The organism is Streptomyces sp. NRRL F-5755 (assembly GCF_001279365.1).
GTDB lineage: Bacteria > Actinomycetota > Actinomycetes > Streptomycetales > Streptomycetaceae > Streptomyces > Streptomyces rimosus.
The window spans coordinates 1-56,284 of sequence record NZ_LGCW01000295.1 but is presented as its reverse complement, the minus strand read 5'-3'; the positions used below and the strand labels follow the sequence as shown (position 1 = coordinate 56,284).

The following is a 56,284-nucleotide window of genomic DNA, read 5'->3' as shown; positions in this document are numbered from 1 at the left end:
GCCCTGCTTTGTTTGGCCTCAAACGGTATGTCCGGTCCGCCGCGCTCCTCAAGAGGCGTGCCGCATCCCGGCCCCGCGCGGCGGGCGCACCCGTACAGGAGCCCAGGACGTCGGCCGAATCTTCGTGGCTTCTGCCAGTACGACCGCCCGCCGGGGTGCGGAGAGACTGCCCGCCACGGGCCGCGGCGCCCTCCGGGGGCGGAGGCCGGGGTCACGGACATGACCGAGCGCACGAGAGGACCGCACGGTGGGCGTGCAGCAGTACGACGAGATCGGCGAGGCGTTCGAGGGCTTCAAGTCCCTGCCGCTGGCGCAGTACGCGGAGGTGCCCGGCTTCCTGACCATGGTCGGGGACGTGGCAGGGAAGTCGGTGCTCGACCTGGCCTGCGGCACCGGCTTCTACAGCCGTGAGTTCAAGCGGCGCGGTGCCGCAGAGGTGCTGGGCATCGACATCTCCGGCGCCATGGTCGCCGCGGCCCGGAAGGCGGAGGAGCGCGATCCGCTGGGGGTGCGCTACGAGGTGGGCGACGTGTGCGCATTGCGGCCCCTCGGGGAGCGCTTCGACATCGCCACGGCGGTCCAGCTGCTCAACTACGCGCCGGACATCGCCGCCATGGAGCGGATGTGCCGCAACGTGCACCGCAGCCTTACGCCCGGCGCCGAGTTCTTCGTCCTCGCCCAGACGCCCGACTACCGCTTCGACGGGCCGTCCCCGCGCAAGTACGGCTTCGTCACCGAACTGACCGGCGAGGAGGCCGAGGCCGGACCGCGCGTGCGGACCACGGCGCTGCTCGACCCGCCGATCTCCTTCGTCAGCACCTGCCCGCGCCGCGAGGTGTACGAGCTGTGCCTGCGGGCGGCCGGGTTCGGCGACGTGACGTGGGTCCCGCTGGGGGTGTCCGACGCCGGTGTACGCGCATTCGGCGCCGGCCACTGGGCGGACTTCCTCGCCAACCGCCCACTGGAGATGCTGCGCTGCCGCGCCGTCTGACGGCCGACGGGGGCCTGGCGGGTCGGACAGCAAGTGGTCGGCCGTACGGGGCGATCGGGCACGCCCGGTACGGGCGAGCCGTGCCCGGTGCGGACCGGGCAATGGCCATTGTCGAACGAGAACGGGCACGTTCGGGCAAGATGTGTGGTGCGACGGGCCGGACCGGGCGGCTTCGATACCGGTAGGAAGTGAGGCCAGGACCGTACGGGGGAAGGGAACGGCGGTATGCCACACACCAGTTGAGCAGCCGGCACGAGCGCGGAGCGCCCGGTCGCCGGCGCCCGGGATCGGGGGTGCGCAGTGGAGGCCGAGGAGCGCCGGCGCCGCATCGTGGAGGCCGCCCGCGAGGCGGGATCGGTGGACGTGGGCAAGCTCGCCGCGGATCTCGGGGTGGCCAAGGAGACCGTACGGCGGGATCTGCGGGTGCTGGAGGAGCACGGACTGGTGCGGCGTACGCACGGAGGCGCGTATCCGGTGGAGAGCGCGGGGTACGAATCCACCCTGGCGTTCCGGACCACCATGCACCTGTCGGAGAAGATCCGGATCGCGTCCGCCGCGGCGTCGATGCTCAGCGACGCGGAGAGCGTCTTCATCGACGAGGGCTACACCCCGCAGCTCATCGCCGCGGCGCTGCCCGCGGACCGCCCGCTCACCGTGATCACGGCCTCCCTGGCCACCGCGGCGCTGCTGGCCGCCCGGCCCAGCGTCACCGTGGTGCTGCTGGGCGGCCGGGTGCGCGGCGGCACCGTGGCCACGGCCGACCACTGGGCGGCGGGCATGCTGTCCGAGTTCGTCGTCGACCTGGCGTACATCGGCGCCAACGGCATCTCCCGGGAGTACGGCCTCACCACCCCCGACCCGGCGGTGAGCCAGGTCAAACAGCAGGCCGTACGGGCGGCCCGGCGCCGGATCTTCTCCGGTGTGTACACCAAGTTCGGCGCGGTGAGCCTGTGCCGCTTCGCCGAGCCGGCGGACTTCGAGGCCATCGTCACCGACACCCGGCTGCCGCAGGGCGAAGCACACCGCTACTCACAGCTGGGCCCGCAGGTCCTACGCGTGTGACGGCGCGCCGTGGGCCCGGCTGACGGAGGCGACGAACAGGGCGGTCAGGCGGCGGTCAGGCCGCGGCTGCTGAGCCCGTCGCGCAGCGCACGCATCGCGTAGTACACCCGCGACTTGACGGTACCGGGCGGCACCCCCAGCAACTCCGCCGTCTGCGCGAGGCTGCGGCCCATGAAGTACACGTGCACCAGCACCTCGCGGTGGTTCGGTGCCAGCTCCCGCATGGCCTCGATCACCACCCGCCGGGTCAGGGCGCGATCGACCCCGTCGGGTACGGGCGAGACGGGTACCTCGGCGGCGCCGACCTCGACGGGCCGGGCCCTGCGCGAGCGGTGGCCGTCGATGACCAGATTGCGGACCACGGTGAACAGCCAGGGACGCAGCGCGTTCGTCGTCGGATCGAGGTCGTCGGCGCGCTGCCAGGCGCGGAACGCCACCTCCTGCAAGACGTCCTCCGCACGGTGCCGGTCGCCGCCCAGCAGCCGGGCCGCGAAGCCGAGCAGGGCCGACCCGTGCCGTTCGTAAAGGGTGTCGAGGAACTCCTCGGCCTGCCGCGCCGAACGGGCCGGTACGGTACGGGAGTCCTTGGCGCGCCCGGTCAGCGGCAGTGGTGTCTCCACGGTGTGACTCCTCACGTTCACGTGCTGTGAGCTGGGGCGTTCGCCCCGGGCGCGCGGGGGAACACGCCACAGAAGACGTTGTAACGCCGTGGGAGCACGACCGGGGTGTCCGTGTGGGCGGGCAGCGTGACCGAGTTGGCGGGGCCGCCCGCTTCCGCTTCGTACGCCGACGTGCCCTACCGCGCGGCCGGGCGCGCGGGACGGTGCCCGGAGCGTCCGGCCCGGCGTCCGCCGTGTCCGAACCGTCGCCCGTTTCCCGCCCGTACGGGCAACGCGCCCGGCGGCCAGGCCCGGGAACTCCAGCCGGGCGGCTCCGGCGCCGGACCGATGATGACCGAACAACGAGCCGATCATCACTCTTTCGCAGGAAATGATGATCCCGCACGGGGGACGGGGCGCCCGAAGCCCCGTCCGCTCCGGCGCCGGCCGGTTCACTGAAAGCTCCCACAGGACTTCACCCCACAGGAGCACCGGACATGCCCGAACAGGGACAACAACGCGACACCCCGCCCCTCGGCGCGGCCGCACAGCACACCGCCGCCGGACTGGAACAGGCCCTCCTGCTCGCGGTCGGCGCTGCCGACCTCGTGCTCGACCACGTACGCCAGGCCGCCGAGCGGGGCCAAGGACTGCTGCGCCGCTCCGACCTGCGGGAGCTGCTCGCCGACGGGGTGGACGAACTGCGCACCCGCGGCGAGCTGGCCGCCCGGCGTGTCGGCCCGGAGACCGACAACTACCTGGAGCTGATGGCCTGCCGGGCCGTGCGGCGGGCCGGCGGGCCGCATGCATGACACCGGAGAGCTCAAGAAGAGGATCGATACGTGCCTGCGGCGGCTGGCCGACGAGGAAGAAGCCGAACTGCTCCGCGTATCGGACGAACTGGCCCCGCTGTGCCGGCAGCTGCGCGCATCGCTGACGCGCGGCAAGCGGCTGCGCGCCGCCTTCCTGTACTGGGGCTGGCGCTCCTCCGGCCAGCCGGACTGCGAGGGCGTGGTCAAGGCCGCGGCCGCCATGGAACTGGTGCACGCCGCCGCGTGCACCCACGACGACATCATCGACGACAGCCGCCTGCGGCACGGCGCCCCCACGGCCCACGTCGCCTTCGCGGAGAGCGGTGCCCCCGCCTGGGGCACCGCGCCCGGAGCACCCCACGAGGTACGCCAGGAACGCTCCGCCGCGCTCGCCATGATGCTCGGCGACCTGCTGATGGGATACGCGGGACAGGTCTTCGCCACCTGCGGCCTGCCCGGGGCGTATGTGGCGCGGACGGTGCCCCTGTGGTCGTCACTGCTGCGCGAGACCATCGCGGGCGAGTTCCTGGAGGTGCTGCGGACGGGAGGCGTCGTCCCCAAGGTCGCCGAATCGCTGGAAGTGGCCCGGTACAAAACGGCCAAGTACACCGTGGAACGGCCCCTGCACATGGGCGCGACCCTCGGCGGCGCGTCCCCGAGGGTGCTCGCCGCCTTCACCGCGTACGGGATGCCGCTGGGCGAGGCGTTCCAGCTCCGCGACGACCTGCTGGGCGTCTTCGGCGACCCGGCCGAGACGGGCAAGTCCAACCTCGACGACCTGCGGGACAAGAAGCCCACCACCCTGCTCGCACTGACCGCCTCGCTGCTGCCCGCCGACCAGGGCCGGCAACTGCGCGAGGCGCTGGGCAAACCCGCGCTGGACGAGGCCGACGCCGCCCTCGTACGGCAGTGGATGGAGCACAGCGGCGCCCGCCGGCGCATCGAGGACATGATCCAGGAGCGGATCGCGCGGGCCCGCGCGGCCCTGGATTCCGTGCCGCTGCCGCCGGAGGCCCGCGCGGCGCTCGGCACGCTGGCGGACTCGGCAACCAACCGGTCCCTGTGACAGCACGGGCAACCGGCCCCGTGACAGCGAGAGAAACGAGGAGCCAGTGACCACCGAGACCACCGAGCCGGCCGTGCGGTACACCGACGCCACCCTGGACGCGCTGCGCCTGCAAGGCGATCCGCTCGCCGACGCGACCGTCACGGCCATGTTCGAGCGCGGCGAGGTACGCGACTTCAACACACTCATGCGCTTCTTCAGCACCGCGGGCAACAAACTGCCGCAAGGTCTGCCGTCCTCGGCGGCCTCCTACCTGGAGGCGACCGGCATCCCGCCCACGTGGGTGGACTGGGACATCATGGAGCGCGCGCGGCTGTTCTTCATGGACAACGCCGCCCACATCAACACGGGGCTCTCCTTCGCGGCGATGCCCGCCACCTACGCCGTACCGCGCGTCGCGAAACTGCTCGCCTCGACGCATTCCATGGACTACCCCTCGCGCCGGATGGCGAACACGGGCCAGTTCGTCACGTACCTGATGCGGACCAACGCCTTCGAAGAAGGCAGCAAATTCATTCCGGCCGCCCAGAAGGTCCGCCTGCTGCACGCCGCGGTGCGCCGCCACCTGACCACGTCGGGCCGCTGGGACACGGAGCGCGACGGCACGCCGCTGTGCCAGGAGGACATGATCGGCGGGCAGATCTGCTTCTCGATCCTGGTACTGGACGCGATGCACCGCCTCGGCATCCACATGAGCGAGGAAGGGGCGGAGGCGTACTACTACGCGTGGCGGGTCGTCGGGTCGATGCTGGGCTGCGACATGGAGGCGGCCCCGAAGAACCTCACCGAGGCCCGCGCCTACGCCGATATCTACCTCACCCGCAACCTGGGACCGTCCGAGGACGGGGTCCGGCTGAACGACCAGCTGATGCGGATGTACGAGGACGTCGTCCCCGGCACCCTCTTCGACCCGATCGTCCCGGCCACCATCCGCTTCCTGGTGGGCCCGACCATCGCCGACTGGCTCCGGATTCCCCGCAGCCCCTGGGACACGGCGGCCAAGGCCGTCCCCGTCCTCCTCGGTGTGCTGGAGGCCATCGAGGACAGCAGCCCCCTGGGCGAGTGGGCCCTCGACAAGGCGGGCAACCTCCTCACCGCCTTCGAACTGGGTTCCCTCACCCGCGGCCGGGTCATGCAGTACGCGATCCCGGAGGAACTGAAGACCGACTTCGGGGTGCGCTCACAGCAGCGTCGTAACCAGCGGTGGGTGCCGCCCGCTCCGACGGTGGTGGGGGTGGACTGACGCCGTGGGCGGCCGGGGCGGTGGAGGCCCGGTCGCGTACCATGCGTTGGCAGCTCGGTCCGCCTTTCCCCAAGCCCCGCACCGGCCATGGTGAGCCGGCGGCATCAACGACCGTATGAGGGATGCTCACTTATGGCGCTCACACATTTCGGTTTCCTCTACACGGCTCCCGGCAGCACCGCCGGCGGCGATGTCAGCGTGGTGGACACCGGCGAGTGCCGCAGTGTCCTGGTCGGCGTGCGGAAGCCCGAGGAGGGTATCGAGGTCGCCCGCCGCCTGGTGAGCGAGGGCGTGCAACTGATCGAACTGTGCGGAGGGTTCGGCCCGGTGTGGACCGGGCGGATCATCGAAGCCATCGACGGAGCGGTTCCCGTGGGCGCGGTCGGTTACGGACCGGAAGCGGTCGACCAGGTGCACGCCATCTTTTCCTGAGCGTCTTCTCCTGACCGTGCGGCCGGTGCCGTCCACCACGTCACCGGCCGCAGGGAGCCGGCCGCCGCCCGGCTCCCTGCGCGCGTCACCTACGGCCCGCTCCCTCACCGGAGCGACGTGTCACCGTCACGGCCTCCGGTCAGCCGCAGTGTCACGAAGGCCACCACCCCGGCGGTGATGCCGAAGGTGAGGGCGGCCGGGACCCCGACACCGAGTTTCGAGAACAGGTGCGCGGGGCCCCATACGCCGACGGTGCCGTCCGTCACCGAATGCAGCAACTGGCCGGCCAGCAGTCCCAGTACGGTCACGCAGACCGTGCCCACCGCCATCGCCGGAACCGTGATCCGGGTGAGCAGGCCCGGCAGCAGCCGCAGCCCCCACCAGATCACGCCCAGCACGAGTACGTCGACGAGCCGGTACAGCAGCCAGTCGCCGAGCGGCGTGTTCCCCGGGCCCGACCACCCGCCGAGCAGCAGCCATTGGCGCAGCAGATCGCCGGGCTCGGACAGCATCCCTCCGCCGGCGAACGAAGTCTGGATCCAGGCCGCCACCGCTTCGTACGAGAGAGCCACCAGCGACAGCGCGATCACCGCGGTACCGGCGCTCGCGGCCAGACGGGCGGCGCGCGGCGGCACACCCGGCCGGGGCGGCAGGTCCGCACCCTTGGCGGTGATACGCGCCACGGCCACCGTGAGCAGAGCGGCCAACAGCGCAGCGAACACCATGACCGGTCCGCTCGACGCGATCACGCCCGCCAGCTGCGGCAGGATGCGGAAGCTGCCGCGTCCCCCGGATGCGATCAGCCACGGCGCGGAGACCGTCATGGCCAGCGTGCCGGCCACCGGGCCCCAGGCCCACAGCGCGAGCAGCGTGGCCGGTGTACGGCGCCGCGCCGGCGGAATCCTGCGGATCAGGAGCAACGCGCCGGCCAGGTGGAACGCGAAGACCGCCACGAATCTGACGTGCATCGCGGTGCGGTACAGATCGGCGTACCGGGCGCCCGCACCCGCGTCCGCGCTCCCGCCGGACAGCGGCCCCGCCGGAGGGTCGTACGCCCAGGGCGCGAGCCAGCGCCGCAGCTCGTTCACGGTCTCGATGCCGAACACGCCGCCGGCACCCGGCAGTTGCAGTGCCTGTACGCTCGCCCCCGCCCACCACAGCAACAACGTGACCAGCAGACTTCCGACGAGTGCCGGTATCACGGCACGCCGGTATGTCATGTTCTTACCCCCCTGCTTCGGCCCTGCGGCCTTTGAACGATCTTGATCAGCAAAAGCGTACGGGGTGACGACGGCGCAGGTGACGGCGCCGATCGCGCCGACGGCGACAAGGCGGCGGGCCGGGGGTGTTGACGGCTTCCGCGGTCTCACAGAAGCCCCAGAAGTCCGTGCAACTGCCAAATGTCACGTCCGGTCAAGAACCTGCCGGCCGTGACCACCGTCTCCCAGACGTGAGATCAGTCAGGAGGGCACCGGCTGTGGCGCACTCCGTGAGCGGACCGCCCGCAGCCTCGCCTCCACCCTGCCCGGTGCCTGTCGCAGGGGAGGGCCCGGGGCTGACTCCGGCTCCGTACGAAGAAGATCGTAAGAGACCTCTGGCAATGACTCGGAGGACGATTCCGGTGCGGCTCGTTGCCCGGCACGCAGAGCGGCGTGCGTTCGATCGCTTGGCGACCTCGACGGCCGACGGGCGTGGTGGGGCCCTGGTGGTGGCGGGGGAGGCGGGCATCGGCAAGTCCGCGCTCATCGACGCGGTGGCGGGAACCCTGGACGGGTTCGAGGTGCTGCGGGCCGCCGGTACGGAGTTCGAGCGCGATCTTCTCTACGCGACGCTGCACCAGCTGTGCGCCCCGGTCCTCGACCACCGGCGAAGACTGCCCGCCGTGCAGCAGCGGGCGCTGGAGGCGGTGTTCGGCCTCGGCACGGAGCCCTCGCCCGACCCGCTGACGGTCGGTCTCGCCGTCCTGGGACTGCTGCACGAGGTGGCCAGGCACGGGCCGGTCTGCTGTGTGGTGGACGACGCCCAGTGGATCGACGACGCCTCGCGGCGCGTGCTGGTGTTCGTGGCCCGGCGGGTGTCCGCCGAGCGCATCGCGGTGGTGTTCGCCGCGCGCGATGTCGGCCCGCCGTCCGGACTCGCGGAGTTCCCGCGCGTACCCCTCGCGGGCCTGGGCGACGAGGACGCCCGGGCCCTGCTGGGAGCGGCGACGCACGCCGGGCCGGACGCCGAGGTCATCGACCGGATCCTGGCCGAGGCGCACGGGAACCCGCTGGCGCTGCTGGAGTTCGCCCACCACGCGGAACCCTTCGGGGTCCTCGGCCCGCGGCGCTTCCGGGCCAGTGTGGTGGAGGCGCTGGAGGAGCAGTTCGTCCACCGCTTCGAGCGGCTGCCGGACACGACCCGGCCGCTGGTGACGCTCGCCGCGGCGGAGCCGGTCGGCGATCTCGACCTGCTGCGCCGCGCGGCGCGGCTCCTCGGGCTGGAGGCCGGTGACCTCACCCTCGCGGAGAACGCCGGGCTGCTGACCCTGGGGCCGCGGCTGCGCTTCCGGCACCCGCTGGTGCGTTCCGCGGTCTACGCCTCGGCCACCCCGGAGAAGCGCCGGGGCATGCACGGCGCCCTGGCGGAGGCGACCGACCCGGAGACCGACCTCGACCGCCGGGCGTGGCACCGGGCCCACGCGGTCATCGACGCCGACGAGAACGTCGCCGCCGAGCTGGAACGGTCCGCCGACCGGGCACGCCTGCGCGGGGGCTTCGCCGCGGCCGCCGCGTTCATGGAGCGGGCCGGGCAGCTGACACCCGCTCCCGGCCGCCAGGCCGGGCGGCTGCTCGTCGCCGCCCAGCTGCGGTTGCAGGCCGGGGCGCCCAACGAGGCCCGGGCGCTTGTCCACCGGGCGGAGCGGCGCCCGATGGACGACAAGGGCCGTGCCAGGGCCCGCCTGCTGCGGGCACGGATCGACTATCAGCTCTCGCACGGTCCGCAGGCCACCGCCAGGCTCGTCGATGTCGTCACGGAGCTGGCCCCCGAGCAGGCGAGGGAAACGTATCTGGAGGCGCTCGCGTCGTTCATGTACAACGACAACCAGGTCGGCTGTCTGCAGGAGCTCGGCACCCGGATCCGCAAGCTGGCCCCGAGGCGGACGTCCGTCCGCCCGGCCGACCTGCTGCTCGACGCCCTGCTCGATCAGGCCATGCTGCCCGTCGAACGGGCGGTGCCCGCCATGCGCGACGCGGTGACGGCATACCGTACGGACGCCGGCTCGTCGGGCAGCCGGCGGATGAACCTGCTCTGTCAGGTCGTCATCGACCTGCGGGACGACGAGGCGATGGAGGAGATCGCGGACCGTCAGGTGGACGTGGCGCGCCGCCAGGGCTCCCTGGCCTCGCTGCCCCAGGCCCTGCGCTACCAGGCGGTCGCCAGGGTCGCGGTGGGCCGGTTCGACGAGGCGGCCGTCAGCCTCAGCGAGGCCCGCGCCCTCGACGAGGCGGCGGGCACGGTGCCGCTCCTGGGGCCCGAACTCGTCCTCACCGGCTTCCGCGGCGACCCGGACCGCTTCGGCGAACTGCGGGGGCGCCTCGGCCGTGACGGGCGGCCGTTCGAGGCCGCCGGTGAACACTACGCCAGGGCGGTCCTGCACAACGGGCTCGGCCATTACGAAGAGGCCCTGGACGCCGCGCTGGCGGCCCAGCGCAGGCACCAGGCCGGCTCGTACTCGATCTGGGCCGTCTACACCGAGCTCATCGAAGCCGCCGCGCGCGCCGGGCGCCCTGCGGACGCGGCCGTGGCCATGGAACACCTGGAGGCACTGGTCCGCACGAACCCCACGCCGTGGGCCGTCGCCGAATGGTTCCAGGCGCAGGCCCTCCTGGAGCGGGGTGAGGACTGCGAAGCGCTGTACCGGCAGGCCATCGGCCACTTCGCCCGGACCCGGGTCGGGGTGCTGCACGCGCGCGCCCGGCTGACGTACGGGGAGTGGCTGCGCCGTGCGAACCGCCGGGCCGAGGCCCGTGACGAACTGCGGACGGCGCACGACATGCTGTCGCGCACCGGCGCCCGCGCCTTCGCCGAACGCGCGGCCCGGGAACTGCGCGCCACCGGCGAACAGCCGCGCCGGCCCGGCGAGGACCCGCTGGGCCGCCTCACCGCGCAGGAACGGCTCATCGCCGGGAAGGTCGCCGCCGGCGCGACGTCCAAGGAAGTGGGCGTGATGCTGTTCCTCAGCCCCCGCACCATCGACACCCACCTGCGCAACGTGTACCGCAAGCTGGGCATCTCCTCGCGCCGACAGCTCCGTGAAATGCCGCTGTGACGGTCCGGCTCCGCAGTACGTCACCCTCCGTCCCCGGTTCAGGACTGGTCCGCACCGTGCCGGCCGAACAGCTCGATCTCGGCCACTGGCCACCTGCTTCTCGGCGGACGCGGCGTGCGCCCACTCGATGGTGAAGCGGACCGCGGTGGCCTCACCGACACGGAACGCGCGGCGCTGCCCGCCCGCGCCCGGGTCCAGGGTGAGTGCGCGGGTCGTGGTCCGTCCTTCCCGGCGACCGTCGCCTTGACCCGGTGCGGCAGGGCGGACGTGTCGAGCCGGTCGGCGCGGGCGGGCACCCCCGGACCCCACCACGCGTTGCTGGGCTTGTCGAAGGCCGGCTTCGGCCCGTGGCCGGGGTAGGAGCGCGAGGCCCGGATCTCGTCCGGCTCGACCGGGGCCCGCTCGGCGAAGGGGTCGCGGGTGGCGTCGATGCCGTCGGGGAGGTACACCACGCCGAGGATGACCGCCCGCCGCCCGGCGCGGACCAGATGTCGGCGACGGAACGGGCCTCCGGCGGGCTGCCGCCCACGGTCACCGGCACCGCCGGGCCGAGGCGCCCGAGCGTTTCCGGAAGCTCATCGGCGGCGATCAGCTCGTGCGGCAGCAGTGTGGCCGGCACGGCGGACAGCAGCCGGTGTTCGTCCTGCGGCGTCTTCGTCCGGGCCGTCACCAGGTAGGAGAGCCGGAACCAGCGCGGCGGGCGACGGTGGCGCACGACGGTGTCCCGGTCGTTGCGCAGCGCCGTGCGCCCGCGCTGCCGCTGGGATGCGTCCTCCCGTACGTCGTACAGGTAGGCGTTGACGGCGGGTGCGTTGCGCCGGGCCGCCCAGTCGCGGGTGGGCGCCTCGAAGGACACCTCGATACCGGCTCCGGCCAGTGCCCCGCCGCCGATCAGGCCCTTGAGGACTTCGTCCACCTCGTGAATCACCTACGCGCTCCCGCCTGCCGCCCGCAGTCCCGGCCGGCTCCCGGCGTCGGCTTCTTCGCGGCCCTGCCGCCGATCGTGCTCCCCGTGCCGTCCGCCGCGCAGGCACCTCGGGGACGGTGGCGGGGCAGACCGCGTGCCCCGAGGGGCCTCGATGCTCGTGCCCCGAGGGGCCTGTCTCGGCCGCCCGCCCGGTCAGATGTAGCCCTCGCGGAGCGCGTACGCCACCGCGTGCGAGCGGTTGCGCAGGTGCAGGCGGGTGGTGAGGCCGTGCATGACGTTCTTGACGGTGCGTTCGGAGTACGACAGCTTGCCGGCGATCTCCGTGGTATCCAGCCCCTCGGCCACCAGCCGCACGACATCCACCTCACGCGGCGTCAGCCCCAGGAAGGAAGCGGGATGGTCGCCGCCGCCCCGGTGCAGGCGCCCCACCTGGCTGATCAGCCGGCCCAGCAGGTCGGCGGGCAGATCGCCGCCGCCCTCGGCCGCGGTCAGCACCGCCTGCACCAGCCGGTGCGCGGTGGCCTCGCGGCGCCAGACGATGGCCCCGGCGCCGCACTCGATGACGTCCAGCAGCTCGTTCTCCCGGATCGTCCCCACGACGAGCACCACCCGCGCGCCCTCGCTGCGCACGGCCCGCCGCAGCCGGGCGAGCGCGCTCTCGTCGAGGACGTCCTCGACGAGCACGGCCACGGAGGCGGACCCGGGGCCCTCACAGAGATCGACCTCCGGGTGGCGGCGCAGCTGACCGACGACCCCCTCGCGGCTGATCGGGTCGGATGCGGTGACCGTCACCCGCACCCGGCTCACGGTGGGTACGGCAGCCATGACGGCCGGGCGCGTGCTGAGCAAGTGATTCCCCCCTCTTCCCTGTCCGGACATGGGTCCGGTACGTGGCTGTGCTGTCAACCATGCCGCCGGGAGGGCAAATGCCGCATCGGCGAGAACTACGTAAGCGGGGCCTACGTAATGGAGGGACGCTCATTCCGGGGTGGGCCGGTCCGGGCATGGGCGGCCATGTGACTGTACAAGCGTTTCCGCGCCGGACCCTGGCCCCGTACCGGCGCCGGTGGGAACCTGCCGGATGGGGAGATGCCCTCTCGTCGGGGGTGTGGGGGCATCCGCTTGCCCGAAAGGCGTGAGGGGGCCGTCATGGGGGCGCTGTCCACCAGGTTCACCGAGAGGTTCGCCGTTCCGTACCCGTTCGCCTGCGCGGGCATGGCCTTCGCGGGCGGGACCGCCGATCTGGCGGTCGCCGTCACCACCGCGGGCGGCGTCGGCGCGGTGGGGGCCGCGCTCATCCACCCGGACCACCTCCGGCAGATCATCCACGAGATCCGCGCGGGCACGGGCGAAGCGCCGTTCCACGTCAACCTGATCACGTACTTCGACAACACCGAGCACGTCCGCGTCTGCGTGGAGGAGCGGGTCCCGATCGTCTCGTACCACTGGGGGCACCCGCCGGCCGAGCAGATCGGGCGGCTGCGCGCGGCCGGGGTGTCGGTGTGGGAGCAGGTCGGCTCCGCGGAGGCGGCCGAGTGCGCCGTGGCGGACGGGGTGGAGGTCGTCGTCGCCCAGGGCTGGGAGGCGGGCGGGCACAACTACGGCGGCCTGCCCACCATGGTCGGTGTGCCCGCCGTCGTGGACGCCGTGGGGGAGCGGGCGCTGGTCCTGGCCGCGGGCGGCATCACCGACGGGCGCCAGGTGGCGGCGGCCCTGTGCCTGGGCGCCGACGGTGTGTGGGTGGGCACCCGGCTCCTCGCCTCGCCACAGGCGCAGGTGCATCCCGAGCACCACCGGCGGCTGATCGCCTCCCGGGGGGAGGACACGGTCCGTACGGCGGTGTTCGGCCCGGAATGGCCGGACTTCAACCCGATGCGGGTGCAACGCGACCGCGTGGTGGCCCAGTGGCACGACCGGCTGGACGAGGTGCCGGCCGACCGCAACGCCCTGGAGCAGATCGGCACCACGGTCTTCCAGGGCGAACGGATGGTGCTGCGTAAATTCAACGTGTTCCCGCCGGTGCCCGGCACGGAGGCCGACTGGGAGGAGATGCCCTGGCTGATGGGGCAGGGCGTCGGCCTCGTCCACGAGGTGCGGCCCGCCGGGGACATCGTCCGGGAGATGATGGGCGAGGCCGAGCGGGTGCTGAGCCGGTTCCGGCCCGGAGGCGCGTCATGAACGCACAGGGCCAGAAGGCCGCCGTCATCACCGGGGCGTCGCAGGGCATCGGTGCCGCGCTGGTCGCCGCCTACCGCAAACTCGGATACGGCGTGGTGGCCACCTCGCGCACCATCTCCGCGTCCCGCGCCCCGGACGTCATCGCCGTCCGCGGGGACATCGCCGACCCCGCGACCGCCGAACGGGTCGTCGCCGCGGGCGTGCAGCGGTTCGGCCGTATCGACACCCTGGTCAACAACGCGGGCCTCTTCCTCGCCAAGCCGTTCACCGACTACACCCCGGAGGAGTTCGCCTCGGTGATCGGGGTGAATGTGACCGGCTTCTTCCACCTCACCCGGTCGGTCGTCCGGCACATGCTCGCGCTGGGCGGCGGCCACATCGTCACCCTCACCTCCAGCCTGGTCGACAACGCCGACTCCCGGGTGCCCTCCGTACTCACCTCGCTGACCAAGGGCGGCCTGCAGTCCGCCACCAAGTCGCTGGCCATCGAATACGCGACACGCGGCATCCGCGTCAACGCCGTCTCGCCGGGCGTCATCAACACCCCGATGCACCGGGAGGAGGACCACGCGGCCCTCAGCGGCCTGCTACCGGTCGGCCGGATGGGCGCACCCGGCGACATCGTCGACGCGGTCCTGTACCTGGAGAACGCCACCTTCGTCACCGGGGAGATCCTGCACGTCGACGGCGGCCAGAGCGCCGGGAGCTGACGTACGGCCCGGTGCCCCGTTTTCGACCAGCAGGCAGCAGCACGCCGTCGGCCGGCTGCCTCGCTCTTCCGGCGCCATGCCGGGACCGGTACCTCCAGGCGCCCCAGAAGCGTCGCTCGTACGGATGGCCGGGTGAGCGATCCCGTATGCCGGTCGTCGGTGTCAGGCAAAGGCAACGGGAAATAAACCGCCGGCGTCGAGCCCTGACCCCGCTCCCGGAGACGCACTCATGATCGTCACCATCGTGGTGGCCGCCGTTGCCCTGGCCCTCGGCCTGACCGCCCACCACTTCCTGCGCCGCCACGACACCGACGCCGACGACGAAGGTCTGTCGGTACGGGACCTGATCAGCCCGGTACAGACCCTGACCGTACTGATCCTCGCCTTCGTGCTGGCCACCGCCGCCGGCTCCTACAACAGGGCCGAGGAGGCCGTGCACAACGAGGCCAACGCGGCCGATCACCTTGCGGAGACGGCGGACTTCCTCCCCAACGCCGCACAGCGCCGCCGGGTGCAGGCCGACGTCGTCTGCTACACCCGCGCGGTACACCACTACGAATGGCCGACCATGACCGACGGCCACAGCTCCCCGGTGCCCAGCGTCTGGACCGCCGACATGCGCGCCGCCTTCAAGGACATCGGCACGGACCAAGGCGCCTTCGGCATGCTCGTCGGGGCGGACGACGCCCGCGCCAAGGCCCGCCAGGCACGGCTGACGGAGGCGACCGCGGCGGTCCCCGCGGCGATCTACTGGTTCATGCTCGTCCTGCTCTCCATCACCGTCATCTCCCTGTGCCTGTGCATCCCCAGACGCCGCAACCGGCCCCAGCTCGCCACCCTGGCCATGGCCACCGCCCTGCTCACCGCCACCCTGCTGCTCGTCCACGACGCCGAGCGGCCCTTCGGCGGAGTCATCGCCGTAGGCCCCACCGCCATCACCGACGTCGAACACCAGGCCACCCGCGACTTCCACGCCGACGCCCCCGGCACCGCCCTGCCCTGCGACAGCCATGGACACAAGGAGAGCGGCAGCGCGTAGAGCCACCGGCGGCGGACGTGTCCACGCCGACGCCCGGGCGGCCGGCTCGTCGAGCACCGCCGTGCCGCGGCCGAGTTCCGCGCCGGTACGGTGACCAGTACGAATGGAAGCCGTGAACACGTCGTCGGGGATCGAGCTGTACTGGGCCAGCACCTGGATGGGCGATGCGAACCGGTGGATCGGCCCCGTCCTCGGCCTCCCACCGTTGCCTTTCGTCGACTTCGGCGACGCCCTGCTGCGCGAGCGCCCGGACGGGGTCCACTGGAAGTCCGCTCCACTGGTCGCCCATGCGGGCGGCCGGCCCTTCGCCTGGGTGGACGACGAGCAGACCGATGCGGACAACGCGCACATCGCCGCCACCCACCGCGGCGAGTCCTTGCTGCACCACGTCAATCCCCGTATCGGCCTACGGCACGAGGACTTCACCGCTCTGGCCGGCTTTGCCGGACGGCCCGAATTCTCAGCCGGCGGTCAGCGTGCGGTCGAGGAGAGGGAACAGACGGTCCCAGTGGCGCTGTAGGGCGGAGGGGCTGTAGGCGGCGGTGTCGGACATGGTGAAACCGTGAACGGTGTCGGGGTAGACCTCGGTGGTGTAGTCGACACCCGCGGCATCCAGGGCCTTGTCGAGTTCGCTCAGGGCCTCCGGCGTCAGGTCGCCTTCGGCGAGGCCGATGTGGACCTGTGCCGTGAGCCGGTGGGCGAGGCGGTGCGGGCTGTCGGGCGCGTCGGTGACCAGGAAACCGGGGTGGAATCCGGCGACGGCCGCCACCCGGCCGGGGTGCGCCGTTGCGGTACGCATCGCCAGGGCGGCGCCCATGCAGTAGCCGATCGTGCCGACCGGCCCGGCACCGACCTCGGGCTGGGCGGCGAGGAAGTCGAGGTAGGCGTCGGCGTCACGCAGGACCCGGTCGGTGGTGAGCGCCTCGACCAGCGGCATCAGCTGCGCGAAGACCGCGGACCGGTTCTCTTCTCCGATGTGGTCGGGAAGTTCGACCACCGGAGCCGGGCCGCTCCGGTAGTAGAGGTTGGGGACGAGTACGTAGTACCCGTGCTCGGCCAGTTCGCGGGCCTTGTTCTCCAGCTCGGGCCGCAGTCCGAAGGCGTCCATGTACAGCAGCACCCCCGGGTGCCGCCCGCCGCGGTCGGGAAAGGCGGCGAAAGCGTCCGACCGGCCGTCGGCGGTGGGAATCTGCAGCGTCTTGGTGGGCAAAGTCTTCCTTCCTCGGAGCGCACTCCATCTTCGTTTGTCGCCCTAACGGTTCAGCGCGTGTGAACGTACATCGTTAGTTGGACTAACGCAACGACTAAGATGGCGCCATGATCAGAGCCGAAGCCGCGGACCTGCCCGACGACGGCGCGCCCCGGACGCCCGACCGACTGCGCCGGCGCGCGAGCCGGCTGCTGTCACAGCTCTCCGTGCGGTCGGACCGGCTGATCACCGAGGGACTGGCCGAGGCCGACGCCCGCAAATGGCACTACGCGGTCCTCGCCTCACTGCTCGAATACGGGCCGGGCAGCCAAGCGGCCCTGAGCCGCCGCACCGGCATCTATTGCAGCGACATGGTCGGCGTACTCAACGAACTGACCGAACGCGGCCTCGTGGAACGGACCCCCGACCCCGAGGACCGACGCCGCAACATCATCACGATCTCCGCCCGGGGCCGCCGCCAACTGCACCACCTCGACAAGGTCCTCGACGACCTCCACGACCTGCTGCTGGCCCCACTGAGCCCCACCGAACGCGACCAGTTCGTAGAGCTGCTGACGCGCTTGCTGGATCATCACACCCGCGATTGAGCGTTCCGCGCCGAGTGGCATGGGCCGGCCCGCTCTTCGCAAGCCCTCGACCGCCCCACCCCGCAGCTGCAAAATAAACAACGACCGATCCACTCCCGCAACATTCGACCGGCAACCTCACCAAGGACCATGCCGTGAGTCGGAGGAAAGTCGGCTCGGCCGGTGATGCCGCGCGTGCGTCGCGGCCGATGAGCACCGGTGCAGCAGTGGGTTTCACCGTGGCCGTGCTGGTGGTTGCCAATGTGGTGAACAACCAGTGGGCGCCGGGGTTCGGGGTGCTGACTGCCGTTGTGGTCGGCGGGTTGCTGTTGGGGGTGTTGTTTCGGGCCGGAGGGAGTTGGGCGGACGCTGGGCTGGGTGCGGCGACGTTGAAGCGTGGTGCTTGCTGGGCGGTGGTGTTGGTCGGGCTGGTTGGGGTGGGGTATGCGGTGGCGGCGTTGCTGCCGGTTGGCCGGGGGCTGTTCGCGGATGAGCGGTATGGCGGGCTTACCGGTGGTCAGGTGGCGTTGCGTGTTCTGATTGCGGTGCCGGTTGGCACGGTGTTGTTGGAGGAGGTCGCCTTTCGGGGTGTGCTGTATGGGTTGGTGCTTCGGGCGCGGGGTGCGGCGTGGGCGACGGTTGTGTCGAGCGGGTTGTTCGGGCTGTGGCATGTGCTGCCTTCGCTGGGTCTGGTGGTCGACAAGCCCGCTCTGACGCCGCTGTTCGGCCGTTCCGCGGGCGGTGCGGTGATCGCGGTGGTGGCGGCGGTGCTGTTCACCGGGGTGGCGGGTGTGCTCTTCTGCGAGCTGCGCCGTCGTAGCGGAAGTCTGCTGGCGCCCATGGGGCTGCATTGGGCGGTCAATGCGTTCGGCTACCTGGTTGGCTTCCTGCTGCGGTGAGGGGGCGGTTACTTCTCGGGCGCGATGATGTCCTTCAGGCGGCCGAGGTCCTGTGGGGTGATGTCCGGGGACCGCATCACGGCGTTCCACGCGTCCACGTATTCGGTGGTGTAGGTGTGGCCGTGGCCTCTCGGTACGTCGGCGGCGAACGGGAGGTCCGCGGTGATCTGCCAGAAGGTGACGAACGGCAGCCACACCATCTGTTCCAGCACGTCGTCGCCCGGGTGCTGGCCGATCCAGTCCGGTTCGCTGTGGACGAGTTGCGGGCTCCACCAGACGATCGGATCGGACGGGTGCATCAGGTAGAGGACGCGGCTTCCGTTCCAGGGGCGGTCCGCCGGCGGGATCTCCGCGGCCGGGTCGTTGGCGAACCGTACGGTACGGCCGTCCTTGTACACGGGCTGTACCTCGGGGCTGCCGGCGTCACGGCGGTCGCTGAACTCCCGGAACAGCGTGTTGAAGGCCGGCGGGCCGGCGAAAACGGTGCCCGCGGTGCGGTTGCTCAGGTCGTACTCTCCGCTGAACGCGGTCTCGCCGCCGAAGGACCCCAGGCTCTCCCCGGCGACGAACAGCCGGGGGCGCTGGTCGGACGGCAGCTTCGACCAGGTGTCGTAGACGGCGTCGAAGAGGGCACGGCCCGCCTCGCGGGCCTTGGTCTGGTCGACCAGGTAGGACAGCCATGACGGGAGGTAGGAGTACTGGATCGCGACCGTGGCGGAGTCGCCGCCGCTGAGGTACTCGAAGGAGTCCACCGCGGCGGGGTCGACCCAGCCGCTTCCGGTCGTCGTCATCACGAGCAGGTTCTTGCGCCGGAAGCCGCCCTGACGCGTCAGGTCGGCGACCGCTTGGGCGGCGCGGGCCTCGGTGTCGTCGGATGACGCCAGTCCGGCGTAGGCCCGGATCGGTTCCGTCGCCGGGCGGCCGGTGAACTTCCCGATGGCGGCCGCCGATGGGCCGGTGCCGGTGAAGTTGCGTCCTTGCAGGCCCAGCGAGTCCCACGGTACGAGCGAGCCCGGCCCGCCGGAGCGCAGGGTCGTCGTGGGCCGGTGTGCCCCTTTCTCGGTCGTCGTGTCGCGCAGCGAGAAGGTGTCGTTGGCGAGTCCGACGAGGCCGTCGAGCAGCAGTCCGGTGACGATGGCCCAGACGAGGGCGGCGACCGCGGTCCAGCCGACGGCGGACGCGGCGCGCGGCCCGATCCAGCGCTTGAGCAGGCGTACGAGCCGGCGGTACAGGCCGCGGACGCCGCGTGCGATCAGCAGGAGGAGGGAGAAGACCAGGGCCGCGATGAGGGGTGACACCACGGCGAGCGGGACGTTGTAGTCGGTCACCCCCATCAGCCGGCGGATCTGGTACTGCCAGTACTGCCCGAAGCCGAAGAAGAGGCCGAAGAGGATGACCGCGCTGAGGGAGAAGGCGGTCCAGGACCTGGGCCGCGGGCGCCGTGGCCGCCGGTCGGCGAACGCGCGCCACACCCACGCGGCGAGCACCCCGGCCGCGTAGCCGAGGGCCGCGTTGATGCCGCAGATCAGGCCCTGGAGGAGCCCGCCGCGCGGGAGCAGCGACGGGGTGAAGGACAGGCAGGCGAAGAGCAGCGCGCCCCAGCACCCGGGAAGGGTTACGGAGAACAGTCTCCGGCGCTTACGGGACTTCGACCGCGGCGACGGCGATGGCGGCGACGACCGGCCGGAACCTTCGGCCGCTGCCGCATTCGCTCCCGCATCATCCGCAGGTGGCGGCGGACCGTCCGGTGCCCCTGCCCCGTCTCCCGCCATGGCTGCCTCCGTCCGGAAGACCCCACCAGAACAGCACGACGACCGTGTTCACCACGGAAGTCAGTGCAGGACCTTGCCCTTCGCCCGCTGGAACTCGTCGTCCGAGATGTCGCCGCGTTCCCTGAGCCGGGACAGCTTCGTCAGCTCGTCGGCCTGGGTGGTGCGGGACGCGTCCTTCGCCGCGGTCCGGCGTACGTACGCGTCGAACGCCTCCTGCTGGGCCTGCGCCCTGCTCGCTTCGCGCCGGCCCATGCCACGGCCCCGGGCGAGGACGTAGAGGAAGACACCGAGGAAGGGCAGCACGATCACAAAGATGATCCAGCCCGTTTTGGCCCAACCGTTCAGCTGGTCGTCGCGGAAGATGTCGCCGATGACGCGGAACAGCAGGAAGAACCACAGCACCCACATGAAGAGCCAGAACGTGGTCCAGAAAACGCCGAACAGCGGGTAGTCGTACGCGAGGGTGACGGAACCGCTCATGGTTCCTTGCCTTTCTCTGCGGGCTCGTTGCGGTGGGGCGGGTGACCGGCGTACGGATCTGCACGGACGCGGTCCGTCGATAGCAGCACGGTTCGAAGGGCGGCGGTGTTCAGGTCCGCGTGAAGCACCGGAATTTCACGCGTGGCCCTTACGGGGGTCGGCCTCTCCCGCTGCCTTGTCCTCCGCCTCGTCGTCCAACCGCGATGCGGTCGCGAGCAGTTCGGCGGCGATCGGGGCGAGGGCTTCTTCGGTGAGGAATCCCTCGGCCACGGGCACGCCTCCCTGCTCGCGGACCGCGCGCCTCAGCTTCCTCGCCCATCGGTGTTCGAGCAGCAGGAAACCTGCTGTGGTGCCCGGCTCCAGTTCGTCGGCGAGTTCCCGGACGTCGTCCGGGGTGAGGCCGAAGGCGCGCCCCGGTGCCAGTGACGGGAACGCGGCCTCCGCTCCCCGCAAGCTGCCCGGGCCCAGTCCGAGCAGTGCGCCGACCGTGTCGCCCATGCCTTCCGCCTGATAGCCGACGGAGACGAGGTCACCGCCGGCCTGCTTCTGTACGACCAGCAGGTCCAGCACGAGGATCTGGCCGGCGGCCATGAGCTCGTCCAGCTCCTCGACGATCCGCCCCTCGAACGTCGCGTCCGGGCCGAACGCGATCGTCAACAGCTGTATGGGGCCGGTCTCGGTCGTCATGCGGTCTCCCTCTGTAGGAGTTCCCCGCCATTCAGCAACGGACCGGGTGGGACGGCATCCCCCGTAGAAGGTGAGTACACGGCGCGAGGGCGCGGCGCGCGGGAGCCCGACGGCTGTCCGAAAGACGTGAAGGCGACGCCTCCGGCAGGATCGATGCGCTCGGGCTCCGGGTACTGTGTGCCTGCACCTGCAGTGCTCCGATGCTCCCGACCGCCGCGGTCCGCGCCTTCGCGCACCGGCCCGACGCCGGGACGCGTTCCATCAGGACCATCAGGCAGGACTACCAGGACTACGGCACTCTCGACGTGAGGTGTCCCGGTGTGACGATCTCGCCTCTGCGGCGCTTGCTGTTGTTGCGCCACGCCAAAGCCGCCCGTCCCCCGGGGACGGCGGACCACGAGCGGCCGCTGTCCGGGCGTGGCCGCCGGGACGCGCGGGCCGCCGGGCACCTGCTGGCGAAGGAGGACTGGCTGCCCGACCTGGTGTTGTGCTCCACGGCCCGCCGTACGAAGGAGACGTGGGAGCTGGCCGCGGCGGAACTGGCGGGGCTGCCCCAGGTGCGCTTCGAGCCGCGGCTGTACCACCCGCCGGTGCCGCAACTCCTGGCCGTCGTGCACGAAGTGCCCGCCCACGTATCGACGTTGCTGGTGATCGGCCACAACCCGAGCCTGCGGGACACGATCCTGATGGCGGCCGGTGACGGGGTCGGGCAGCGGGTCCGGGAGGTCGAGGAGAAGTTCCCGACCGCCGCGGTCGCCCTGCTGGCCTGGCGCGGGACGTGGGACGGACTCGACGCCCGTACGGCCCTGCTGACGGGGCTGGCCGTCGCCCGGGGAGCCCGGCCGGAGCCTTCGTGAACGGTGATCGGCACCCGACGGGGAGGCCGCCCGGACAGTGTTCCTCAAGCGGATGGTCCGCCGTACCCTCGTCCTACAGTTGTCGCCCCGGACCTCGGCGGCTCGTGTCACTGATGGACGTAAGACCCGGAAATGGGCAGCGGGTGATGCGACATGCGACAGCGGGACCTGCCCCCGGCGGGGCCGGCTTCCGAGCCCGTGCGCTGCCCCGGGCACGGCGAAGCGAAGTTCGTCGACTGTTCCGGCACAGGACCGCGCCGCCGTTCCGGCGGCGCGTGACGGGGCAGGGCGGGCGACGGGTGCTCGTAGGCCCGCTCACACCGAAAGGGCCGAGCGCGGATGACCGACACGACAGCGGAACGCATCGAGGCGTTCATCGAACAGCTGCGGATCCCTCCGGGCACGGAGGTGGACCTGACGCGGGACTTCGACCCCGGCTCCCGGGCGGGCATCGCCAAGAAGACGAACGGGGTCGAGCTCTTGCGGGTGGGAATCGAGCTGCTGGCGGAGTACCAGCGGCGGCTGGCCGCCGAGCAGACCTGGGGCGTACTGGTGTGTCTGCAGGCGCTGGACGCCGGCGGCAAGGACGGGACGATCCGCCATGTGATGAGCGGGCTGAGCCCGCAGGGCGTACGGGTGGCGAACTTCAAGGTGCCCTCCACCGAAGAGCTCGACCACGACTACCTGTGGCGTTACACGCGTCAGCTGCCCCGGCGCGGGGAGATCGCCATCTTCAACCGGTCGCACTACGAAGAGGTCCTGGTGGTGCGGGTGCACCCGGAGAACCTCCACCGGCAGCGGCTGCCCGGGACGACGCGGGACGGCGGTGTGTGGGCGCGCCGCTACCGGGAGATCAACGCCTGGGAGCGCTACCTCGCCGAGAACGGCTTCAAAGTCGTCAAACTGATGCTGAACCTGTCGAAGGAGGAGCAGCGGATCCGGTTCCTGAAGCGGATCGACGTGCCGGAGCGCAACTGGAAGTTCTCGGCGGCCGATGTGCGCGAACGCGCGCACTGGGACGCCTACCAGCGGGCCTTCTCCCAGATGCTCTCCGCCACCAGCACCCCCTGGGCTCCTTGGTACGTCGTACCCGCGGACCGCAAGTGGCTGGCGCGGCTCTGCGCGGCCGCCGTGCTCGCGCACACGCTGATCGGCATCGACCCGCAGTACCCGCAGATGAGCAAACCGGCCCGCCTGGAACTCGCCAGGGCCAAGAAGGAGCTGGAGAAGGAAGCGCCCAAGGGCGCACCGGCGGATCCGTACGCGGCGTCGGTGGCCGGTAAGAACCGCGAGCGGCACGGGAAGGACGGGCGCACAGGACAGGAGTAGGCGCAGCCCGGGGACGACCGGAGCGGAGGCAGTCACGATGGCTGTGGAAACAGGTGCCCAGGACCATCGGGCAGTCGAGCCCGAGCGGTGGTACGCGCGGTCGCCGGAGGAGGTCGCGGCGGCCTTCGGGGTGGACCCCGCTGTGGGACTGTCCACGGCGCGCGCCGCCGAACTGCTGGACCAAAACGGCCCGAACGCGTTGCCGGCCGAGGAGCCCGAGCCGGGATGGCGGCGGTTCCTGGCCCAGTACCGCAGCTACATGCAGATCATCCTGGTCGTCGCCGCCGTGGTGTCCCTGCTGATCACGGAGTGGGGGACCGCCGGAATCCTGCTGGTCCTGACGGTGGTCAACGCGGTGATCGGCATGCGGCAGGCCGGCAAGGCCGAGAGCGCCATGAACGCCCTCAAGTCGATGATGAAGGCGACCGCCCGGGTACGCCGGGACGGGAGGGAAGCCGAGATCCCGGCCGAACAGGTGGTGGTCGGCGACGTCGTCCTCCTCTCGGCCGGAAGCGAGGTACCGGCGGACGGCCGCATCATCGCGGCCAGCGCCCTGCAGATCGACGAGGCCGCGCTCACGGGCGAAAGCGCGCCCGTCGCCAAGGAAGCGCGGACGCTGCCCGGCGAGCGGCCGGGGGCGGCGGCACAACGGCCGGGGTCGGCGGACCAGCGGCCCGGACCTGCGGACCAACGGCCGGGGCCGGCCGATCAGTCGAACATGGCCTTCATGAACACCCCTGTCACACACGGCAGCGGCATCGCCATCATCACGGCCACCGGAACCGGCACCGAACTCGGGACCATCTCCGGCATGCTCTCCGCCACTCCCCAAGAGGTCTCGCCGCTGACCAGGGAGCTGGACCGGCTCACCCTGTGGATCGCGGGGGCGGCCGGCCTGACGATGATCGCGATGTTCGTCCTGGGGCGCAGCCGCGGCGAAGCCTGGGACGTGCTCTTCGTGAGCGCCGTCGCCCTGGCCATCGCGGCCATCCCGGAGGCACTGCCCACGGTGGCGCAGACCATCCTCTCGATCGGGGCCGTCACCCTCGCCAGGGGGCACGCGATCGTGAAGGACCTGCCCTCGGTGGAGACCCTGGGATTCACCTCGGCGCTCAACTCCGACAAGACCGGCACCCTGACGATGAACCAGGTGACGGTCGTGGAGGTGCTGACGCCGACGGACCGCTACACCGTCTCCGGCAGCGGGTACGGCCTGGAAGGCGCGGTGCACCACGCCGCGGGCAGCTCGGACTCCATCGAGCAGGCGGTTCTGCCGTACCTGGTCGCCTCCGACGCCACACTCGTCGACGGCAAGGTGGTCGGCGACCCCACCGAAGGCGCACTGATCGTGCTGTGCCACAAGGCCGGCCTGGACATCGACGCCACCCGGGAGCGCCTGCCCCGGCTGGCGACTCTGCCGTTCGACCCGACGTACAAGCTGATGGCCACGTTCAACGCGGCGAGCGATGCCGCCGGGCGGCCGGTCGTACGGTGCTTCGTGAAGGGCGCGGCACCGGCGGTGACGGCCCGCGCGGCAACGGCCTTCTCCGACGGCATGAGCTTTCCGTGGGACGCCGACCTGCGCGAGCGGGCACAGGCGCACGAGGACCGCATGGCACGGCAGGGCAAGCGCGTGATGGCCGCCGCGGTCCGTGACCTGGACCCGGCTGCGTTCGACCCGTCCGGTGATCTCCTCGGGTACGTCACCGAGCTGCAGATGACCAGCCTGGTGGGGATGGTCGACCCGCCACGGGACGAATCCCGGGCAGCGGTCGCCGCCGCGCAGGCGGCCCGTATCCGCGTCCGGATGGTCACCGGGGACGAGGTCACCACCGGCGCCGCCATCGCCGAACAGCTCGGCATCGAAGGCGACGCCGTCCTCGGCGCCGACTTCGCCGCCCTGCCCGAGCCCGAACGGCTGGCCGCCATCGAGCACATCGGGGTACTCGGCCGGGTCGCCCCCGAACACAAGGTGCTGCTCGCGGACACGCTGAAGAAGAAGGGCGACGTGGTGGCCATGACGGGGGACGGCGTCAACGACGCCCCGGCGATCAAAGCCGCCGACGTCGGCATCGCCATGGGCTCCGGTACCGAAGTGGCCAAGAACGCCGGCCAGGTGATCCTTTCTGACGACAACTTCGCCAGCATCGTCTCCGCGGTCGAGCAGGGCCGGAAGATCTACGACAACCTCACGAAGTACATCCGCTTCGTCCTGGTCCTGCTGGTGGTCTTCGTCCTGACGTTCCTCGGCGCCGCCCTGTTCAACATCGCCGCCGGTGAACCGTTCACCGCCGCGCAGGTCCTGTGGATCCACTTCTTCGTCAACGCCGCCTTCGGGTTCGCCCTCGGCTTCGACCAGGAGAGCCCGGACCTCATGGGCCGCAAGCCGCGGCCCCGCGGGGAGCCGGTGCTCACCCCGGGGGTGATGGTCACGGTCGGCCTGGCGGGACTGGCCATCAGCATCGGCCTGCTCTGCATGATCCAGCTCGGCCGGTCGCTCTACGACAGCCTCCCCATCGGCAACTCCATCGCGTTCACGTCCTTCGCCCTGTGCCTGATCGTGGCCGCACTCGAATGCCGCAGCGAGACCGGCACCGCGCTGACGACCGCAAGCTTCGACAGCAAGCAGATGAACCGGGCGCTGCTCATCGAGGTAGCCCTCGCCATCGCCGTCACCCAGATGGACCTCTTCCACCGCCTGCTGGGCACCACCGAACTCGCCCTGAGGCACTTCGCGTGGGCCCTCGTACCCGCCGTCGCCCTGCTGCTCCTGTGGGAACTCGGCAAGCTTGTGGCCCGGAGGGGTGGGCATGTTCGGTGACGGTGCATGACGACTGCCGAGCGGGGCGCGGACGGTGGGCTTGCGGCAACTGTCGGTGGGGGCGCGTGTGCGGGGTGCCTGCTCCTGCTGGGGCGCTTATACGCTGCTTGGAGCTGCCCGTACGGCCGCTACCGTGGCGACGATGAGCACCATGGCAGGGCAGGAGAAGCGGTGCCGGTGACCGCCACGACCTTCTCCTGCGCCTGGAAGCCGTCGCCCCGGCCAGGCGCACGGACGCTTCGTCGCCCCGGTGGAATTCATGCGCACCCGCGCGCAGCGCGCTCCTCGCCCCTACGCCGACCCGGGCCGGCCCCCGATGTCACTCCCGACCAGTGGCAGCATCTGCATGTCACCGCCGGGCCCTCGGGCCGGCGGATCCGCCACGCCCCCGCACCGTGACACCGGGACCACAGCTCACCGCTTGTCCACCGCCGGTCCGGCCTCTCCCGAAGCCTGCGACTGCCTGTGCAGCTCGGTCGCGACCGTGTGTGCCCAGGCGCGGATCTGGTCGAAGTCCCGCCAGTCGTGGGCCATGCCCCGCTTGGCCATGGAGCGGGCGAGCCGGCCTTCGGGGTGCGGGTCGAGGCGGCCGCCGAAGGTGGTGTGGCCGCGCGCCTCGATGCGGGAGATGGCGCGCCGCACCGCCCGGGTCGGCGGGATGTCCTGGCGGAGGCGTCGAGCGGGCCGCTGCTGAAGCACCACACGGGGCGCTCCCGCAGCGGGGCCTTGAGCCTGCGGGCGAAGCGCCGGGCGTCGTGCTGCCAGCGGCCGGCGTACAGTCCGCCGCCGAGGACGACCGCGTCGTAGGAGGACAGGTCGTCGATGTCCGCCGCCGAGCGGACCTCGGCGGCCAGGCCGTCCTTTTCGAGTACCGCCGCGATCTCCTCGGCGATGCCGGCCGTCCCTCCGTTCCGGGTTCCGTAGGCGACGAGAATGCGTTGTCCGGTCATGGTGGGTCAATTCCCTTCATAATCGGGCCGGTCAGATCTTCCGCAGCCATTCCTCGGTGATGCCGTGCAGGGCCTGTTCGGTGGGGCGCAGATGGGAGTCGTCCTCCTGGTAGGAGAGGTGGTCGGTGACGCTCACGACACCGTCGACGCGGCCGGTGAGCCGTACGGCGATGGGGACTTCGCTGCGGCGCTGAAGTTTTCCGGTGAGGGTGACGACGCCGTCGTGGACGCGCACGTCGATGGTGTGCGGGGCGAGCCACAGGGTCCGGACGAAAACGTCGTCGATGATCTCGTTGCGGATTTCCTCGTCGGGGCGGCGGAAGACGGAGAGCAGGTCGCTGCGGGTGACGATGCCCATGAGCCGTCCCTCCTCGTCGATGACCGGGAGGCGTTCGACGTGATGGGCGGCCATGGTGCGGGCGGCCTCGGTGACAGTCTGGCGGGGGCCGATGGTGACGGCGGGGGAGGACATCAGGGCACGGGCCGTTCGCGCACCTGCCTTGGCCCGCGCGGTGCGGGCGCGCTTGGAGCGCGGAACCGGTACGTACCGCCGGTGCGGTGCGTCCTCCTGGCCGGCCTGCCGGTACATCAGGTCGGTCTCCGAGACGACGCCCAGTACCTTGTCGTCCCGGTCCACGACGGGCACTCCGCTGATGGCGTGCCGTGCCAGCAGGTCGGCGACCTCCTTGAACGGCGCGTCGGGGAGCGTCTTGACGACGTCCCGGTTCATGACCTGGTCGATCAGCCGGTGCTTCATCTTCTGTGCTCCTTCCGGCTTCGTGGTGTGTCTCGGGGCGGTCCGCCGCTCAGCCGACGGGTACGAGGACGACCGGGCAGTGCGCGTGGTGCAGCATCGCGTGGGTGACCGGGCCGAGTTGCAGACCGATGTGACGGGGGCGGCGGTGGGCGGCCAGTACGGCCACGTCGGCGTTCCGGCTCGCTTCCACGAGGGCTTTGCCCGCGCCCAGGCAGACCGTGTCCGGGTGGACGTCGATGTCCGGGTAGGTTTCGCGCAGCGGTGCGACGGCGTACTGGGAAACCGTTTCGGCTCCCTTGCGCAGCTGCTCCAGTTCGTCCCAGGTGAGGTGGTACGACGCGGCGTGGGAGCCATGGGGTGCCGCGGGGTACTGCCAGGCGTGCAGCACCCGCAGGGCGCATCCGCGCCGTCGGGCTTCCCGGAAGGCGAAGTGGAGGGCGTCGGTGTCCGCGTCCGATGCGACGCCGATGAGGACGCGGTGGTGCTCTTCGGCGTCCTGGTCGCCGCGTACGACCATGAGCGGCGTGGTGCAGTGGGCCGCCACGCGCAGGCTCACCGAGCCCAGCAGCAGCCCGGCGAAGCCGCCGTGGCCGCGGGTGCCGACGACGGTGAGGGCGGCGTCGCGTCCGCAGCGCAGCAGGGCGCGCGCCGCCGATTCCGTGGTCAGGGACGCGCTGACGGCCACCTGGGCGGCGCGGGCCCGGACGCGTTCGGTGGCGGTGTCCATCATGCGGCGGGCGCTGCTGTAGAGGAGTTTGCCGGTGTCGTCGGTGACGCCGAAGTCGGGCAGCGGGTGCTTGCCCCAGGGCCAGCCGCAGATGATCTCCAGTGCGGTGCCGCGGCGGGCGGCCTCGTCGGTGGCGTGGTCGAGGGCGCGTACGGCAGGGGCGGAGCCGTCGAATCCGACGATCACCCGGCCGGAGAACGGGGTTGGTGCTCGGGTCATCACAGCCTCCAGGGGCGGAGCCGGTCAGCGGGCGCGCAGGCGGCGCAGGTACGGGCTCTGCGCGGTGTGCGGGAGCAGCCGGATACGGACGTCCAGCGGAAGAATTGCGTCCGGCCGGGCGAGTACGGGATTGAGGTCGGCCTCGGCCAGCTGCGGAAGGTCGCACGCCATCCGGGACAGACGCAACAGCAGCTGTTCGAGCCCTTCGAGGTCCACGGCCCGGCCGGTGCGGTGGCCGAACAGCAGGGGCGCGCACCGGGGAGCGGTGATCAGGGCGTGGGCGTCCAGGTCGGTGAGCGGCGCGAGGCGGGCGGCGTGGTCGGCCAGCACCTCGGTCGCGGTGCCGCCGAGGCCGAAGAGCACCAGGGGGCCGAACACCTGGTCCTGGACGACGCCCGCGACCAGCTCGATGCCGCGCGCGGCCATCGGCTGCACCACCGCCCCCGTCATCACACCGGCGAAGTCCCGGGCCAGCTCCCTGTATGCGGTACGGATGTGCTGCGGCCCCTCCAGGTCCAGGCGCAGCGCTCCGACATCGGTCTTGTGCAGCAGTCCGGGCCAGTACGCCTTGAGGGCCATCCGGCCGCCGCCGAGCCGTTCGGCCCCGGCCACCGCCGCGTCGGCGTCGGCGGCCCACTCCCACGGTGACTGCGGAATGCCGTACGCCTCCAGCAGCGCCGCGCACAGGCCGGGGTCCGCCCAGCCGCCGTCGGGATGGCGGGCCAGGAAGTCGGCCACGAGTGCGGCGGCAGTTCCGCTGTCGATGCCCTCCAGGGCCGGGACCGTGCCCGGGGGCTCGGCGCGCCAGTGGGCGTAGGAGACGGCATGGGCGAGAGCCCGGGCGGCAGCAGACGGTTCGGCGTACGCCGGGACGGTGGCGCCGCCGCTGTGCAGCAGCCGTACGGACACGTCCTGACCGGGGAGTACTGCGGCGACCGGCCGGGCCCTCGTCCCGGACGGCGCAACGAGGGCCCTGGCCGGATCGTCCCCGGTCGCGGCGGACAGAGCGGTGGGAACCAGCGCCACGAGCACGGCGTCCACGGCGCCGTGCCCGGTCAGCAGGTCCAGGCAGGCCGCCAGTTGCTTCCCGGAGACGACGGCGGTGGTGTCGACCGGGTTAGCGGCCTTGGCGCCGGGCGGGAGGGCGGCGAGCAGGTCGGCGATGAGCGGTCCCGGCAGCTCCGGAATGGTCAGCCCGGCTTCCGCGCAGGCATCGGCGGCCAGGACGGCCGCGCCGCCCGCGTTGCTGACCACGGCGACCCGGGCGCCGGCTGGCAGCGGCTGGGCACGCAGCAGGGCGGCGGTGGCGACGAGATCGCCGATGCTGTCGGTGGCGATGATCCCGGCCTGCCGGAACAGGGCCCGGCGGGTCATCGTCGGAGTGGCGATGGCCGCGGTGTGCGAGGCGGCGGCGCGCCGCCCGGCCTGTGAGCGGCCCGCGTCCACGGTCAGGACGGGCATGGTACGGGCCACCCGGCGCGCGGTGCGGGAGAAGGCGCGCGGGTTGCCGAACGACTCCAGGTGCAGCAGCGCCAGATCGGTGACGCCGTCGCTCTCCCACCACTGCAACAGGTCGTTGCCGCTGACGTCGTACTTGTCGCCGAGCGAGACGAAGGAGGACACGCCGATGCCGAGCCGGGACAGTGCGCCGAGCAGCGCGATGCCCACCCCGCCGGACTGCACGGCGACCCCGGCGGTGCCGGCACGGGGCGGCGCCGCGGCGAAGGTCGCGTCCAGCCGTACGGTCTGCTCGGTGTTGGCCAGGCCCAGGCAGTTGGGGCCCACCAGCCGCATCCCGTGGCGCCGGCAGGCGGCCAGCAGCCCCGCCGCCTGACCGTCGCCGAGCCCGGAAGTGATGGCGACCAGGGCCTTCACACCGTGTTTGCCGCACTGTTCGGCGACGTCGGGTACGGCGGGGGCGGGTATCGCCAGGACCGCGAGATCGGGGACGTAGGGGAGTTGGCCGACGGACGGGTGGCAGGGTGTGCCGTCGATGGCGTCGGCGTGCGGGTTGACGGCGGCGAGCTGCCCGGTGAAGCCGTGCGCGCGGATGTTGACGAGGAGCGCACGGCCAACCGACGACGGGGACCGGCCGGCGCCGATCACGACGACCGAGGCGGGCCGCAGCAACGGCTCCAGACTGGCCACATCGGCGGTGCGCCCCCGCTCGTCCACCGCGGTCAAATACGGTTCGTCTTCGCTGAGTTCGATGGTGCACTGGACCTCCGGACCGTCGAAGCGCCGCGCGGTGCGCAGCCCAAGGTCGGCGATCACCTTCAGCATGAGGTGGTTCTCGGTCAGGGCATCGGCGGTGAACCTGCGGAGGCCGGCAGCGCGGGCGGCGTGCACCAGATGCTCCAGCAGCAGGGTCCCGATGCCGCGGCCGTGCCAGGCGTCGGCGACCGCGAGCCCGATGTCCGCAGCCTGCCGGTCGGCGGGGGAGCGGTGGAACTCCGCCGTACCGGTGACCTCGTCACCCACCAGCGCGAGCAGAGCGTGGTCGCCCGGGTCGCCGGGGGAGCTGATGCGCTCCGCGGCTGCCTCGGCGGACCCGGGCCCCGCGGTGAAGAACCGCAGCCGCAGATTCTCCGGGGACATGCCGGTGAACAGGCGCAGCACCCGTTCCCGGTCCTCCGGGCGGGCGGGCCGTATGCGGACCGTGGTGCCGTCGGACAGCAGTGCGTACACACTGTTTCCGGGCCGCTCGGTGCTCGTCATCGCAGCTCCTCGGCTGGAACGGGTTCTGCTTCCAGATTCCGTGGCCCAGGCGGGACTTCCCATAGGCCGTACGGGGCCGGCCCGGGCCACTCGGCCCTGGCCCTCGGTCGAGGACGTACGTCAGGCGGCGGGAATCAGCTCGGCCAGGCCGCCCACCACGTGACCTGCGCCCCGCTCGTAGAGTTCGCCCGCGTACTCCGCCCGGCCCGCCCGGTCCAGGCCGACCACGAGACCGAAGCCGCCCCGCCGGGCCGCGGTCACCCAGGCGGGCGCCGCGACCACCACGGCGGTACGCAGGGGCGTGGCCCGCACACGCCCGTCCACCACGGCGTCGAAGCGGTGCTGCACGCCCGCCGCCGCCAGCAGGGCGTGCGCGCGGCGGGAGGCGGACACCGCGGCGACCGGCACCGTGTGCCGGCGCATGGCGCCCACCAGCCGCAGGCTGTCCGGCCAGACCGGCACACCGTGGCGCTGCATGTACGCGTCGAACAGCCGGTCCTCGTGGGCGACGAGCGTCCGTACGGCGCGGCTCGCCGGTGCCCAGGCACCTTCGTCCTCCGGGGGCGGAATGCCGCGCGCGGTCAGGAACGCCTGGACGCCGTCGGCGCGGGCTCGTCCCTGGAAGAACCGGCGGAAGTCGCCGTCCGGATCGAAGGGCCGGGTGATGTGCCGCGGGAGGTGCTCGGCCCGCCGGAAGAAGGTGTCGAAGGTGCGCTGCCAGGCCCCGGCGTGAATGCGTGCGGTGTCGGTGACCACCCCCTCGATGCCCACGATCAGCGCGTGGTACCGGGTGAGCGGCGAGGGCCGGGTCTCGGCGGTGTCGAGGGCCGAGCGGTGAGCCGTCGCGCCGTGGGGGAGCGCGAAAGGGCCCTGCTGGACTGAGGCGATGGCCATTATCCTGACTCCTCGGTGGGTGTTCCGGCGGGCAGCGGTTCGCCCGCCACGGCGTCCGGCATCGCCCGCGGTACGGCGAGCGCGCGGACCGCCTCGGTCTCGTCGACGGTGGTGATGGCGGAGCCGACGTGCACGACGACGTGGTCGCCGACGTCGGCCTCCGGCGTGTGCTCCAGGCACGCTTCGCAGCGGATTCCGCCGAAGTCCCCGCGGGCCATGCGCGGTCCGGTGCTCTCGTACATCTCCAGTACGCGTCGCGGGATGAGCCTGCCCGGCAGGCGGCCCAGCACGTTGGGCAGCTCGATGGCTTTGCCCAGGGCCGGACCGTGCGAACTGGTGCCGGCCGGGCGGGCGTACGGGCCTTCGGGGCCGAAGCGGTGGTCGCGGCCGGGGTGACGGGGCTTGGCGTGGGTGCCGTCGACCACGATGGCCGGCTCCGCGCCTTCCCACAGGGACACCAGCCGTCCGCTCCGACCGTCACGGTCCACGAGCTCGACCGACGGCGGCAGCGGGCGCTCCACGGTCCGCTCGCGCAGCCGTCGCACGACGGCCGGTCCGATTCCGTCGTCGCGACGGAACGTGGTGCCGACGCCGGTCACCGCGATGCGGGGCGCCTGTGCCACGGGACTCTCCTGTCCGAGAGGCGACCGATCGGGCCCGGCCGGGATTCCGGCCACCGCCGGGCGCCGGCCCTACCCCGCCAGAGTGCGGCCTCAGCACGCCCGCCCGCTTGGGGCCGAACGGCCCTCGACACGCCCCGAACCACCCCTCCACAGCGTCAGCAGCCTCGGTCTCCCCGGGGCGCGGGGCCGCCTCGTATACGCGAGAGCGACCGTCGCCTCGCTGCGGGCGCCCTCACCGACAACTGCGGACACGCTCGAAGCTGCCCTCGCTCCCGACCTCCTGGTGGTCGGCGCCGACCATGCCCTTGAGGCTCTTCGGCCGCTCATGCCCGTTCGCCAGAGCTCTCGGGGGCCGTCGGATCGCGGTGCCGGATCTTCTCGGCCAGCACCGCGGCCTGGATACGGCGGCCGACGCCGAGCTTCGCGAGGATCGAGGAGATGCGGTTCTTGACGGTCTTCTCCGCCAGGTACAGCCGCTGGGCGATCTGCCCGTTGGTCAGCCCCGCGCCGATCAGTTGGAGGATTTCCCGCTCCCGGGGGGACAGGCGGGCCAGTTCGGGCGGTACAGGATCTTCTTCGCCGCGGACCCGGGCCATGACGCGCGCGGTGGCGCCCGGGTCGAGCAAGGACGCGCCGGCCGCCACCGTCCGTACGGCCGAGACCAGGTCGGAGCCCTTGATCTGCTTGAGGACGTAACCGGCCGCGCCCGCCATGATGGCGTCGAAGAGCGCTTCGTCGTCATCGAAGGAGGTCAGCATCAGGCAGGCCAGTTCCGGCATCCGGGCGCGCAGTTCGCGGCACGCCTCGATGCCCTCGTGGTCGCCTTCCGGACTGCCGGGACCGAGCCGTACGTCCAGGAGCGCGACGTGCGGGCGCAGGGCGGGCCCCCTGGCCAGGGCTTCGCGCCGGTCGGCGGCCTCGCCCACCACGTCGATGTCCGGTTCGGCGTCGAGCAGATCGCGTACGCCCCTGCGTACCATCTCGTGGTCGTCCAGCAGGAAGACCCGGATCGGGTTCGGGGTGGCTGGTGCGTGCATGAGGGCATCGCTCCGTCCGTGAGCGCGGCGAACCGCCGCCCGCGCCGTAACCCGGCGCGCGTCCGCTTCGATGGTGCTCCTTCTCCGACGGGCCCGACAGCGGCCGGTGCGCGAAGCCTGCCGCCCGCGCGTCGACTTCCTGCCGGTCCCGGTGGTCCCCGTAAGGGCCGCTCATCGCTCCTCTCGAAGACGACCACGAGCCGGGCGCCCTCGGCGCGCACCCACACTCTTGCGCCCCGCCCACCCTGGCGCTCGTAGGCCACCCTGGGCCCCGCGCCCGCCCCAGGACGTAAACCGTCGCCGGAGCCGCACCGCCCTCCCGCTCCCTGTGCCCGCCCTTCCTCCGTCGCACCGCTCGCCGTATCGAAGGTCTTCCCGGAAGCCGGTTTTCCTGCCCTTCCCTTCCGGCCCCTTGACGGGCGGCAGCGCGCGCCCGATAACTGCGGCCACGCGCCGGAGGTGAGGAGGAGCCATGCTTCAGAAACTCGCGAGCGTGACGGAGGAATGGGTCGCCGGGATGCTCAACCGCCGACCCGTCGGAGGGCTGGCTGTGGGAGTGGTGCACGACGGCCGCCTTGAGCACCTCTCCGTGCACGGGTTCGCCGACATGGAGATGCGCGAGCCGATAAGCGACAACACGGTCTTCCGTGTCGCCTCGATCAGCAAGACCTTCACGGCGATCGCGGTGATGCAGCTGTGGGAGCGGGGCCTGGTCGACCTCGACGCCCCGGCTGCGAACTACCTCAGCGCCTACCCCCTCATCCTGGCCGGGCCCGGTTACCGGCCCCCGACCCTGCGTCACCTGCTGACCCACACCGCGGGCGTGGGCGAGCTGCGCACACCGGCCGATCTGCTGCGGCCCAACGCGGGGGAAGGCGTACGGGTGGGCCGGCCACTGCCGTCGCTCGCCGAGTACTACCGCCACGGCCTGCGGATCGACGCGGACCCGGGCACACGATGGACGTACGCCAACCACGGATTCGCCACCCTCGGCCAGATCGTCGCGGACGTCAGCGGCGAGCCCTTCGACCACTACCTGCGCGAGCACGTCTTCACCCCCCTCGGCATGACCGACACCGACCTGATCCGCGCCGCACGCATCCTCGGGCGCCTGGCGACCGGGTACGAGCTGCGCGCCCGCGGCCTGAAAGCGGTCACCGACCGGGAGCGGACGACCCCTGGCGCCTCGTCCGTCTACTCGACCCCGCGGGACATGGCCCGCTACCTGTGCGCACTCCTCGGCGGCGGCACCAACCAGCACGGCTCGGTCCTCGCCCCCACGACCCTCGCCACGATGTTCGCCCCGCACTACCAGCCCGATCCCCGCGTGCCCGGCATGGGCCTGGCCTTCTTCCGCGGGGAGCTGGACGGCCACCGCTTCGTCGAGCACCAGGGCATCCTGCCCGGCTTCACCTCACAGCTGTTCGTCGCCCCGGACGACGGGCTCGCCGTGTTCGCCCTGACCAACGCCGCCCACCGCGCGCTGCTGTGGCTGCCCGGCGAAACCGAGGCCCTGCTGCGCCGCCTGCTCGGCCTGCCGGAGCAGACGCTCCGCACCGACGTGCCCCAGCGCCCCGAACTGTGGGGCGAGCTGTGCGGCTGGTACACCCTCGCGGGCCGGATCACGGACATCCGGGCCCGGGCCATGGCGGGGCCTGCGGTGGAGGTGTTCGTCCGCGGCGGCCGGCTCATGCTGCGCAGCCTGATCCCCGTACCTCTGATGCTCCGGGGCATCCCGCTCCACCCCGACGACGAAGACGATCCCTACGTCTTCCGGATCGACCTGTCGCGATACGGGATCGGCAAGGTCAGAATCGCGTTCAGCCGCGGACCGGAGCCCGGTACGTACGCGCTGCACTTCGTGCCCGTCCCTCTCTCCTTGCACAAGAGCGCGGTTTCCCGAGGCGTACGTGCGCGCCTGATGCAGAGTACGACGCCTTAGGTCGTGTCCGCAAAGTCGGTCGTTGGTCGGTTCGTGGTGCGTCGTCATGAGGTGACCGATCAGGCGTGGATGGTGATTGAGCCGTTGCTGGCTCCACCGCGGATGGGCCGGCCGGTGCGAGACCGCAGACAGGTGATGAACGGGATCTTGTGGAAGCTGTCCACCGGGGCGGCCTGGCGGGACCTGCCTGACCGGTACGGGCCGTGGAAGACGGTCTATGAACGCTTCCGCCGCTGGTCGGCCGACGGGACCTGGGACCGTCTGCCGGCCCACGTTCAGCAGCACTGCGACGCTGTCGGCGCCGTCGACTGGACGATCGTGTGCATCGACTCGACCACCGTGCGGGCCCATCAGCATGCGGCCGGGGCCCGAAGAAGGGGCAGTCGTGGCCGGGCGAGGCGGTCGGCCGCTCCCGCGGCGGACCGACCACAAAGATCCACCTGGCATGTGACGGCCAGGGCCGTCCCCTGGCCTTCACGCTGACCGTCGGCAACATCAACGACTGCACCCAGTTCGAGGCCGTGATGGCCCGCCTCCGCATCCAGCGATGCGGACCAGGCCGCCTTCGCACCCGCCCTGCCCTGGTCGTGGCGGACAAGGGCTACTCGTCCACGAAGATCCGCGCATACCTGCGCGGCCGCGGCATCAAAGCCGCCATCCCGGAGCGGATCGACCAGATCAACGGCCGCATCCGGCGAGGCGAGAGCCGGTGCCGGCTCAACCGAGCGGCCTACCGGCGCCGCAACCTCGCCGAGCGCTGCTTCAACCAGCTCAAGCACCACAAAGCCCTGGCCACCCGCTACGACAAACACGCCCGTCACTACCAGGCCATGGTCACCCTCGCCTGCCTCAAACTCTGGCTGCCCTGATTTTGCGGACACGACCTGGCCCTGCCGCGCGCCTACCGGTACGGCAAGGACCTGGAAATGGGCCGAACTGATGATGGGTGCGCATCTGGCCGGCCAGGCGCCGGCCCTCTCCGGCCTGGGCCTCGCCCACGGCATGGGTCACGCGCTCACCGGTATCCCGCACGGCGTCGCTCTGGTCGCGGTGCTGGACGAGGGCCATGGAGTTCAGCGCCCGCCGCAGGAGAGGCATACGAGCGAGCGGCTGGGTGATGCGGGCGGCTCCGCCGGTCGACGGTGACCGGGCCATGGCCGCCGGGACGGCGATGCGGGAACGGTCCGGGGCGCTGGATGACATGCGGCCCCTGCGTGAGCTGGGCACCGTGGCGCGACCTGCTGCCGGTCGACGCGGCGGGCTCGGTCGGGGATGCCGCGACGAAACGCCGGCGGCTCGCCGAGCCGGTTCGTGATGCGCATCGGCCCACGGCAGCCGTCGGCCGATGGGCTGTGCCTCGAACGGAGAAGTCGTATTGCGCGGTCTCACGATCCTCTCCACCGAGCACCCGGTCGCCCCGCAGGCCGACGGTCATGACGTCGAAGCCGCCCGGCCGGCGCGTAGGGCGTTGCTCTCGCAGAGGCGGGCAGTGGCGAAGCCGTATCCCCAGCCGGGGGTGTCCTGTGGACGGTGAGACGGGCGGTGATGCGGAGCCGTGCGTTCGTACGGGGCGTGGTGGCTCCCTCGGAAGAGAGGGCCGCGCGGTGCGGTGCCACAACAGAGCCCGACGACAAGGGTGTCGCCCCCTGAAGGAGACGGATGCGCCGGCCGTCCGCAGGGCCGTGGCGTTAACCCGGAAGGGGGGTGGAGTTAACCCGTCCGTTCCTAGCGTCTGACGCGTACCGATCAGCGACCGAAGGAGACGTTTCATGGAGACGCTGGGGCAGCTCGCCGCTCATCTGGCGCTCGATCTCGCCGCGGTGGGCGTGCTGACCTTCGCTATCTACTACCCGCGCCACCGGCGCCGCGATCTGGTGCCCGCCTACCTGGCGCTCAACGTCGCGCTGTTCGCGGTCGTCTCGGCGCTGGCCCAGGTCGGCGAGGGGGGCGTGGCTCTGGGCTTCGGTCTGTTCGGGGTGCTGTCGATCGTCCGGCTGCGCTCCGACTCGGTCCAGCACGCGGAGGTCGCGTACTACTTCACGACCCTGGTGCTCGGCCTGCTGTGCGGCCTGCCGCATCTGAGGTTCTCCGTCGCCGCGGCGCTCGCCGGGCTGCTGCTCCTGGTGATGTACGGCGCCGACCACCCGCGCCTGATGGCCCGTACCCGCCGCGCCGTCGTCACCCTGGACACCGTGCACGCCGACCCCCAGGCGGTCCGTGACGACCTGGCGCGCAGACTCGGCGTCCCCCTCAACTGGACGGTCAACGAGGTGGATTACGTCCGGGACCTGATGGTGGTCGACGTCCGCTTCCGCCTTCCGGACACGTCCACGGCGCCCACCCGCACGGCACCCCTGGACGAGCATCCCCGAAGGACCCGCACGGCCGTCCCCTCCGACGCTCACCCGCAGCCCCGTTCCCTCTCCGGGGAGACCGTGTGATTCCCGCCTTACGGGCCGTGGCCGATGCCGCCATGGCTGCACGTCCGATAACCCTCTGCGAACTCCAGGCCCGCGCAGAGCTGATGGCCCGCGTCGATCACAGCTACCTCGTACCGGCCGAGGTCTTCGCGGACTTCGCGGCCCGGCTGACCGACCCGCACCGGCCCGGCGGTCCGTTCCAGGCGCTGTGCATCAACGGCCGCCGTTGGTTCGGCTACCACTCCGTCTACTACGACACCCTCGACCTGCGGTCCTTCCACGACCACCGGCAGGGGCGCCGGCACCGCTACAAGATCCGCGAGCGGCTGTACGAGCATTCCGGCGAGCGAGCGGCAGTTCGAGATCAAGCTCAAGGGGCGACGCGGCGAGACGGACAAGCGAAGGCGGCCCCTGCTGCCCGACGAGGCGACGCTGGGACGCGGCCCGCGCGACTTTCTGGCCACCGTGCTGCACGGTACGTACGGCATCGTCGCGCCCGAGGAACTGGTCCCGTCGCTGGTGACCGATTACCAGCGCGCCACGTTCGTCGCCGACGGCCGGCGCATCACCTGCGACGCCGGCCTGGTCTGCCAGGACGCGGGGACCGGCCGCAGCGTACGCGCCGACGAAGACGTGGTGCTCGTCGAGACCAAGACCGCGGTGACCGGCCACCTCACGGAGGCGGACCGGCTGCTGCACACCTACGGACTGCGCGCCGTCCAGTTCACCAAGTACTGCGGCGCCATGGCGGTCCTGCGACCCGGCCTCAAGGCCAACAAGTGGGGGCGGGCGATACGGACGGTGTTCCCTCAGCCGGCGACGTAGGACGCCGTCTCAGCTGGCGGCGTAGGACCCGTCCGGGCGGCACTTCCACGGCCGGGCCTGTGGCTGTCCACCTCCAGACACGGGGTCCGCCAGGCCGGAGGGAGCGCGCTGTGACAGGGCCACCGCCCACAGCCGCCGCACCCCTGCCGGCGAGCCGCTCGACTGCTCCGCGGTGGTCTGGGCCTGGACGATCTCCAGGCCCAGACCCGTTGCCCCGCCACCGTAGTCGCCGAGTGCCGGGATGCACCCTTACGGAAAGCCTGGCCCGTCGTCCTCGACGATGATCCGCTTCTCCCGCCGCCTTCGGGAACGGCCGCCTGGAGCGTGCCGACGCCGTCGGGTGGGTGGGTGAAGACGTTGCCGACGAGGGCCCCGACAGCGGCGATCCCGGCCCCCGTCTCGAGAGACCGTCGATGTCTGGCCGATCTGGGAGACCAGTGGACGGGCGCGCGAGGTGGTGTCGGTGGGAGCCCGGCCGCTGGCGCGGTTGCGGATGTGCAGAGTCGGCGGAACCAGCTGGCGGTGTGCGCGAGCGCGGTGGTAGCGCCGGTGCGAAGGAAGCAGGCTGCGGTGCGTGGTTACGGCGTGCCGGGCAGTACGGGGGTGGAGGAGTCACCGTAGCCGGCGGGCACGGCGTCCGATCCGCCCGTCGTGTTCGAGGCGCCTGCCAGCGCCAGCTCGCCAGGCGCCGCCAGTTTCACGCCCACCGTACGGACCGTGTGCAGGTACCGCGGCCGCTGTGCCGTCTCGCCCAGCTTCCGCCGCAACCACGACAGATGGACGTCCAGTGTCTTGTCCGTGCCGCCCAGCGGCTGCTGCCACACCTCCGCCAGCAGCTCCCGCCGGGAGATCACCTGCCCCGCCCGCCGGGCCAGGTACACCAGCAGGTCGAATTCGCGCGGCGTCAGCTCCAGCGGCGCGCCGTCCAACGTCACCTCCCGCGCCGCCGCTTCCACCAGCAGACCGCCGACCCGCAGCGCGGGCTCCGGCCCGGCGGTGCCGAAGCGGCGCAGCACCGCCTTGATCCGCGCATCCAGCTGGGCCGGGCCGAAGGGCTTGACGATGTAGTCGTCGGCACCGTCCCCGAGGACCGCGACCATGACCGGTTCCTCGTTCCGCGCGGTGGCCACGATCACCGGTACGTCGCTGACCGCCCGCAGCATCCGCAGCACCTGGGCGCCGTCCACGTCCGGCAGGCCGAGGTCCAGGACGACGAGGTCCGGCCGGTCGGTCACGGCGGCGTCCAGGCCGGACATTCCGGTCGCCGCGGTGGCCACGGCGTGGCCGCGGCCGCGGAGCACGCGCACCAACGTAGCGCGCAGCAGGGGATCGTCCTCGACGAGGAGGAGATGGGGCATGTCCGTCACCGTAGCCAGGTGCGCAGCGTGCGCGGGAGATGACACCGGGGTTTGTCCGGATCTTGTCCGGACGCCGGGAATGGCGGCGCAAGGGTGATTCGCCACGGTGACGTTGACCGGACGGGCCCTGGCACCGACCCGGGGCACAAACGGGGCGCGGACGGGTGCGGTAAGGCATGGCGTCATGGCGTGGCGCGTGGGGGAGGGCCCACTGGACGACCAGGGCGTACGGCAGGAATTGGCCACAGATCGCTCTGCTTCGCCAACTCCCGCCCTCCGTTACGCTACGGAGTCGCAGCCTGAGTTGGGCGTTGCGGTGTCCGCGTAGTAGTGCCGTCAGCGGTTCCGTACAGTCGTGGCTGGACCAGGGGCGGCCCATCGGAACGCCCGGCCGTCCGGGCGCCCGCGCAGGGGTGCGGACGGTGTTCACCTGCCCGGCACAGGAGAATTCCTCCCCGAAGATGGGGTCAGGGTGCCGGGAGCGGGTATCTCCTCCGCACGGTAGGCGTGTTGTGCCACCGAAAGCGCGTGTTCTGGGGGCCGAGGCGTCCAGCTCCATTCACGAAAGGCGCCGATTCCGTTGCCCCGTCCCGCTCGATACCACCTGCTCGTGCTGCCCAACGGGGCATGGGACACGGTGGAATGCCTGGCGGCGATGATCCGCCACCACGCCACCGTCCCCACCGTGATCGTCGATGTGTCGGCGGTGGACCGGCTGACCATCGATGTCCTGGCCGTCCTGGTACGCAAGGCGATGCGTCTGCGTTCGGTCGGCGGGGAACTGCTGCTGGCCGGCCCCTCTCCGGCCGTACGCAGGCTGATCATACGCACCGGGACCGGGTCTCTCCTGTGCGTCGTGCCCGGCAGCGCCGCCGCAGTGCGCCATCTGGCCCAGGACGGCCGGACCTGGCGTCCGGTGGGCCTGGCGGCCGGGCAGGGCGACCTCTTCGACGACCCGCCCGAACCAACTTGACGCGCCCGGCCGGACGTTCGATGCGGCCTCACCTGCGCATCACCCGTACCTGCGGCGCCATATCGCTACAGCCGCCAACCGAGGTACGCGAACACAAGGTGGTCGTACTTGGAGATGAACGCAGTGTTCCGAGAGCTGTGGAGGAGCTCATGAGATGGCGTGCCGGGAGCCGAAAGCGGCAACAGTGAAGGGCTCATCGAGATCGTCATTACCCGTGCGGGCGATGCGGCGCAACGCGTCGCCCTGATCCGCGGATTGCCGACACTCTTCGGCGGTGTCCGGGGGCTTCGAGTGTTCGAGGCCATCGGCCCGTACGTCGAAGAATGTGTCGAGCCATTTCCTCTCACCGGTTCCGGACGGGGCTCGCCCTGGGGCCGCCGTGGCAACGGCCGCGAACACAACGGATATCGCTGGCCTGGGGACGATGCCGTCCGGAGAGCCCTGGTGGAGGGCAACCGGAATACGTCGGAAACGTGCCGCAGGACGTCTGCGGTGGTGACCTGACGCGCGCTCGGCGTTTCCGTCATCAGGCGGACGAAGCCACTGCTGATATCGGTGATGCACCAGGTTTTCATGGGTGGTTTCCGCCCGGGGGAAGTGGCGGGGGGACGTCCCGCCGCGCGCACCCTAAAGCGTGTTGCGAAAGTGGAGTTATCGGACTGGGGTGCCCTGCGGCAGGTACCGTTTCTTGTCAGCCTCCCGGGGCCGCTGCCCCTGGCGACCGTCAGTTGCAATCGGGAGGCTGCGCAATGTCAGTGCAGCCGGCGGGGGCAGCGGTTTGTTGGCCGTGTCGGTGCGGAAGGACTGGAGCAGATAGGCCACCAGGCGCCGGGACGCTGCACCATCATCCGGTAGGGCGGTCACCAGACCGCAGTGTGCCAACAGGACCACCGCGAGGTCGGAAGGGTGAAAATCGGCCCGCAGCGCGCCCGACGCCTGGGCTCTGCGTACCAGGGTCGTGAAGTCCCGCTCGGCTCGTTGCCGGGACTGCGCGTGTTCCGACGTGGTTTCCGGGAAGGCCGCGACGAACGCGGCGGGGAACCCGCGTTCCTCCCGTTGCAGAGCGCAGACCGTCTCGACCAGTTGCTGGAAGCCCTGCCACGGGTCGGGGGCGGCCAGAGCCTCGGTGAGCGCCCGCGCGCAGGTCTCCATCTGCTGCGCGAACGCGCCTCTCACCAGGGCGTCTCGGGTCGGGAAATGCCGGTACAGCGTCGCCACGCCGACCCCGGCCCGTCGGGCCACGGTCGCCATCGGGGCGTCGATTCCGTGCTCCGCGAAGACCGCACGGGCGGCGACGAGGAGGCGCTCCCGGTTGCGCCGGGCGTCCGCCCGCACCTTGTCCCGGGCTGTGATCCGAGAGGATTCCGCCATCACTGTCTCTCGCTTCCGGTCCAAGCGGACGATTGCGTCCACTTGAGAGTTTACGGTCGGTGCCAGATCCCTGTACGGCCCCGGCGGCAAAGGCAGAATGATGAAGGACCGCATGATGAAGGACCGCATGATGAAGGCAGTGCTCTACGACCGCTATGGCGGCCCCGATGTGCTCTATATGAGCCGCGTGCCACGACCCGAGCCGGCCCCCGGCGAGGTCCTTGTGAAGGTGCGCGCGTTCAGCGTCAACAGCGGCGAACTGGCAGTACGTGTCGGCCGTCTCCGCCTGCTGAGCGGCCGGAAATTCCCCAAGCGCGTCGGCTTGGACTTCACCGGCGAGGTCGCCGCACCGGGTGCCGGAGTCACACGGTTCGCGGCCGGCGACCGCGTATGGGGGGTCTTGGGTCGCACCGCCGGGTTCGGCACCGCCGCCGAGTACGTGACCGTGCCCGCCGAGCGGGTCGGCCGGCTCCCCGACGGCCTTGACCTGGTGGACGCCGCCGCGCTGCCGGTGGCCACCACGGCCATCACCGCGCTGCGGGACAAAGCCGGGCTGCGCCCCGGCGAACGACTCCTCGTCCGGGGCGCGGCGGGTGGTGTCGGCAACGCCGCCGTCCAGCTCGGACGGGCGTACGGCGCCGAGGTCACGGCCCTGGCCCGTGCGGCCAACCTCGACTTCGTCCGCGGGCTCGGCGCGCACAAGGCCGTCGACCACCGCACCGTGCGGCCGGCGGAACTGGGCCGCTTCGACGTGGTCCTGGACACCGCGGGGACCGACCTGCGGGCCTTCCGGCGCCTACTGAATCCGGGCGGGCGCATGGTCACCATCGCCTTCGACCTGAAACGGCCTGCGGCGTCGCTCGGCTACCTCGCGGCCGGCACGGTCCACGGACACGGCCGGGTGCGTTTCTTCAGCGGCAACCCCACGCGAGCGGACTTCGACGACCTCGCCCGCCATGTGGTCGAGGGCAAGCTGAGCCCTGCGGTGGACACGGTCTTCCCCCTGGAGGAGACAGCAGCGGCACACCGGGCGCTGGAGGCGGGCGGCGTCCAGGGCAAGTACGTGGTCAGGGTCGCGTAGGACGTCTGTGGCGGCGCTGATCACAGCCACTCGTTGAGGGCAGCGATGAGGACGGTCGCCTGGTAGCGGACCGCCGACTTGTCGCACCGTGTGGCGACGGCGCGGTGCCTCTTGAGGCGGTTACGCGCCTGGTCGGCTTTGTCGGGGATGGTGCAGCGGTTGCCGCGGCGGCGGAAGCAGGCGCGGTTTCTGCTGAAGGCGTACGCCTTGTCAGCGCGGACCCGATGGGCTCGATCTGCTGCGCGAACCCCGCCGGGCACACGCTGGCCTTAATGCGCATGGAGTTCCACAACGAATCGGCGTCGCGCTCATGTGGAGTCGGCGCAGAGCCCCATTTACCAGCCACGGGTGGTTCGGACCTGCGCCTTCCACTGAATGAAGGCGCCGAAGAGCTTATCGGCCATCATGGTGCGGGTGATGCCCAGTTCGTCTTTCGTTCGGGTGATGCACATCGGCCAGCCCGATCCGTCGTTCATCTTGCGTTCGAAGTCGAAGATGGCGGTGCCGTCGACCATCTCGCGTGTGACGGTGATCGCTCTGGCGGGCTTGCCGCCCAGCTGGCCATGCCCGTCGGTCAACCCGCCTCCCTACGGCCGCTGCCGCGCCCGGGGAACACCAAGCGACGCTCAGCAGGGCGCGGCAGCGCCCCACGGGTGTACGCCCGTATCTCTTCCGCTCCGCGGGGCAGGGAAGGCGGCCGATGAGCGCCGGGAGTCGGCCGTACGCCTCGCGCTGTCAGGCCATTTCAACGTAACGATGGACCCGGTCGAAGCGCCGGTCTGCCACGTCCCGGCGGCGGATCACCCAGTGGGCCACGCCGGAGTCCAGTTCCGTGACGTCGTCGCCGCACCTCCAGGTGGCCAGCAGAGTCCAGTCGTCGGCGCCCTCTTCGTGGGCCGTACCGCCATGTTCGCAGGGGTCGGCCTCCCCGGGCGTACGGGCGTAGTGGACGGGGTCGTTCTGGGGCGAGACCGGGTGGCCGCCGATCTGCAAGGCCCAGGAAGGGCGATAGCCGCCCACGTGTGCCCAGGCGTCGCTGAGTTCGTCGGCGAGTTCGAACTGCTCGTCCTCGGGGAAGTCGCCCCATCTGTCGAGGGCGAAGCTCTCCGGCATCTGCGCGCTCGGCTGGTGCCAGAGCGTGCGCAGTTCACGCGGCCGGTACGGCTCGCGCCGACTGTGTTCGAGGGGGCTCGGGGTTGTCGGGGTCCCGGCGGGAACGTACAGCACCGCGTCGGACACCTGTCCCCCGATGCCGACATCGGTGCCGGAGAAGAGAAGCAGGTGGCCGTCGGCGGGGAGCGGGAGGCCGGTGGCGCCCGGCGGGAGGGCCGCGAGGTCGACGGAGGCCACGAAGGGGTCGGACGGCTTCGGCACGCCGTGCGGCAGCAGGGGGTCGCCGCCGACCCGGGCCACGAGGGGGCCGTCACCGCTCTCGGCCGCGTACACCGCCGGGCGGGCGACACGTATCCATTCCTCCACCTCCTCCGAGGGCAGATCCCGGGATGCCGCCTCGGCCCGGAAGCGGTTCATTCTGTCCATGCTCGCGTCGGTCACCGGGCCACCCTAACGGGCTCCTGGGCGGGTATCGGCAGGGCGAAATCGCCTGAAGGCAAGGCAATTTGGCGGTACTGACCTGTGAAGCGTGAAGTCGGCAGGGCTGACGAAGGTGATCGGCGCGGTATGCCGAGCGTGTGGGATATCCGCAAGGCGGTGGGCTGACGCCCGAACGGCAGGCGTTTCGCGAGCGGATCCGGCTGGAGGCCGCCGAGCGATGCGTTGCCCGTGCCGCCAATCCGTACGCTGACCACCCGCCCGGTCCTGCTGCGGGCCGGGCTCCCTGACGAGGCTGACAAGTCCATGCGGTTCTCCATCTCCGACCAGCCGGCCCGCACTCCGTACATCACAGCTCCGGCGCCGCCGCTGCCGCGTTGGGCACCGCGCCCGTGCGCGGACCGCCGCGCCTGGATTGCCTGGTTCCTGCCTGGAGGGTGTCGAGCCAGTCGGTCAGCAGGCGGTTGACCTCGTCGGGGCGCTCCTGCTGGATCCAGTGGCCGCAGCCGTCCAGGAGGTGGGAGGCCGACAGGCCGGGGAGGGTGGTGGGGTAGGCGTCGATGGCGTCGGACATCCAGGTGGTGGAGGCATCCAGGGCACCGCCGACGAACAGGGACGGCTGCTTGATCGGGGCTCCGCTGTGCGAGGCAAGGTCTTCCCAGTCCCGGTCCATGTTCCGGTAGCGGTTGAGTGCGCCGGTCAGGCCGGTGCGCTCGAACTCCCCGGCGTAGACGTCGAGGTCCTCCTCGCTCAACCAGGCCGGGAGGGGGCCCACGGGGAAGCGGTCGCGCAGCCGGCCGCTGCCGCGGGCGACGAAGTGCGGGTCGGGCTCGCCCTGGGCGGGCATGGTGTCAGCGGACAGGGCCGCGTAGAAGCCCGCGAGCCAGCCCCGGACGTCGGGCTCGATCTCCGCCTCGGCGCGCCCGGGCTCCTGGAAGTGGGCGACGTAGAACTCCTGCTCGGGGCCGCCGATCTGGCCGAAGACGTCGCTGGGGCGGGGGCCGCCGGGCGGCGCGTAGGGGACGCTCAGCAGGCCGACGGCGCAAAAGATCTCGGGGTGGAGCAGGGCGGAGACGGCAGCGATGTTGGAGCCCCAGTCGTGGCCGACGACCACCGCGCTCTCCTCGCCGAGCGCACGCACGACCGCGACGTTGTCCTCCACCAGATCGAGCATCCGGTAGGCGCCGGTCGCCTCCGGCTTGGAGGAGCGGCCGTAACCGCGCACGTCGATCGCCACCGCCCGGTATCCGGCCGCGGCGAGGGCCGGGAGCTGGCGGCGCCAGGAATACCAGGACTCGGGGAAGCCGTGCACGAGCAGGACCAGCGGACCGGTTCCCTGCTCGACTAGGTGCAGGCGCCCGGCCGGGGCCTTGACGGTGCGGTGGCGGAACTCGGCGGTCGGCTCGGGCTGCATGGGCCTCTCCTCGGGTCGCGGCGACGCGGTTACCCATCGATCATGCGGCGCAGCACCCGCCCGACGCGACCAGCCTTGCCATTCTGGCAACCTTGCAGCACAGAGCGGCGGAGCGGCACGGCAAGAAGGAGTGGGAAAGATGGCAGTCGATGACGTAGGCGCCACGCTGGCCGCGATGGGGCCCCGGTTGCGGGCCGCGCGCGAGCACCACGGCGCGACGCTTGCCGGTGTCAGCTGCGCAACCGGCATCTCGTCCAGCACGCTGTCCCGGATCGAGACCGGCCGACGCAAGCCCACCCTGGAGGTGCTGCTGCAGCTGTCGAAGGAGTACGGCGTCTCCCTGGACGAGCTGGCCGGCACGGCACCCGCCCCCGCGGCCAAGCCGCGCGCCACGGCGCCGCTGAGCTTCGGCGACGACAAGGCAGTGCTGCCATTGACCCGGTACGTCGGCGGCCTGCACGTCCACAAGCACGTCCTGCCCGCCCTTGAAGACCCGCCCGCGCGGCCCCGGCAGGTCTCCCACGACGGCTACGAGTGGCTGTGCGTCCTGTACGGACGACTGTGGCTCGCACTCGGCGACCAAGACCTCGTCTTGACCCCCGGGGACGTCGCCGAGTTCGACACCCGCACCCCGCACGGGATGGTGAACTCCAGCGGCAGCGGTCCGGTCGAGTACCTGATCATGTTCGGACCGCAGGGCGAGCGCCAACGGCTGCGCACCCCTCCAGCCGCTGCTCGCGGGACTGGTGGCAAAAAGGCCGCTCAGTGAGCAGATGTGAACATCCACGACACCAGCCGCTGCCGCCAGCCGGGGTAGCGGTCTTCCGACTCGCGGTGCCCATCGTCGCGATACGTGGGCAACTTCGCATCGACGACGACGTCCAGGTCCAGGCGCAGCTCCGCAAGGGCCCGCCCCAGGCGGCGGATGTCCCGCTCGTTGTACACCCGGCGCGCCTTGTGCTTGTAGCAGCGCACCTCTATGTCGCCGAAGAAGACGTACCCGTGGGACTGCACGTCAGGTCGGTGAGGACCCAGTCCAGGAAGGCCGCGCCGATGGCCGGGCGGTGCACGAACGCGTTGAACGGGCCGATCAGATTCCTTCGGCCGTGGCCGCGGCGGCCCCCGCCTCCCGGGCCCACGGCACGACCTCGTCCCGCATGCGCCGCTGCGTGGCGAGCTGCTCCTCGGTGAGCGGGCCGTGGGAGGCCAGGGGCAGTCGCCCGCCCCGGCCCCGGTCTTCGGTCGAGGGCTGAGCGGTGCCGGTCATGACGCGGCGAAGGCGGTGATCAGGTCGGACAGGGCCTGCGGTGCCTCCATCGGTACCTGGTGGCCGCAGTCGACTGACGCGATCGTGACGTTGGACAGGTGGGGCACCGTCAGCTTCTGCTGCATCTCCAGGCCCCAGGTCGGGTCGCCGTCCGCGACGATCAGCAGGGTCTCGACGTCGATCGGCGCGGCGCGCTCGGTCCAGTCCTCGTATATCCCCTCCGTCAGCCAGGCGTCCCAGGCCTTGCGATTCATCCGCGCATAGTCTTCGCAGGCACGGTCGAACACTTCCGGCTCCAGCGGCAGCGCGGTGCGGTCCAGCACGAACTTCTCGGCGTCCGCGTCGTCCCTGCGGCTCTCGAACAGTTCGCGCGGCAGGTCCTCGCCGCCGACCTCTTGCCCGAGCGGCGTGGGGGTGATCAGCACGAGTTTCGCCGGTGGATGCGCGAGTCCCAGCCCGGCGCCGGCCCGGCCGGCAAGGATCTGCATGATCTTGCCGGTCATCGAGTGGCCGACCAGCACGTAGTCGGTCAGGCCGAGTTCGTTGATCGTGGCGGCGAACGCGGCGGCCGTCTCGGCCATCGTGTAGCCCGGGATCGCGTGCGCCTCGCCGTGGCCGGGTGCGTCCACCGCCACGACCCGGAACTGCTCCGACAGCGGCGCGCTCGCCTCGATCCATTCACGGCGGGCGAAGCTGAACGAATGCGAGGTCACGAGGGTGCGCCCCGGGTACTTCGCATGGGGCTGCTGGGGAGTGTCGGTGAGGGGAAGCACGGTTCTAACCTCCGGTTGCCGTCGGTGATGGGGACGGGGCGGTCGGTCGGGTGAGGAGCAGGCCCTGTACGGCGGTGCGGGCCAGGCGTACGCAGGAATCCACGTCGACGGGCTGGTGGCCCAGCAGCAGGCGGAACGCCACCGGGCCGAAGAGCAGGTCGATCGCCGCATCGGGTTCGACGTGCGGGTCGAGTTCGCCGCGCGCGACCCCGCGCTCCCACAGCGCCCGGAGCGCCGCGCGGCGCGGCGAACGCCCTTGAACTTTGGACTCAGGACGCTAGCGCGTGAGGGTGCCGAGGACCTTCCCGAGGGTGATGGCCACGTCGAAGTCCCGATCCCATGTGAGTGCGACGAGGTCGTCGAACTCCGCCTCAGGGCGGAGCAGATTGAGGACGTCAGCTTCGAATACTGAGCCCGGTTCCGCGAGGTCGAGCGCCTCGTCGTGGAAGCAGCGGTACGTGTTGCGTGACCGGAACATGACCGAGTACCCACCGTCTACGAGCTCTCCCACGGAGACATCCCACTTCGCTTCAAGCGCCTGCAGTGTGCTGGCGACCCTGTCGGCGTTGAACGGCTCGGTCAATAGACCCACTCCCACCGCTTCTCGGGCCGGATCCAACGGAAGCGTCTTGTCCCAGAGCACCGAGAGGTGGCGCTCGAAGCCGATGTCCTCGCGAACTGTTTTGTCGAACTCCAGGTAGTCGGTGTCCAGATTCGTACGCATCCAGCGGGTGATCCAGAGGATCGGGGCGTTGATCAGATTCGCCCGCAACGAGCGATTGCCTTCACCGTAGACAGATTCGCGGATGCTCGTCAGCAGCTCTTTGCAGTGGTAGTCCTTGCAGAACCGGAACAAGTGAGCAGACTGCCGCGGCAGACCGGCCCAGTGCGAAGACCGAGGGAGGGGGAAATCAGCCAGAATCGTCTCCAGCTCGCGTTGGAGTCCCGGCTTGGCGGCCGACACCACGAGAGCGTCGTCGTTCTCGTCCCACCGCCCGGCGCCCTCATAGTCGAACTTCGCCTTGCACGACGCATACACAACGGCTTGAGCACACGTATTGAACAGCTCCGTGCTCACCCGGTACGCAACCTCGCAGTGGTAGTTGAGGTTGAATCGGTCGAGCTCTCCGTCGGCGACCCGCTCGAAGACATGCTTCGCCGACAGCACGTCTCTCGCGGCACGGCCGAGGATCCGCTCGACCTCGCCGGACGAGCTGTCGGCGGGCACTTCGTTGGGGCGCAGATCATCGGAGATCTCCTCGATTGCCGAGTCGAGCCGCTGAAGGGTTACCCGAAGCATGCCGCGTACGGTGTCGATGCGGAGCCGCTGCGCCTCGTCTTGGAGCAGCATCTGTTCAATGATCAGGTCGAGGTCGGCCAGGAAGGGGTAGCGGTCGCGCACAAGCGCGTGTCGTCGCCCCCGGGCGTTCTGCTTCGTGAACATCTCGGTTATGACGAGGCCGAGCGCGAAGATGTCCGCCGGCTTGCCGATACCGAGGGCGTTGTTCCTCACCATCTGTTCGGGAGCGAGGTAGTTCCGGTTCACTAAGAGGTCCCCGCGATTCGTGAGCGAGGAGTCCTTGAAATGCGCGATGCCGAAGTCGGCCAGGACGAGCCGGCGCGCATCAGGGTCGACGAGGACATTCTCAGGTTTGATGTCGCGATGCACTATGCCGTCGCCGTGCACGTACGCGAGCGCATCACAGAGCTGGCGCGCGTAGTCGAGAAGCACGTCAGCATCGGTTTCGCCGTTGATCACGTTTCGCAGCGTCATCGGGTAGAAGTCCATGACGTAGTAGAAGAAGTTCGCGTCCTCTGAGCGCGCGTGGATACTCACGACGTTCGGATGGCTCGATGTCTGTCCGTACTCGATCTCCTGATTGAAACGCTTATTGCGAACGGAGTCCGCGTTGCGGTCCTTCTTAATCCGTTTGACTGCGAACACCTGACCGTCGGGCTTACGGCGGGCCTTCCACACCACGGCTGATCCGCCCTCTCCCGGAGCTGAATCGCGCTCGTAAGTGACTCCGTCGATGATGAACGGTTCGTGCTTCGGCATGAACCCACCCTACTGACCTCCTCGGGGCGGTGACGTCGGCCAATTGCCGCCAGGACCAGAGCCTTCTCCGGCGGGGCGAGGTAGATGCCCACCACGTCGCGGACATTGGTCACGAACTGCGGGTCGGTCGACAGCTTCAAGGTCTCCACGATGTGCGGCTTGAGGCCGAACGCCCGCCAGATCCGCGAGACGGCCGACTGCGACATGCCCTCTGCCTCGGCCATCTAACGTGTCGACCAGTGCGAATCACCCGTCGGTGGCGCCTGGCCGAGCGTCCCGGAGACCAGGGCCTCGACCTGCTCGTCGGTGATCCCTTCGCGGTGGCCCCGAACGCGGTCGGTCCGCCAGGCTCTCCAGCCGGTTCGCGGCGAACCGGGACCGCCACTTGCGTACCGTCTCTCGCGAGACGCCCAGATCGTCCGCGACCCGCGCGTTCGGCAGGCCCTCCGCGCACGCCAGCACGATCTTCGACCGCAGCACCAGTGCTTGAGACGCCGACTGCTTGCGCAACCAGCCCCGCAGCACTCGGCCTTCGTGATTGGACAACTCCAGCGGCAACGACTTCGGACCAGACCCCACCCTATAACCGCAAGCAAACTAACGACTCAGAACACTAGAAGAACCCCAGCTTCTTCGGCGAATACGACACCAACAGGTTCTTCGTCTGCTGGTAGTGATCCAGCATCATCTTATGCGTCTCCCTCCCGATCCCCGACTGCTTGTAACCGCCGAAAGCCGCATGCGCCGGATACGCGTGGTAGCAGTTGGTCCAGACGCGGCCGGCCTGGATGGTGCGGCCGGCGCGGTAGGCGGTGTTGGTGTTGCGGGTCCAGACGCCGGCGCCCAGGCCGTAGAGGGTGTCGTTGGCGAGGGTCATGGCGTGGTCGAAGTCGGTGAAGGGGGTGACGGCCACTACCGGGCCGAAGATTTCTTCCTGGAAGACGCGCATGTCGTTGGTGCCCTCGAAGACGGTGGGGGTGACGTAGTAGCCGCCTTCGAGTTCGCCGCCGAGTTCGGCGCGGGTGCCGCCGGTGCGGATGCGGGCTCCTTCCTTCTGGCCGATGTCGAGGTAGGAGAGGATCTTTTCGAGCTGGTCGTTGGATGCCTGGGCGCCGATCATCGTGTCGGTGTCGAGGGGGTGGCCCTGGACGATCTGTTCGGTGCGGGCCACGCCGGCGGCCAGGAAGTCCTGGTAGTGGCCCTGCTGGATGAGGGCCCTGGACGGGCAGGTGCAGACCTCGCCCTGGTTGAGGGCGAACATGGTGAAGCCTTCGAGGGCCTTGTCGTAGAAGTCGTCGTCGGCGGCCGAGACGTCGTCGAAGAAGAGGTTGGGGCTCTTGCCGCCCAGTTCGAGGGTGACCGGCTTCAGGTTCTCCGAGGCGTACTGCATGATCAGGCGGCCGGTGGTGGTCTCGCCGGTGAAGGAGATCTTCGCGACGCGCGGGCTGGAGGCGAGCGGCTTGCCGGCTTCCGCGCCGAAGCCGTTGACGATGTTGACGACGCCGGGCGGCAGCAGGTCGGCGACCAGGCTCATCCAGTAGTGGATGGAGGCCGGGGTCTGCTCGGCGGGCTTGAGGACGGCGGCGTTGCCCGCGGCGAGGGCGGGGGCCAGCTTCCAGGCGGCCATCACCAGGGGGAAGTTCCACGGGATGATCTGGGCGACGACGCCCAGCGGTTCGTGGAAGTGGTACGCGACGGTGTCGTCGTCGAGCTGGGAGAGGGTGCCCTCCTGCGCGCGGATGGCGCCGGCGAAGTAGCGGAAGTGGTCGATGGCGAGGGGGAGGTCGGCGGCCAGGCACTCGCGGATGGGCTTGCCGTTCTCCCAGCTCTCGGCGACCGCGAGGGCTTCGAGGTGGTCCTCCATGCGGTCGGCGATCCGGTTGAGGATCTGGGCGCGCTCGGCCGGGGACGTACGGCCCCAGGCGGGCGCGGCGGCGTGTGCGGCGTCGAGGGCGCGCTCCACGTCCTCGGCCGTACCGCGGGCGATCTCGGTGAACGGCTGCCCGTTGACGGGGGTGGGATTCTCGAAGTACTGGCCCTTGGCGGGCGGTACGTATGCGCCGCCGATCCAGTGGTCGTAACGGCTCCGGTAGGACATCAGGGCGTCGGCGGCACCAGGGTTCGCGTAACGGGCCATGGGAACTCCCAATCGCTCTCGGCTCGCGCCTCCGCTCCCGCGGCGGGGCGCCGGTGCGCAGGCTAGGGGCGGGGACGTTGCGGGAAGGTTGCGGGAGGGGCGGGCGCGGGGGCGGTTAGGAGGCCGAGGCTGTGGGCAGGGGTTTCTGCCGCTGACTTTCCGCTTTCCGGCAGTCGGCTTGTTCGCCTCCTGATAGTTGGTGACGTGCGGAGACGTTGGGGGACTGGCGGGAGAATCGGCGGGGGAACCTATGGGGACGCCGACGGCAGGCTGTAGGCCGTACGAAGGCGTGTTGCCGTGTGGGACGCTCGCCTGTCCTCAGGGCGGGCCGTCGTTTCCAGCGCTTCCCAGATTTCCAGGTCGTGTTCGCCCCAGGGCGTATCGGCCCACAGGCGCAGTGTCTCCGGGTCGCGGCGGGGGAGGACGGCCCGCCGTAGCCGGTCTTCCAGTACGGAGCGCAGACGTCGTACGCCAGGGGCTTCGGAGAGGGGGAGCAGCGGGCCGCGGTAGTCGCGCAGCGCTGCCGTCAGGTCGCCGGCCGCCAGCTCCGTTTCCACCTGGGCCAGGTCCGTTTCCACCGCTCTGGTCAGACGGTACGGGCGCGAGTCGAGCAGAGGGCCGACCACGTGGCGCAGGCGGGACAGTTCGGCGCGCAGGGTCACCGGCCGGACCTCGCGTTCTCCGTAGAGGAGCATCGCCAACTGGTCACCGGTCAGGCCCTCCGGGTGCCGGGCCAGCAGGAGCATGATCTCGCTGTGCCGGGGGCCGAGCCGCAGGCTGCGGCCGTCCGTGGTCAGGACGGCTTCGTCCCGGGCGAGGACGGTCAGGTGGGCGGCGGGCGCGCTCCGTTCGGGATACGTGGCGAGGTGGGCCTCGGCGGCGCGGGCGGTGGCCTGGACCAGGGCCAGGCTGTGCGGGCTGGCGAGGTGGTCGCCGCCGGTGATGTCCACGGCGCCCAGCAGCCGGCCCGTCCGCAGGTCGTGCAGGGGAGCCGCCGCGCAGGTCCACTTCTGGACGCTCTTGTTGTAGTGCTCGGCCGCGAAGATCTGTACGGCGTGGTCGGCGGCCAGCGCGGTGCCGGGCGCGTTGGTGCCGGCATGCCGCTCGTCCCAGCGGGCCCCGGCGACGAAGTTCATCCGCTCCGCGTGCCGCCGAACGCCGGGATGGCCCTCCACCCAGAGCAGCCGCCCCTGCGGATCGCAGACGGCGAGCAGATGGGCGCCGTCATGGGCGATGGTGCCCAGCAGGTCCCGGAAGACCGGCATGGCGCGGGCCAGCGGGTGTGCGTCGCGGTAGGCGCGCAGTTCGGGCTCGTCCAGGTCGATCGGGGCCGGTCCGTCGAGCGTCGCGCGCGCGGACGCCGACCGGCGCCACGAATCGGCCACCACCTGGCGCACCGGTTGGGCCACCGCCCCGCCCGCCAGGAACTCCTCGTGGGCGCGCCGTACCGTACGGGTACGCTCCACGGGGTCGGCTCCCGACTCCATCGCCAGCCAAGGGTTGACCACGCGTCACCTCTCCGTTGCGGCTGCTGCCTATTGCCTAGGGTCTACTGCTCAGGGCCTGCTGCCTGTTGCCCCGTCCCGTAGCCGATGGTGCTCGTACGGGGCGGGGCAGTAAAGCCCGCTGGAAGGTGGCGTGGGGGTACGCCGGGCGCGGCGTCGGACCTGCTCAGCCGTGCCCGGTATGTCAGGAGCGCGCCGCGGTCGCCCTGTTCTCCGGGAGCAGGTCCGCCGTCGCCCGCCAATGTCCCTTGGGGAGGCCCACCAGCCCGTACAGCCACCGGACGGGGGAGCGGCGCGGCAGCAGGAGTCCGCCCGCGGTTACGGCGAAGACCGCCAGGCCGACGGGATAGCCGAGGAAGCGGACGAGCGTGCCGGCCAGGAGGGCGCCGAGCAGCGGCAGCCCGTACAGACCCGCGCCCGCGATGGCCACGGCGAGGAAACGCGGCACCTTCAGGTCTTGTGCGCCGCCCGGCAGGAGCCAGCCTTCGGCCAGCCAGCCGATCTCGGTCAGCAGCAGCGTGCCGATGACGGCGGTGCCGAGGACCAGGAGGGCGAGGAAGGTGCCGGAGGTCAGGAAGCGCAGGACGCAGTTGATCACGCTGTCCTCGGACCAGGCGCGCAGGGCGGCGCCGTCCGTACTGAGGAAGCGGCGGTAGCCCTGGCCGTCCCAGCCGTGCACGAGGGTGCCGAAGAGCAGGAAGTGGCCGACCACGCAGTTCAGGTACGCCCAGTAGCCCGCGCCGACCAGGCACAGGGCCTGGGCGAGCAGGAAGCCGAGGAGGGTGGCGGTCACGACGCCGCCCGCGTAGAGGAGGGGCAGGCCCGCCCAGACGCCGCGGTGGCCGTCCGCGATGTGCATCGTCGACCAGGACGGGTTCTGCCACATCAGGAACAGCCCGGTCGGCACCAGCAGCACCGCGGCGTACAGGAGCGTCAGGCACAGGTACGGGTTCGCGGCGCGGCTGATGAGGCGCGGGGCGAGCAGCCGGGGCAGTCCGGTGCGATCGGCGGCGCGGCGTTCGAGTAACTGGAGTTGCCGGGCGGCGGCGAGCGCGAACGTCGAGCCGATGCCGTACGCCCAGAACAGCGCGGCCGGCAGGCCGATCATGCCGTCCCCGCTCCCGATGCCGTCCCGGCCCCTGTTCCCGCTCCCGCCCCCGCCGCTGTTCCCGTTCCCGTCCTGGTCCCTGCTCCCGCCCGGGCGTTCAGCGTCAGCCCGTCCGCGACGATCAGGTCCGAGGTGACCAGGGCCTGTTCGGCGTCGACGTTGGTCATGAAGACGAACGGTGGCACGACCGGCGGCACCGGCAGCGTGTCGGGGGTGAAGGTCAGGCAGAGGATGCCTTCCAGACAGCCGCTGAACTTGGTCAGGTAGAGCGTCACGTTGCCGCTCAGGTCCAGGTTGCGCGCGCCGAGGCCGAGTTGGGGTCCGCCCGCGTCGCGGGTGATCAGCCGGTAGTCCGTGAGCGAGGCGGCCTTCATGCGCAGGACCATCGCTTTGACCGGGCCGTTGACGGTGGGCACCTCGGTGACGCCGGCCAGCGTGAAGCCCTTCGGCGCGAACATCGTGGTGGTCACGGTGGGCGGGGTGGGCGGCGCGGGGATGCCGGCCGCCGCGCGGGCGGGTGGGGCGGGGGCGCCGATGACCGTGATGAGGGCGACCGGGAGGGCTATGGAGAGGGTTCGGTTT

At 71.1% G+C, this 56,284-nt stretch carries 51 protein-coding genes and 7 pseudogenes; 26 read left to right on the top strand and 32 right to left on the bottom strand.

Annotation, left to right across the window (positions count from 1 at the left end; translation table 11 throughout):
• Window positions 1-247: 247 nt before the first annotated feature.
• A complete protein-coding gene (locus ADK86_RS31735; RefSeq protein WP_053699696.1) occupies window positions 248-991 on the top strand; it encodes a class I SAM-dependent methyltransferase in 744 nt (247 codons plus the stop codon).
• A 300-nt stretch (window positions 992-1,291) separates the two neighbouring features.
• Window positions 1,292-2,053 (top strand): DeoR/GlpR family DNA-binding transcription regulator, encoded by a 762-nt coding sequence (locus ADK86_RS31730; RefSeq protein ID WP_053699695.1) that lies wholly within the window; start codon window positions 1,292-1,294, stop codon window positions 2,051-2,053.
• A 44-nt stretch (window positions 2,054-2,097) separates the two neighbouring features.
• Here ADK86_RS31730 and ADK86_RS31725 read toward each other — a convergent pair whose 3' ends face one another.
• Complete coding sequence (locus ADK86_RS31725) at window positions 2,098-2,673, bottom strand: sigma-70 family RNA polymerase sigma factor (RefSeq protein ID WP_078952390.1); 576 nt, start codon at window positions 2,671-2,673, stop codon at window positions 2,098-2,100.
• Window positions 2,674-3,149: 476 nt separating this feature from the next.
• Between ADK86_RS31725 and ADK86_RS31720 the strand changes: the two genes are divergently transcribed.
• The 4 genes from ADK86_RS31720 to ADK86_RS31705 all read left to right on the top strand — a co-directional run bounded on the left by ADK86_RS31720 (window position 3,150) and on the right by ADK86_RS31705 (window position 6,205).
• On the top strand, window positions 3,150-3,464 hold the full coding sequence (locus ADK86_RS31720) for a hypothetical protein (protein WP_050501051.1): 315 nt from the start codon (window positions 3,150-3,152) through the stop codon (window positions 3,462-3,464).
• Window positions 3,457-4,530, top strand: a complete 1,074-nt coding sequence (locus ADK86_RS31715) for a polyprenyl synthetase family protein (RefSeq protein WP_053699694.1) — start codon at window positions 3,457-3,459, stop codon at window positions 4,528-4,530. Before ADK86_RS31720 ends, ADK86_RS31715 begins: the two co-directional genes overlap by 8 nt.
• A 46-nt stretch (window positions 4,531-4,576) precedes the next feature.
• A complete protein-coding gene (locus ADK86_RS31710; RefSeq protein WP_053699693.1) occupies window positions 4,577-5,773 on the top strand; it encodes an oxygenase MpaB family protein in 1,197 nt (398 codons plus the stop codon).
• Window positions 5,774-5,905: 132 nt separating this feature from the next.
• The gene (locus tag ADK86_RS31705) at window positions 5,906-6,205 is read left to right on the top strand and encodes a DUF6506 family protein (protein WP_030600379.1); all 300 of its coding nucleotides are present in this window, start codon (window positions 5,906-5,908) and stop codon (window positions 6,203-6,205) included.
• Between the two features lie 104 nt (window positions 6,206-6,309).
• On the opposite strand, the gene ADK86_RS31700 is transcribed toward ADK86_RS31705, so the two are convergent.
• Window positions 6,310-7,425 (bottom strand): hypothetical protein, encoded by a 1,116-nt coding sequence (locus ADK86_RS31700; RefSeq protein ID WP_053699692.1) that lies wholly within the window; start codon window positions 7,423-7,425, stop codon window positions 6,310-6,312.
• Window positions 7,426-7,805: 380 nt separating this feature from the next.
• Here ADK86_RS31700 and ADK86_RS31695 point away from each other — a divergent pair, with 380 nt between their 5' ends.
• Entirely contained in the window at window positions 7,806-10,517 is a 2,712-nt protein-coding gene (locus ADK86_RS31695) for a helix-turn-helix transcriptional regulator (RefSeq protein ID WP_063789126.1), read from the top strand.
• A gap of 151 nt (window positions 10,518-10,668) precedes the next feature.
• Here the strand turns inward: ADK86_RS31695 and ADK86_RS45775 are convergent, their stop codons facing one another.
• Together ADK86_RS45775 and ADK86_RS31685 are read right to left on the bottom strand one after the other, a co-directional pair.
• Window positions 10,669-11,445 carry a DUF4255 domain-containing protein gene (locus tag ADK86_RS45775; RefSeq protein WP_078952389.1) on the bottom strand — a complete coding sequence of 259 codons (777 nt, stop codon included), beginning with the start codon at window positions 11,443-11,445 and terminating at the stop codon, window positions 10,669-10,671.
• Window positions 11,446-11,637: 192 nt separating this feature from the next.
• Window positions 11,638-12,270, bottom strand: a complete 633-nt coding sequence (locus ADK86_RS31685) for a helix-turn-helix transcriptional regulator (RefSeq protein ID WP_053699840.1) — start codon at window positions 12,268-12,270, stop codon at window positions 11,638-11,640.
• 324 nt (window positions 12,271-12,594) lie between these two features.
• Here ADK86_RS31685 and ADK86_RS31680 point away from each other — a divergent pair, with 324 nt between their 5' ends.
• The 4 genes and pseudogenes from ADK86_RS31680 to ADK86_RS31665 form a co-directional block, all read left to right on the top strand.
• A complete protein-coding gene (locus tag ADK86_RS31680; RefSeq protein WP_053699690.1) occupies window positions 12,595-13,623 on the top strand; it encodes an NAD(P)H-dependent flavin oxidoreductase in 1,029 nt (342 codons plus the stop codon).
• Window positions 13,620-14,333, top strand: a complete 714-nt coding sequence (locus ADK86_RS31675) for an SDR family NAD(P)-dependent oxidoreductase (RefSeq protein ID WP_053699689.1) — start codon at window positions 13,620-13,622, stop codon at window positions 14,331-14,333. Before ADK86_RS31680 ends, ADK86_RS31675 begins: the two co-directional genes overlap by 4 nt.
• A gap of 229 nt (window positions 14,334-14,562) precedes the next feature.
• Window positions 14,563-15,372 (top strand): DUF4239 domain-containing protein, encoded by an 810-nt coding sequence (locus tag ADK86_RS31670; protein ID WP_053699688.1) that lies wholly within the window; start codon window positions 14,563-14,565, stop codon window positions 15,370-15,372.
• Window positions 15,373-15,499: 127 nt separating this feature from the next.
• Window positions 15,500-15,892: pseudogene (locus tag ADK86_RS31665) on the top strand (hypothetical protein); the annotation flags it as partial.
• On the opposite strand, the gene ADK86_RS31660 reads toward ADK86_RS31665, so the two are convergent.
• Window positions 15,833-16,582 (bottom strand): dienelactone hydrolase family protein, encoded by a 750-nt coding sequence (locus ADK86_RS31660; RefSeq protein WP_053699686.1) that lies wholly within the window; start codon window positions 16,580-16,582, stop codon window positions 15,833-15,835. The pseudogene ADK86_RS31665 and the gene ADK86_RS31660 sit on opposite strands and share 60 nt — an antisense overlap.
• 107 nt (window positions 16,583-16,689) lie before the next feature.
• Here ADK86_RS31660 and ADK86_RS31655 point away from each other — a divergent pair, with 107 nt between their 5' ends.
• Window positions 16,690-17,169 (top strand): MarR family winged helix-turn-helix transcriptional regulator, encoded by a 480-nt coding sequence (locus ADK86_RS31655; protein WP_053699685.1) that lies wholly within the window; start codon window positions 16,690-16,692, stop codon window positions 17,167-17,169.
• Between the two features lie 134 nt (window positions 17,170-17,303).
• The gene (locus ADK86_RS31650) at window positions 17,304-18,047 is read left to right on the top strand and encodes a CPBP family intramembrane glutamic endopeptidase (protein ID WP_234346128.1); all 744 of its coding nucleotides are present in this window, start codon (window positions 17,304-17,306) and stop codon (window positions 18,045-18,047) included.
• Window positions 18,048-18,055: 8 nt separating this feature from the next.
• Here the strand turns inward: ADK86_RS31650 and ADK86_RS31645 are convergent, their stop codons facing one another.
• The 3 genes from ADK86_RS31645 to ADK86_RS31635 form a co-directional block, all read right to left on the bottom strand.
• Complete coding sequence (locus ADK86_RS31645; protein WP_199834508.1) at window positions 18,056-19,819, bottom strand: alpha/beta hydrolase; 1,764 nt, start codon at window positions 19,817-19,819, stop codon at window positions 18,056-18,058.
• A gap of 60 nt (window positions 19,820-19,879) precedes the next feature.
• The gene (locus ADK86_RS31640) at window positions 19,880-20,299 is read right to left on the bottom strand and encodes an SHOCT domain-containing protein (protein ID WP_053699683.1); all 420 of its coding nucleotides are present in this window, start codon (window positions 20,297-20,299) and stop codon (window positions 19,880-19,882) included.
• Between the two features lie 135 nt (window positions 20,300-20,434).
• Window positions 20,435-20,986, bottom strand: coding sequence for a hypothetical protein (locus tag ADK86_RS31635; RefSeq protein ID WP_053699682.1), 552 nt, complete (start codon window positions 20,984-20,986; stop codon window positions 20,435-20,437).
• A 320-nt stretch (window positions 20,987-21,306) separates the two neighbouring features.
• Between ADK86_RS31635 and ADK86_RS31630 the strand changes: the two genes are divergently transcribed.
• From ADK86_RS31630 to ADK86_RS31620, 3 genes are all read left to right on the top strand, one after another.
• Window positions 21,307-21,843 (top strand): SixA phosphatase family protein, encoded by a 537-nt coding sequence (locus tag ADK86_RS31630; protein WP_053699838.1) that lies wholly within the window; start codon window positions 21,307-21,309, stop codon window positions 21,841-21,843.
• Between the two features lie 339 nt (window positions 21,844-22,182).
• Entirely contained in the window at window positions 22,183-23,172 is a 990-nt protein-coding gene (locus tag ADK86_RS31625) for a polyphosphate kinase 2 family protein (RefSeq protein ID WP_053699681.1), read from the top strand.
• 37 nt (window positions 23,173-23,209) lie between these two features.
• Entirely contained in the window at window positions 23,210-25,993 is a 2,784-nt protein-coding gene (locus ADK86_RS31620; protein WP_053699680.1) for a cation-translocating P-type ATPase, read from the top strand.
• Between the two features lie 414 nt (window positions 25,994-26,407).
• On the opposite strand, the gene ADK86_RS45500 is transcribed toward ADK86_RS31620, so the two are convergent.
• The 8 genes and pseudogenes from ADK86_RS45500 to ADK86_RS31580 form a co-directional block, all read right to left on the bottom strand.
• Window positions 26,408-26,695: a hypothetical protein gene (locus ADK86_RS45500; protein ID WP_324611432.1), complete on the bottom strand. Its 288-nt coding sequence runs from the start codon at window positions 26,693-26,695 to the stop codon at window positions 26,408-26,410.
• A 38-nt stretch (window positions 26,696-26,733) separates the two neighbouring features.
• A pseudogene (locus ADK86_RS45495) lies at window positions 26,734-26,943 on the bottom strand (flavodoxin domain-containing protein); the annotation flags it as partial.
• 31 nt (window positions 26,944-26,974) lie between these two features.
• Window positions 26,975-27,700: a CBS domain-containing protein gene (locus tag ADK86_RS31610; RefSeq protein ID WP_053699679.1), complete on the bottom strand. Its 726-nt coding sequence runs from the start codon at window positions 27,698-27,700 to the stop codon at window positions 26,975-26,977.
• A gap of 49 nt (window positions 27,701-27,749) precedes the next feature.
• Complete coding sequence (locus ADK86_RS31605; RefSeq protein WP_053699678.1) at window positions 27,750-28,646, bottom strand: universal stress protein; 897 nt, start codon at window positions 28,644-28,646, stop codon at window positions 27,750-27,752.
• 24 nt (window positions 28,647-28,670) lie between these two features.
• Window positions 28,671-31,364 carry a bifunctional GNAT family N-acetyltransferase/acetate--CoA ligase family protein gene (locus tag ADK86_RS31600; RefSeq protein ID WP_053699677.1) on the bottom strand — a complete coding sequence of 898 codons (2,694 nt, stop codon included), beginning with the start codon at window positions 31,362-31,364 and terminating at the stop codon, window positions 28,671-28,673.
• A 120-nt stretch (window positions 31,365-31,484) separates the two neighbouring features.
• Complete coding sequence (locus tag ADK86_RS31595; protein WP_078952387.1) at window positions 31,485-32,258, bottom strand: hypothetical protein; 774 nt, start codon at window positions 32,256-32,258, stop codon at window positions 31,485-31,487.
• On the bottom strand, window positions 32,258-32,881 hold the full coding sequence (locus tag ADK86_RS44925) for a hydrogenase maturation protease (RefSeq protein ID WP_078952386.1): 624 nt from the start codon (window positions 32,879-32,881) through the stop codon (window positions 32,258-32,260). The genes ADK86_RS31595 and ADK86_RS44925 overlap by 1 nt, the downstream gene beginning before the upstream one ends.
• 323 nt (window positions 32,882-33,204) lie before the next feature.
• On the bottom strand, window positions 33,205-33,918 hold the full coding sequence (locus ADK86_RS31580; protein ID WP_053699676.1) for a response regulator: 714 nt from the start codon (window positions 33,916-33,918) through the stop codon (window positions 33,205-33,207).
• 472 nt (window positions 33,919-34,390) lie between these two features.
• Here ADK86_RS31580 and ADK86_RS31575 point away from each other — a divergent pair, with 472 nt between their 5' ends.
• The 5 genes and pseudogenes from ADK86_RS31575 to ADK86_RS31555 all read left to right on the top strand — a co-directional run bounded on the left by ADK86_RS31575 (window position 34,391) and on the right by ADK86_RS31555 (window position 39,105).
• A complete protein-coding gene (locus ADK86_RS31575) occupies window positions 34,391-35,860 on the top strand; it encodes a serine hydrolase domain-containing protein (RefSeq protein WP_234346126.1) in 1,470 nt (489 codons plus the stop codon).
• Between the two features lie 36 nt (window positions 35,861-35,896).
• Window positions 35,897-36,729, top strand: a pseudogene (locus ADK86_RS31570) (IS5 family transposase).
• Window positions 36,730-36,799: 70 nt separating this feature from the next.
• Window positions 36,800-37,006, top strand: coding sequence for an iron-containing alcohol dehydrogenase (locus ADK86_RS44920; RefSeq protein ID WP_053699674.1), 207 nt, complete (start codon window positions 36,800-36,802; stop codon window positions 37,004-37,006).
• A 623-nt stretch (window positions 37,007-37,629) separates the two neighbouring features.
• Window positions 37,630-38,301 (top strand): DUF4956 domain-containing protein, encoded by a 672-nt coding sequence (locus ADK86_RS31560; protein ID WP_053699673.1) that lies wholly within the window; start codon window positions 37,630-37,632, stop codon window positions 38,299-38,301.
• Window positions 38,298-39,105 (top strand): annotated as a pseudogene (locus ADK86_RS31555) (polyphosphate polymerase domain-containing protein). The gene ADK86_RS31560 and the pseudogene ADK86_RS31555 overlap by 4 nt, the downstream one beginning before the upstream one ends.
• Before the next feature lie 578 nt (window positions 39,106-39,683).
• Here ADK86_RS31555 and ADK86_RS31550 read toward each other — a convergent pair.
• A complete protein-coding gene (locus tag ADK86_RS31550; protein WP_053699672.1) occupies window positions 39,684-40,463 on the bottom strand; it encodes a response regulator transcription factor in 780 nt (259 codons plus the stop codon).
• 610 nt (window positions 40,464-41,073) lie between these two features.
• Between ADK86_RS31550 and ADK86_RS31545 the strand changes: the two genes are divergently transcribed.
• Together ADK86_RS31545 and ADK86_RS44915 are read left to right on the top strand one after the other, a co-directional pair.
• Complete coding sequence (locus ADK86_RS31545; protein WP_234346124.1) at window positions 41,074-41,436, top strand: STAS domain-containing protein; 363 nt, start codon at window positions 41,074-41,076, stop codon at window positions 41,434-41,436.
• A 159-nt stretch (window positions 41,437-41,595) separates the two neighbouring features.
• A complete protein-coding gene (locus tag ADK86_RS44915; protein ID WP_234346123.1) occupies window positions 41,596-41,940 on the top strand; it encodes a hypothetical protein in 345 nt (114 codons plus the stop codon).
• 147 nt (window positions 41,941-42,087) lie between these two features.
• On the opposite strand, the gene ADK86_RS31540 is transcribed toward ADK86_RS44915, so the two are convergent.
• Window positions 42,088-42,807, bottom strand: coding sequence for a TetR/AcrR family transcriptional regulator (locus ADK86_RS31540; RefSeq protein ID WP_053699670.1), 720 nt, complete (start codon window positions 42,805-42,807; stop codon window positions 42,088-42,090).
• A 115-nt stretch (window positions 42,808-42,922) separates the two neighbouring features.
• On the opposite strand from ADK86_RS31540, the gene ADK86_RS31535 reads away from it, so the two are divergent.
• Window positions 42,923-43,888 (top strand): NAD(P)-dependent alcohol dehydrogenase, encoded by a 966-nt coding sequence (locus tag ADK86_RS31535; protein ID WP_053699834.1) that lies wholly within the window; start codon window positions 42,923-42,925, stop codon window positions 43,886-43,888.
• Between the two features lie 20 nt (window positions 43,889-43,908).
• Here ADK86_RS31535 and ADK86_RS41595 read toward each other — a convergent pair whose 3' ends face one another.
• The 3 genes from ADK86_RS41595 to ADK86_RS31525 form a co-directional block, all read right to left on the bottom strand.
• A complete protein-coding gene (locus ADK86_RS41595) occupies window positions 43,909-44,148 on the bottom strand; it encodes a hypothetical protein (RefSeq protein ID WP_199834517.1) in 240 nt (79 codons plus the stop codon).
• Between the two features lie 75 nt (window positions 44,149-44,223).
• Window positions 44,224-44,466, bottom strand: a complete 243-nt coding sequence (locus ADK86_RS31530) for a hypothetical protein (RefSeq protein WP_053699669.1) — start codon at window positions 44,464-44,466, stop codon at window positions 44,224-44,226.
• Window positions 44,467-44,623: 157 nt separating this feature from the next.
• The gene (locus ADK86_RS31525; RefSeq protein WP_053699668.1) at window positions 44,624-45,442 is read right to left on the bottom strand and encodes a DUF1963 domain-containing protein; all 819 of its coding nucleotides are present in this window, start codon (window positions 45,440-45,442) and stop codon (window positions 44,624-44,626) included.
• Between the two features lie 137 nt (window positions 45,443-45,579).
• On the opposite strand from ADK86_RS31525, the pseudogene ADK86_RS45770 reads away from it, so the two are divergent.
• Window positions 45,580-45,657: pseudogene (locus tag ADK86_RS45770) on the top strand (transposase); the annotation flags it as partial.
• A 131-nt stretch (window positions 45,658-45,788) separates the two neighbouring features.
• On the opposite strand, the gene ADK86_RS31520 reads toward ADK86_RS45770, so the two are convergent.
• Window positions 45,789-46,853, bottom strand: coding sequence for an alpha/beta fold hydrolase (locus ADK86_RS31520; protein ID WP_234346121.1), 1,065 nt, complete (start codon window positions 46,851-46,853; stop codon window positions 45,789-45,791).
• Window positions 46,854-46,992: 139 nt separating this feature from the next.
• Here ADK86_RS31520 and ADK86_RS31515 point away from each other — a divergent pair, with 139 nt between their 5' ends.
• Window positions 46,993-47,622 (top strand): helix-turn-helix domain-containing protein, encoded by a 630-nt coding sequence (locus ADK86_RS31515; RefSeq protein WP_053699667.1) that lies wholly within the window; start codon window positions 46,993-46,995, stop codon window positions 47,620-47,622.
• On the opposite strand, the gene ADK86_RS31510 is transcribed toward ADK86_RS31515, so the two are convergent.
• From ADK86_RS31510 to ADK86_RS31475, 10 genes and pseudogenes are all read right to left on the bottom strand, one after another.
• Window positions 47,616-47,867, bottom strand: a complete 252-nt coding sequence (locus ADK86_RS31510) for a hypothetical protein (RefSeq protein ID WP_053699666.1) — start codon at window positions 47,865-47,867, stop codon at window positions 47,616-47,618. The genes ADK86_RS31515 and ADK86_RS31510 overlap by 7 nt on opposite strands.
• Before the next feature lie 76 nt (window positions 47,868-47,943).
• Complete coding sequence (locus tag ADK86_RS43435) at window positions 47,944-48,120, bottom strand: hypothetical protein (protein ID WP_159394004.1); 177 nt, start codon at window positions 48,118-48,120, stop codon at window positions 47,944-47,946.
• Complete coding sequence (locus ADK86_RS43430; protein WP_053699665.1) at window positions 48,117-48,893, bottom strand: alpha/beta fold hydrolase; 777 nt, start codon at window positions 48,891-48,893, stop codon at window positions 48,117-48,119. The genes ADK86_RS43435 and ADK86_RS43430 overlap by 4 nt, the downstream gene beginning before the upstream one ends.
• A gap of 4 nt (window positions 48,894-48,897) precedes the next feature.
• Window positions 48,898-49,131: pseudogene (locus ADK86_RS45765) on the bottom strand (TetR-like C-terminal domain-containing protein); the annotation flags it as partial.
• A 39-nt stretch (window positions 49,132-49,170) separates the two neighbouring features.
• Window positions 49,171-50,952, bottom strand: coding sequence for a serine/threonine-protein kinase (locus ADK86_RS31500; RefSeq protein WP_078952384.1), 1,782 nt, complete (start codon window positions 50,950-50,952; stop codon window positions 49,171-49,173).
• A gap of 246 nt (window positions 50,953-51,198) precedes the next feature.
• Complete coding sequence (locus ADK86_RS44910) at window positions 51,199-51,414, bottom strand: helix-turn-helix domain-containing protein (RefSeq protein WP_234346150.1); 216 nt, start codon at window positions 51,412-51,414, stop codon at window positions 51,199-51,201.
• Between the two features lie 151 nt (window positions 51,415-51,565).
• A complete protein-coding gene (locus tag ADK86_RS31490; protein WP_053699663.1) occupies window positions 51,566-53,089 on the bottom strand; it encodes an aldehyde dehydrogenase family protein in 1,524 nt (507 codons plus the stop codon).
• 248 nt (window positions 53,090-53,337) lie between these two features.
• On the bottom strand, window positions 53,338-54,597 hold the full coding sequence (locus tag ADK86_RS31485) for a helix-turn-helix domain-containing protein (protein WP_053699662.1): 1,260 nt from the start codon (window positions 54,595-54,597) through the stop codon (window positions 53,338-53,340).
• Between the two features lie 181 nt (window positions 54,598-54,778).
• Window positions 54,779-55,702, bottom strand: coding sequence for a hypothetical protein (locus tag ADK86_RS31480; protein WP_053699661.1), 924 nt, complete (start codon window positions 55,700-55,702; stop codon window positions 54,779-54,781).
• Window positions 55,699-56,284, bottom strand: a pseudogene (locus tag ADK86_RS31475) (hypothetical protein); the annotation flags it as partial. The pseudogene ADK86_RS31475 and the gene ADK86_RS31480, both read right to left, overlap by 4 nt.

Bases quoted from the DNA above. Each gene is read 5' to 3' on its own strand.
- ADK86_RS31480 (WP_053699661.1), bottom strand. From the start codon at position 55,702: ATGATCGGCCTGCCGGCCGCGCTGTTCTGGGCGTACGGCATCGGCTCG.
- ADK86_RS31520 (WP_234346121.1), bottom strand. From the start codon at position 46,853: ATGCAGCCCGAGCCGACCGCCGAGTTCCGCCACCGCACCGTCAAGGCC.
- ADK86_RS31720 (WP_050501051.1), top strand. From the start codon at position 3,150: ATGCCCGAACAGGGACAACAACGCGACACCCCGCCCCTCGGCGCGGCC.
- ADK86_RS31610 (WP_053699679.1), bottom strand. From the start codon at position 27,700: ATGAAGCACCGGCTGATCGACCAGGTCATGAACCGGGACGTCGTCAAG.
- ADK86_RS31515 (WP_053699667.1), top strand. From the start codon at position 46,993: ATGGCAGTCGATGACGTAGGCGCCACGCTGGCCGCGATGGGGCCCCGG.
- ADK86_RS31640 (WP_053699683.1), bottom strand. From the start codon at position 20,299: ATGAGCGGTTCCGTCACCCTCGCGTACGACTACCCGCTGTTCGGCGTT.
- ADK86_RS31535 (WP_053699834.1), top strand. From the start codon at position 42,923: ATGAAGGACCGCATGATGAAGGCAGTGCTCTACGACCGCTATGGCGGC.
- ADK86_RS31645 (WP_199834508.1), bottom strand. From the start codon at position 19,819: ATGGCGGGAGACGGGGCAGGGGCACCGGACGGTCCGCCGCCACCTGCG.
- ADK86_RS31675 (WP_053699689.1), top strand. From the start codon at position 13,620: ATGAACGCACAGGGCCAGAAGGCCGCCGTCATCACCGGGGCGTCGCAG.
- ADK86_RS31575 (WP_234346126.1), top strand. From the start codon at position 34,391: ATGCTTCAGAAACTCGCGAGCGTGACGGAGGAATGGGTCGCCGGGATG.
- ADK86_RS31605 (WP_053699678.1), bottom strand. From the start codon at position 28,646: ATGACCCGAGCACCAACCCCGTTCTCCGGCCGGGTGATCGTCGGATTC.
- ADK86_RS31600 (WP_053699677.1), bottom strand. From the start codon at position 31,364: ATGACGAGCACCGAGCGGCCCGGAAACAGTGTGTACGCACTGCTGTCC.
- ADK86_RS31625 (WP_053699681.1), top strand. From the start codon at position 22,183: ATGACCGACACGACAGCGGAACGCATCGAGGCGTTCATCGAACAGCTG.
- ADK86_RS31685 (WP_053699840.1), bottom strand. From the start codon at position 12,270: ATGGCTGCCGTACCCACCGTGAGCCGGGTGCGGGTGACGGTCACCGCA.
- ADK86_RS31490 (WP_053699663.1), bottom strand. From the start codon at position 53,089: ATGGCCCGTTACGCGAACCCTGGTGCCGCCGACGCCCTGATGTCCTAC.
- ADK86_RS44920 (WP_053699674.1), top strand. From the start codon at position 36,800: ATGATGGGTGCGCATCTGGCCGGCCAGGCGCCGGCCCTCTCCGGCCTG.
- ADK86_RS31700 (WP_053699692.1), bottom strand. From the start codon at position 7,425: ATGACATACCGGCGTGCCGTGATACCGGCACTCGTCGGAAGTCTGCTG.
- ADK86_RS31680 (WP_053699690.1), top strand. From the start codon at position 12,595: ATGGGGGCGCTGTCCACCAGGTTCACCGAGAGGTTCGCCGTTCCGTAC.
- ADK86_RS31560 (WP_053699673.1), top strand. From the start codon at position 37,630: ATGGAGACGCTGGGGCAGCTCGCCGCTCATCTGGCGCTCGATCTCGCC.
- ADK86_RS31595 (WP_078952387.1), bottom strand. From the start codon at position 32,258: ATGGCCATCGCCTCAGTCCAGCAGGGCCCTTTCGCGCTCCCCCACGGC.
- ADK86_RS31655 (WP_053699685.1), top strand. From the start codon at position 16,690: ATGATCAGAGCCGAAGCCGCGGACCTGCCCGACGACGGCGCGCCCCGG.
- ADK86_RS31620 (WP_053699680.1), top strand. From the start codon at position 23,210: ATGGCTGTGGAAACAGGTGCCCAGGACCATCGGGCAGTCGAGCCCGAG.
- ADK86_RS31695 (WP_063789126.1), top strand. From the start codon at position 7,806: ATGACTCGGAGGACGATTCCGGTGCGGCTCGTTGCCCGGCACGCAGAG.
- ADK86_RS31670 (WP_053699688.1), top strand. From the start codon at position 14,563: ATGATCGTCACCATCGTGGTGGCCGCCGTTGCCCTGGCCCTCGGCCTG.
- ADK86_RS31715 (WP_053699694.1), top strand. From the start codon at position 3,457: ATGCATGACACCGGAGAGCTCAAGAAGAGGATCGATACGTGCCTGCGG.
- ADK86_RS31580 (WP_053699676.1), bottom strand. From the start codon at position 33,918: ATGCACGCACCAGCCACCCCGAACCCGATCCGGGTCTTCCTGCTGGAC.
- ADK86_RS31540 (WP_053699670.1), bottom strand. From the start codon at position 42,807: ATGGCGGAATCCTCTCGGATCACAGCCCGGGACAAGGTGCGGGCGGAC.
- ADK86_RS31550 (WP_053699672.1), bottom strand. From the start codon at position 40,463: ATGCCCCATCTCCTCCTCGTCGAGGACGATCCCCTGCTGCGCGCTACG.
- ADK86_RS31500 (WP_078952384.1), bottom strand. From the start codon at position 50,952: ATGCCGAAGCACGAACCGTTCATCATCGACGGAGTCACTTACGAGCGC.
- ADK86_RS31705 (WP_030600379.1), top strand. From the start codon at position 5,906: ATGGCGCTCACACATTTCGGTTTCCTCTACACGGCTCCCGGCAGCACC.
- ADK86_RS43435 (WP_159394004.1), bottom strand. From the start codon at position 48,120: ATGACCGGCACCGCTCAGCCCTCGACCGAAGACCGGGGCCGGGGCGGG.
- ADK86_RS31635 (WP_053699682.1), bottom strand. From the start codon at position 20,986: ATGACGACCGAGACCGGCCCCATACAGCTGTTGACGATCGCGTTCGGC.